Below are 55,204 nucleotides of genomic sequence, written 5' to 3' on the forward strand. Positions count from 1 at the left end.
ACCCACAATGGCCAGATCAGCAGGGTGTCGATCAGGAACGGAATCGCCAGGCTCGACACCAGCAGAATCACCGCACACCCGGTAAACAGCGTGCGCCTGGACAAACGATCCGCCAGTGCACCGATCGGCAACTGCAGCAGTGCATCCCCCACCACCACCGTACTGACCATCGCCAGGGCGATTTCCGTGGTGAAGCCCTGACGCAGGCAATAAACCGGTAGCAAGGTCAAAATCATCGCTTCAAACGCTGCGAACAGCGACACCGCCCAGGCGATCGCCGGCAAACCGCGGCAAAAACCCAACAAGTCCCTGAAAGTCACACTGCACGCTTCGCTGCTCGGTGCCCCGCTACGGCCCAGCAACAGCAACGGCGCAATCATCAGCAGGGCGACACCGACCCAGAATCCGTAATCATGATCGGTGCCAACGGCCCCCAGCAGCAACGGGCCGGCCAGTTGGCTCAACGCATAGGCGCTGCCGTACAGAGCGACCAAGCGTCCGCGCCATTGCTCGATCACCAACTGATTGATCCAGCTTTCACCGAGGATAAACACCAGGGTCAGGATCACCCCGATCATCAGCCGCAACGCCAGCCACACCGGATAACTCGGCAACAATGCCAGCAAGCCAATGGACAGCGCCCCCGCCCACAGGCAAAGGCGCATCAGGTTGGCCGTGCCGAGGCGCGCTGCCAAGTGACTGGAAATCTTCGCCCCCAGCAACACACCGATCGCCGGCATCGCCGCCATCACACCGATAGCAAAGGAGCCATACCCCCAGCTTTCCAGGCGAAACGACACCAGCGGCATGCTGACGCCCAGGGCCAGGCCAACACTCAAGACAGACGCCAACACGGCGAAATACGTCGCCCAACGCATGGTCCACGCTCCTGTGGATATTATTTTTAACAAACAACACAAAACACTGTGGGAGCGGGCTTGCCCGCGATGGCGCCCTAACATTCAACATGGGTTGGCTGTCAGATTGCTATCGCGGGCAAGCCCGCTCCCACAGGGGATCAGAGTCGTTCAGGAGCCCGATATGTAATCAGGCTCCACACAGACTTACAGCTTGATCCAGGTCGCCTTCAGCTCGGTGTACTTGTCGAACGCATGCAGCGATTTGTCGCGACCATTACCCGATTGCTTGAAGCCGCCGAATGGCGCGGTCATGTCGCCGCCGTCATATTGGTTGACCCAGACGCTACCGGCACGCAACGCCTTGGCGGTCAGGTGTGCCTTGGAGATGTCCGCAGTCCATACCGCTGCAGCCAGGCCATACGGCGTGTCGTTGGCGATTTGCACCGCTTCCTCGGCGCTGTCGAAGGTGATGACCGACAGCACTGGGCCGAAGATCTCTTCCTGGGCGATTTTCATCGCATTGCTCACGCCGTCGAAAATCGTCGGTTCAACGTAAGTACCACCGGTTTCCTGAAGGATTCGCTTGCCGCCCGCCACCAGTTTGGCGCCGTCGGCATGACCAGATTCGATGTAGGACAGCACGGTGTTCATTTGCTGGGTATCTACCAGCGCACCGACGTTGGTCGCAGGGTCCAGCGGGTTGCCCGGCTTCCAGGTCTTCAGCGCCTCGATCACCAGCGGCAGGAACTTGTCCTTGATCGAACGCTCGACCAGCAGGCGCGAACCGGCGGTGCAGACTTCGCCCTGGTTGAAAGCGATGGCGCCAGCCGCCGACTCGGCAGCGGCTTGCAGGTCCGGCGCATCGGCGAAAACGATGTTGGGGCTCTTGCCGCCCGCTTCCAGCCACACGCGCTTCATGTTCGACTCGCCCGAGTAGATCAGCAGCTGCTTGGCAATCTTGGTCGAACCGGTGAACACCAGCGTGTCGACATCGTTGTGCAGGGCCAGCGCCTTGCCGACGGTATGACCGTAGCCCGGGAGGACGTTCAGCACGCCTTTGGGAATACCGGCCTCAACGGCCAGCGCCGCGATGCGAATGGCAGTCAGCGGCGATTTTTCGGACGGCTTGAGAATCACCGAGTTACCGGTGGACAACGCCGGGCCGAGCTTCCAGCAGGCCATCATCAGGGGGAAGTTCCACGGCACGATGGCGCCGACAACGCCAACCGGTTCACGGGTGACCAGGCCCAGCTGATCGTGCGGAGTGGCAGCGACTTCGTCGTAGATCTTGTCGATGGCTTCACCGCTCCAGCTCAGGGCTTGGGCCGCGCCAGGAACGTCGATGTGCAGGGAATCGCTGATCGGCTTGCCCATGTCCAGGGTTTCAAGCAGGGCCAACTCTTCGGCGTGCTGTTTAAGCAAGCCGGCAAAACGAATCATGGTGGCTTTGCGTTTGGTCGGCGCCAGGCGCGACCACACACCGGAATTGAAAGTGGCGCGAGCGTTTTCAACAGCGCGCTGGGCGTCGGCGGCGTCGCAGCTGGCGATCTTGCCCAGCAGGCGGCCATCTACCGGGCTGATGCACTCGAAGGTCTCGGCAGAGACCGCATCGGTGTATTCACCATTGATGTAGGCACGGCCTTCGATCTTCAGATCGCGAGCCCGTTGTTCCCAATCGGCACGAGTCAGGGTGGTCATACGAGTGTCCTCCTCTTGTTGAATACGAGCGCCCTGCGTTCTTCGCGGACGTTCTCAGGAATTCCGCCCGGCCATCCCGCATGTTCGGCCCAAGGCAACCGCCACCCTAAACCAGCGGCAGGTGAAGTTTCAATATATTTGACATAAGGCCGGCAAACGGCCTTGCGATGTTCATTTTAATAAACATAGACTTCGGGCTTTCCAACGCAATCACTGGGGATTACAACAATGAACATCCAGGACATCGCCGATTTCAGCCAGGCCGACATCCAGCCCGATCGCTATCGGCCGGACGACGCCAGAATCCTCAAGGGCGATCCCGAACAAGCAGTGTACAACCACTACAACAGCCCTTGCGGCCAGCTCAGTGCAGGTGTGTGGGAGGGTGCAGTTGGCCAGTGGCTGGTGAATTTCACCGAACACGAGTACTGCGAAATCGTTCAAGGCGTTTCAGTGCTGCGCGACAATGACGGCAACAGCAAAACCGTACGCGCGGGAGATCGTTTTGTCATTCCGGCAGGCTTCAAAGGCACCTGGGAGGTGCTGGAGCCGTGCCGCAAGATCTACGTAGCGTTCGAACAGAAGGCCTGAGGATTGTGGTTGGCTCGGCCGGCCTCTTCGCGAGCAAGCCCGCTCCCACACTGGATCGTCGTCGGGCACAAATTCTGTGCTCACTGAAAATCAAATGTAGGCGCGGGCCTGCTCACTAAAGGCCCCTGGCAGGCAACGCATAATCGACAGGCAACAAAAAAGGCCCGTATCTCGCGATCCGGGCCTTTTTCGTAAGTAGGAAAAATCAATTACTTGATTTTACCTTCTTTAAACATAACGTGCTTGCGAACGCGCGGATCGAACATCATCAGCTCGAGCTTGTCCGGAGTAGTACGCTTGTTTTTGTCGGTAGTTTTGAAGTAACCAGTACCGGCGCTGGAAATCATTCGAATTTTTTCACGCATGATTTAGCTCCTTAGATCTTGCCAGCTTTGCGGATTTCGGCCAGCACGACAGTGATGCCACGCTTGTCGATGATACGCATGCCTTTAGCAGATACGCGCAGACGCACGAAACGTTTCTCTTCTTCAACCCAGAAGCGATGATGCTGCAGGTTCGGCAGGAAACGACGACGGGTTTTGTTGTTTGCGTGGGAAATGTTATTCCCAGTCACCGGACCCTTACCGGTAACTTGACATACTCTCGACATGCCTCAGCCCTCTAAAACCACATGCCCAACCCGGCATGGGTTGGCCGCTTAATCTCTCAGTCATTTGGCGCCAGGCGCCGCGTTTCTTTAGAGGTCTTACCGGCTACACCTACAGTGAAGGAACCGGGCCCCTAGAAAAGAGCGCTGCTTTATACCAGAAAGACCGCAGAGCAACAACATTCTGTGTGCGTGGAGTCGATAAAAACCGAGTTTTTCAGGCTTTGAGCGCCTTGGATAAAGGCTGTGAGGGATATTGACCGCTCGTCGCAGAGAATCAACCGACAGCCCGTTTCGCGGTTTCACAGATCGCCGCACACGGAAATCAATCGCACATAGTCCCCCTAAAATGAAAATGGGGATAGTCATTTGCAAAGGAGCCATCTAGGGTAAGCCTTTTCCAGACTGCACTTGCAGATGGGCCTTCGATCTGTAAAGGAAACCGACCATGCGCCTCGCTGCCCTACCGCTGTTGCTCGCCCCTCTCCTGCTGAGCCCGCACGCCATGGCTGCGGCCCTGAGCGTCTGCACCGAGGCCAGCCCTGAAGGGTTCGACGTGGTGCAATACAACTCGCTGACCACCACCAATGCATCAGCCGATGTGCTGATGAATCGCCTGGTGGACTTCGATACGGCCAGCGGCAAAGTGGTTGCGGGCCTTGCCGACAGCTGGGAAGTTTCTGCGGACGGCCTGAGCTACGTGTTCAAATTGCATCCTCAGGTGAAATTCCACCGCACCGACTATTTCACGCCCACCCGCGAGCTGACTGCCGAAGATGTGAAGTTCAGTTTCGATCGCATGCTGGACCCGGCAAACCCTTGGCACAAAGTGGCGCAGAGCGGCTTCCCGCATGCACAGTCGATGCAACTGCCGGCGCTGATCAAGAAGATCGATGCGCTGGACCCGCTTACAGTGCGCTTCACCCTCGACCACCCGGATTCGACCTTCCTGCCGACCCTGAGCATGGGCTTCGCTTCGATCTATTCCGCCGAGTACGCGGACAAGCTGATGAAAGCCGGCACGCCGGAGAAGCTCAACAGTCAGCCTATCGGCAGCGGCCCGTTCGTCTTCACGCGCTTCCAGAAAGACGCCTCGATTCGCTACAAGGCCAACCCGGATTACTTCCGTGGCAAGCCCTCGGTTGATCCGCTGATATTTGCCATCACCCCGGACGCCAACGTTCGCCTGCAGAAGCTGCGCCGCAACGAGTGCCAGATCGCCCTGTCACCCAAACCGCTGGACGTACAGGCCGCGCTGAAAGAGCCGGACGTTAAAGTGGAAAAGACCGACGCCTTCATGACGGCATTCGTCGCCATCAACAGCCAGCATCCGCCGCTGGACAAGGTTGAAGTGCGCCAGGCGATCAACCTCGCCTTCGACAAGGCCAATTACGTCAAGGCGGTGTTCGAAGACACGGCCGAACCCGCCGCCGGGCCCTACCCGCCTAATACCTGGAGTTACGCCAAAGGCTTGCCGGGCTACGCCCACGACATTGCGAAGGCCAAGGCATTGATGGCCAAGGCCGGGCTCAAGGACGGCTTCCAGACCACCATCTGGACCCGCCCTTCCGGCAGCCTGCTGAACCCCAACCCAAGTCTCGGCGCGCAGATGCTGCAGTCGGACCTGGCGGAAATTGGCATCCAGGCCGAGATTCGCGTGATCGAGTGGGGCGAGGTCATCCGCCGCGCCAAGGCGGGCGAGCATGACCTGCTGTTCATGGGTTGGGCGGGTGACAACGGCGATCCGGACAACTTCCTGACGCCGCAGTTTTCCTGCGCGGCGGTCAAGTCCGGCACCAACTTCGCCCGTTACTGCAACCAGGACCTGGACAAACTGATCGGCGCTGGCAAGACCACGTCCGAGCAGGGTGTGCGCACCAAGCTGTATGAGCAGGCCCAGGCGCAAATCCAGCAACAGGCCCTCTGGCTGCCACTGGCGCACCCCACCGCCTTTGCCTTGCTGCGCAAGAACGTCGAGGGGTATTCGGTGAGCCCGTTTGGTCGCCAGGATTATTCGAAGGTAAGCTTTAAGTAACCGCACCACCGCACACCCTCTGGGAGCTGGCTTGCCAGCGATGGCGGTGGATCAGGCATGAATTCGCTGACTGAACTGACGCTATCGCTGGCAAGCCAGCTCCCACTGGCTTTAGCGCCACTACATCCACCCGTACTCGGCCATCGACAACGGATCCCCATCGCCCACGATGAAATGATCGAGTATGCGCACATCAATCAGCTGCAGGGCCTCCTGCAGCCGCTTGGTCAGCTGGCGGTCCGCCTGGCTGGGGGCGGCGTTGCCCGAGGGATGGTTGTGGCACAGGATGAGCGCGGCGGCATTGTTGGCCAGTGCGCGCTTGACCACCTCACGGGGATGGACGGCGGTACTGTCGATGGAGCCGCGAAACAACGCCTCGAAGGCCAGTACCTGATGCCGCGAGTCCAAAAACAGGCAACCGAACACTTCCTGTTGCTCGTGGCGCAGCATCGATTTCAGATAATCGCGAACGGCCTGGGGGTTTTCCAGCGCCGAACGCACACGCAACCGTTCCGCCAGATGCCGCCGGTTCATTTCCTGCACCGCCTGCAGTTGCGCAAATTTTGCCGGCCCCAGCCCCAATTCCGCACTGAACGCCGGCTGATCGGCCTCCAGTAACGCCCGCAGGCTGCCAAACTTGCCCAACAGGTGACGCGCCAGGTCCACGGCGCTTTTGCCCGCTGCACCTGTTCTCAAAAATATGGCCAGCAACTCTGCATCCGAAAGGCTCGCCGAGCCCTGCTCAAGCAGCTTTTCCCGGGGTCGCTCGGCCGCCGGCCAATCACGAATACTCATAGCACCTCCCTGTCTGTGGGCGCCGCTGTTCCATAGCGGTCGCTGTGATATCTTAGCCCATCTTTTTTGCGGGCGAATTCATCCCTGGGGAGGGGGTTTCGCCATGCAGTCACCAACGAATTGAAAGGCTGACCTATGCAGCGGCTGTATCGGAAACGCATTGTTCTGGGCGTCGGCGGCGGCATCGCTGCCTACAAGAGCGCCGAACTGGTTCGCCGACTGATCGACCAGGGCGCCGAAGTGCGCGTGGTCATGACCCGTGGTGGCAGTGAGTTCATCACACCGTTGACCATGCAGGCCCTGTCCGGCCATCCGGTGCACCTGGATCTGCTGGACCCCTCAGCCGAAGCGGCGATGGGCCACATCGAACTGGCCAAATGGGCCGACCTGGTGCTGATCGCCCCCGCCACGGCGGACCTGATCGCGCGCCTGGCCCAGGGCATTGCCGATGATTTGCTGACCACACTGGTGCTGGCCACCGACGCTGTGGTGGCCGTTGCCCCGGCCATGAACCAGGCCATGTGGCGTGACCCTGCGACCCAGAGCAACCTGCGACTTCTGGAAAGCCGCGACCTGAAAGTCTTCGGCCCCGCCTCGGGCAGCCAGGCCTGTGGCGACGTCGGCATGGGGCGGATGCTCGAAGCCAACGACCTCGTACAGTGCGCGGCGGACTGCTTCCAGCGCCAGGCATTGACCGGCAAGCACGTGCTGATTACCGCTGGCCCGACTCAGGAAAACATCGACCCGGTGCGCTACATCACCAACCACAGCTCGGGCAAAATGGGCTTTGCACTGGCTGAAGCGGCCGTCGAAGCGGGGGCTCGGGTGACCCTGATCACCGGCCCGGTGCACCTGCCAACCCCCGATCGCGTGACCCGAATCGATGTGGTCAGCGCCCGCGACATGCTCGCGGCCTGTGAAGCGGCGATCCCCTGCGACCTGTTCATCGCCTCGGCAGCAGTAGCGGACTACCGACCCGAGGTCGTCGCACCACAAAAACTTAAAAAAGATCCTACGAGCGGCGACGGTTTGTTACTACAAATGGTGCGCAACCCAGACATTCTGGCCTCGATTGCCACCCGCCCCGATCGACCTTTCAGTGTCGGTTTCGCCGCCGAGACCGAACACCTGCTCGATTACGCAGCGCGCAAACTCAAGGACAAGAACCTCGATTTGATCGTCGCCAACGACGTTGCGAACCCGAGCATCGGTTTCAACAGCGAAGAAAACGCCTGCAGCGTGATCGATCGCGAGCTCCACGCCACACTTTTCGCCCAGACCAGCAAGAGCAAGATTGCTCGTCAGCTGATCACTTTTATCGCCGAACGTCTGAACCAGGTTTAATTTACATGCACGCTTTGCAAGCCAAGATCCTCGACCCCCGCATCGGTACCGAATTTCCGCTGCCGCAGTACGCCACACCAGGCTCCGCCGGCCTGGACCTGCGCGCCATGCTGGAACAGGACACCGTCATCAAGCCGGGCGAAACCCTCCTGATCCCTACTGGCCTGTCCGTCTATATCGGCGATCCGGGCCTCGCGGCACTGATTCTGCCGCGCTCCGGCCTGGGCCATAAGCACGGCATCGTGCTCGGCAATCTGGTCGGTCTGATCGACTCCGACTACCAGGGCCCCCTAATGGTGTCCTGCTGGAACCGCGGCCAGACCGATTTCAACATGGTGGTCGGCGAACGCCTGGCCCAGTTGGTTCTGGTGCCCGTGGTTCAGGCGCACTTCGAAATGGTTGAAGAATTCGTGGAAACCGAACGCGGCGCTGGCGGATTTGGCCATACCGGTACCCGTTGATCGAATGACGCCACATCCCCGTAGGAGCTGCCCCAGGCTGCGATCTCTTGATCTCAAGGACCACGCAGCCTGCGGTAGCTCCTACGGTACAGCGTTCTGACGCCAGTATCGGCGCAACAGATCGCTCAGAAAACCAAGGCAATGGACGGCCAAAAGCTCACTGAAATCGCTGGCATGGCCTTTTCGCACCACGAACTCTCTGTGGAAAACGCCGTCATACCCTTCAGTTTGAACCGGCCAACGAATATTTCGCAGGCCAGTCCAGCCACTTTCGAGATGGAGCATTCCTACAGATGAGCACCCCAGCCCAAGTCGCACCGAAATTCCCCGACAGCATTTTCCGCGCCTACGACATTCGCGGCACTGTCCCGGAATTTCTCAACGCTGAGACCGCTTATTGGCTCGGTCGCGCCATCGGAGCCCAGAGCCTGGCGCAAAACGAGCCCAATGTTTCGGTCGGCCGTGATGGGCGCCTGTCGGGCCCGGAGTTGGTCGAACAATTGATCAAGGGCCTGGCTGACAGCGGCTGCCACGTCAGCGACGTAGGCCTGGTACCGACGCCTGCGCTGTACTACGCAGCCAACGTACTGGCTGGCAAATCCGGGGTAATGCTGACGGGTAGCCATAACCCGTCGAACTACAACGGCTTCAAGATCGTCATCGCCGGCGATACCCTGGCCAACGAGCAAATCCAGGCCCTGCATGACCGCCTCAAGACCAACAATCTGACCAGCGGCAAAGGCAGCATCACCCAGGTCGAAATTCTCGATCGCTACAACACCGAAATCGTCCGGGACATCAAGCTGGCCCGCCGTCTGAAAGTTGTTGTGGACTGCGGTAATGGCGCCGCTGGCGTGATCGCCCCGCAACTGATCGAAGCGTTGAACTGCGAAGTGATCCCGCTGTTCTGCGAAGTAGACGGCAATTTCCCGAACCACCACCCGGACCCGGGCAAGCCTGAAAACCTCGTAGACCTGATCGCCAAGGTCAAGGAAACCAACGCCGACCTGGGCCTGGCTTTCGATGGCGATGGCGACCGCGTCGGCGTAGTGACCAACACCGGCAGCATCGTCTATCCGGACCGCCTGCTGATGCTGTTTGCCCGCGACGTGCTGGAGCGCAACCCGGACGCCGAGATCATCTTCGACGTCAAATGCACCCGTCGCCTGACGCCGCTGATCAAGGAATATGGCGGTCGTCCGTTAATGTGGAAGACCGGTCATTCGTTGATCAAAAAGAAAATGAAACAAACCGGTGCCCTGTTGGCCGGTGAAATGAGCGGGCACATCTTCTTCAAGGAGCGCTGGTTCGGCTTTGACGACGGCATCTACAGCGCCGCGCGTCTGCTGGAGATCCTCAGCAAGGAAAAATCCACGGCGCAAGAGCTGTTCGAGACCTTCCCGAACGATATTTCCACGCCTGAAATCAATATCCATGTGACCGAAGAGAGCAAATTCAGCATCATTGATGCATTGCACGACGCGAAGTGGGGTGAAGGCGCCGACCTGACCACCATCGACGGCGTGCGAGTCGACTACGCCAAAGGCTGGGGCCTGGTGCGCGCATCCAATACCACACCGGTGCTGGTGCTGCGCTTCGAGGCCGATGACGAGGCTGAACTGCAGCGCATCAAGGACGTATTCAAAGTCCAACTGAAGCGTGTTGCACCTGATCTCCAACTACCGTTTTGATTTATTGAAGCGCCATTTATCGAAGTGCCGGAGCCCTGAATGACCCTCGAACGCGAAGCCGCCGCCAATACCGCCAAGGTCCTGTCCGAAGCGCTGCCTTACATCCGCCGCTATGTCGGCAAGACGCTGGTGATCAAATACGGCGGCAACGCGATGGAGAGCGAGGAGCTGAAAACCGGCTTCGCCCGCGACATCGTGCTGATGAAAGCCGTAGGTATCAACCCGGTGGTCGTGCATGGCGGCGGCCCGCAAATCGGCGATCTGCTCAAGCGTCTGTCGATCGAGAGCCACTTCATCGATGGCATGCGCGTGACCGACGCGCAAACCATGGACGTAGTGGAGATGGTCCTCGGCGGGCAGGTCAACAAGGACATCGTCAATCTGATCAACCGTCATGGCGGCAGCGCTATCGGCCTGACCGGTAAAGACGCCGAGCTGATTCGTGCGAAGAAACTCACCGTCACCCGCCAGACGCCGGAAATGACCCAACCGGAAATCATCGATATCGGCCAGGTAGGCGAAGTCGTCGGGATTAACACCGACTTGCTGAACCTGCTGGTCAAAGGCGATTTCATCCCGGTGATCGCCCCTATCGGCGTCGGTGCCAACGGCGAGTCTTACAACATCAACGCTGACCTGGTGGCCGGCAAGGTGGCCGAAGCGCTGAAGGCCGAGAAGCTGATGCTGCTGACCAACATCGCGGGCCTGATGGATAAATCGGGCACGGTCCTCACCGGCCTGACAACCCAACAGGTCGACGAGCTGATCGCGGACGGCACGATCTACGGTGGCATGCTGCCGAAGATTCGCTGTGCGCTGGAAGCAGTCCAGGGCGGGGTCGGCAGTTCGCTGATCATCGACGGCCGGGTGCCGAATGCCATCCTGCTGGAGATCTTCACCGATACTGGCGTGGGCACTCTGATCAGTAATCGCAAGCGTCCGTAAGCGATAGCACACACAAAAAGACCCCGCTCGGCCTGGCTGAGCGGGGTCTTTTTTTGCCTGCAATCCCTGCTGGAATTTGTCGAACCCTCTGTAGGAACTGCGCTATACGCCGAATTGGGCGCGGTACGCTTCAACGGCTGGCAAATGCTGCTTGAGCTGCGGGTCGTCCGCCAAAAACTCCAGCACCTGGTTCAGCGAAACGATGCTGATCACCGCAATACCGAAGTCACGCTCAACTTCCTGAATCGCTGACAACTCACCATTGCCCCGCTCCTGACGGTTCAGCGCAATCAATACGCCGGCCGCCTTGGCACCGTCCTGGGAAGCGATGATCTGCATCACTTCGCGGATCGCGGTGCCTGCGGTGATCACGTCGTCGATGATCAGCACTTCGCCCGTCAATGGCGCGCCGACCAGGCTACCGCCTTCGCCGTGAGCCTTGGCTTCCTTGCGGTTAAAGCACCATGGCAGGTCACGGTCATGGTGCTCGGCCAGGGCCACGGCAGTCGTGGCCGCCAAAGGGATGCCCTTGTAGGCCGGACCGAACAGCACGTCGAACGAAATGCCGCTCTCGATGATGGCCGCTGCATAGAAACGACCCAGCTGCGCCAGGGCCGAACCCGAATTGAACAGGCCGGCATTGAAGAAGTAAGGACTGGTGCGCCCGGACTTCAGGGTGAACTCGCCGAAGCGCAAAACGCCGCGATCGATGGCAAAACGAATGAAATCGCGCTGATACGCTTGCATGAAAAAAACCCCAAATACCACGGATTTAGCTAATTAGGTTGACGCCGTGTATCATACACGCACGCGATTTTTGGGGCCATTTATGCGGATCATCAGTGTGAACGTCAATGGTATTCAGGCTGCAGTGGAGCGAGGGTTGCTCAGTTGGCTGCAAGCACAGAATGCCGACGTCATCTGCCTGCAGGACACCCGCGCCTCCGCCTTTGAACTGGACGATCCAGCCTTCCAACTGGATGGCTACTTCCTTTATGCCTGCGAAGCCGAAGTTCCCGCCCAGGGTGGCGTGGCTTTGTATTCGCGGTTGCAGCCGAAGGCAGTCATCAGCGGTCTCGGTTTCGAGACAGCCGACCGCTACGGGCGCTACCTGCAAGCCGATTTCGACAAGGTCAGCATCGCGACCTTGCTGCTCCCTTCGGGGCAGAACGGCGATGAAGACTTGAACCAGAAGTTCAAGCTAATGGACGATTTCGCCCGTTATCTGGATAAACAGCGGCGCAAACGTCGCGAGTACATTTATTGTGGCTCGCTGTACGTGGCGCAACAAAAGCTGGATATCAAGAACTGGCGCGACAGCCAGCAATCCCCGGGCTTCCTGGCGCCTGAGCGTGCCTGGATGGACGAGATTGTCGGTAACATGGGTTATGTCGACGCCCTGCGCGAAGTCAGCCGCGAAGGCGACCAGTACAGCTGGTGGCCGGACAACGAACAAGCTGAAATGCTCAACCTCGGCTGGCGTTTCGACTACCAACTGTTGACCCCGGGCCTACGCCGCTTCGTACGCAGCGCACGCCTGCCGCGTCAGCCACGGTTCTCGCAGCACGCACCGCTGATCGTGGACTACGACTGGACGCTGACTATCTAGGCGTCGTTTCGCAGACACAAAAAAGCCGACAGCGATGTCGGCTTTTTTGTGCGCAATGATTTTCAATGCGGGAGCTGTGTTGATCGTTATTTGATCAAGCGCCAGGTAAACGGATACCGATAAGGCAGCCCTTCATTGGCTTTGACGCCAGCAATGATCGTCAGCACCAAGGCACCGATTGCCACCAGCCCCAACAGGAAGAACCCGACAATCACCACCATCAACAGGAAACAGATAGCCGATGCAATGGCGACGGTGATCTGGAAGTTCAGCGCCTCCTTGCCCTGCGCATCGACGAACGGGTCCATTTCACGCTTCACCTGCCAAAGAATCAGCGGGCCGATGAGCGTGCCAAATGGAATCCATATCCCCAGCAGGGCGGACAGGTGACAAAACATCGCCCATTGCCGAACTTCCTTGCTCGGGACGGGAAGCAGCTGTTGTTCGTCACTCATGACGTCCTCCTTGCTGGGAACGGGTCCGATCAGTCGGCCAGTGCAGCTTTCTGCAGTTCGAAAATTTCGGTCATGCCTTTCTTCGCCAGTTCCAGCATAGCGTTCAACTCTTCTGGCTGGAATGGCGCGCCTTCAGCAGTGCCCTGCACCTCGATGAAGCCACCGGTGCTGGTCATTACCACGTTCAGGTCGGTCTCGGCAGCCGAGTCTTCCAGGTAGTCGAGGTCGAGCACAGGCTCGCCCTGGTACATGCCAACCGAAACGGCAGCGATCATCTGCTTGAGCGGGTCGCCACCCTTGAGGCCGCCGCGTTTCTTGATGACTTTCAGGGCATCGACCAGCGCGACCATAGCGCCGGTGATGGAGGCGGTGCGAGTGCCACCGTCGGCCTGGATGACGTCGCAATCGACGTACAGGGTCACGTCGCCCAGCTTGGACATGTCCAGCGAAGCGCGCAGCGAGCGACCGATCAGACGCTGGATCTCCAGGGTGCGACCGCCTTGTTTGCCGCGGCTCGCTTCACGCTGGTTACGTTCGCCAGTGGCCCGTGGCAGCATGCCGTATTCGGCGGTCAGCCAGCCTTGGCCCTGACCCTTGAGGAAGCGCGGCACGCCGTTTTCGACGCTGACCGTGCAGATGACCTTGGTATCACCAAACTCGACCAGCACAGAACCCTCGGCGTGTTTGGTGTAGTTGCGGGTAATGCGGATCGAGCGGAGCTGATCGGCAGCGCGACCACTTGGACGTTTCATAGGGAATACCTGTACTGGGGACGGAAAACTGCCGAGCATTATAGAGCCGTGCGCCGGGCGTGGGCACTTCTAAAAAATCCGCCCGACGATTGAGGCACTGACTCAAGCTTAGAACAGTGCTTTACCGACGGCCTGCAGCTCTTTGTCACGCGGTGTGTTTGGGCGCATACGCCCCACTGCGCTACAATCCTGCGCCTTTGCTGCCTGTCGGCTTAAATTCATAGATAGCGGGTCCTGGGTAACGCTGGGATCTGCATTGCGAGGTACCTCCATGGTGCACAGCATGACCGCTTTCGCCCGCGTCGAAAAAGCCGGCACCCAGGGTACCCTGAGCTGGGAGCTGCGCTCGGTCAACAGCCGCTACCTGGAACCGCATCTGCGCCTGCCGGAGTCGTTCCGCGACCTCGAAGGCGCGGTCCGCGAGTCGCTGCGACAGGGCCTGTCCCGGGGCAAGCTGGAGTGCACCCTGCGCTTCACCGAAGAAAACACCGATAAACCCCTGCAAGTGGATCGCGAGCGCGCCGCCCAACTGGTTGCCGCCGCCGAGACCATCGCCGGCCTGATCAAGAATCCGGCGGCGCTGAACCCGCTGGAAGTGCTGGCCTGGCCCGGCGTGCTGGTGGGCAACGCGAACGACCCGCAAGCGTTGAACGCCGAGGCACTGGCGCTGTTCAACGAAGGCCTCAAGGAACTCAAGGCTGGCCGTGAGCGCGAAGGCGCGGAATTGGCACGCTTGATCAACGAACGCCTGAGCGCAATTGAAGGCGACGTCGTGACCCTGCGCGAACTGGTCCCGCAGATGCTCGCCACCCAGCGCCAGAAAGTCCTCGATCGCTTCGCCGACATGAAAGCCGAGATGGACCCTCAGCGCCTGGAGCAGGAAATGGTCATGCTCGCTCAAAAGAGCGACGTGGCCGAAGAACTGGACCGCTTGAGCACTCACATCATCGAAGTTCGCCGGGTGCTCAAATCCGCTGGCGCGGCCGGTCGGCGCCTGGACTTCCTGATGCAGGAACTCAACCGCGAGGCCAACACATTAGGCTCCAAGGCCTTCGACCCGCGCAGCACGCAGGCTGCGGTCAACCTCAAAGTGTTGATCGAGCAGATGCGCGAACAAGTGCAGAATATTGAGTAAGGCTACCCCTGACATGACCCACAGCACCGGCACCCTGTATATCATTTCCGCCCCTTCGGGCGCGGGCAAGAGCAGCCTGGTCAAGGCCCTCACCGACGCCGACCAGGATATCCGCGTCTCCGTCTCCCACACCACCCGCGCCATGCGCCCGGGTGAAGTGGACGGCGTGAACTATCACTTCGTATCGCGCGAAGCATTCGTGAAGATGGGTGAACATGGTGACTTCCTGGAGCGCGCCGAAGTGTTCGGCAATCTCTATGGCACCTCGCAGAGCCATCTGCAGCAAACCCTGGACGCAGGTCACGACCTGATTCTGGAGATCGACTGGCAAGGCGCCGAACAAGTGCGCAAGTTGATGCCCCAGGCGCGCTCGATCTTCATCCTGCCGCCCTCCCTGGAGGCCTTGCACCAGCGCCTGACCAATCGCGGCCAGGACAGTGACGAGATCATTGATGGGCGGATGCGTGAAGCCGTCAGCGAGATGAGCCACTACGTGGAATATGACTACCTCATCATTAACGACAATTTCGCCCATGCGCTGGACGATTTGAAAGCGATTTTCCGTGCCAACCAGCTGCATCAGAAGCGGCAGCAGCAGCGCAATGGAAAACTTTTGGCCGAATTGCTCGGCTAAACAGCTCTTCCCAAAACCGCTGCGGGGGCTTTACATTGGCACTTGCAGCGCGTTGAAGAGCTTGGTCAAAAAATCAGCGCTTCCCTAAACGCTGGTGATTTTTTAAACTGTTGAGTCCGCTCGCCCAACCGGGCAGCGCGCATATTGCATTCGCTCCGAGGAATACCATGGCCCGCGTAACCGTTGAAGACTGCCTGAACCACGTGGAAAACCGCTTTGAGCTGGTCATGCTGTCCACCAAGCGTGCCCGTCAACTGGCCACCGGCGGCAAAGAGCCTCTGGTCCAGTGGGAAAACGACAAGCCTACCGTTGTAGCCCTGCGTGAAATCGCGGAAGGCCTGATGAGCTACGAGTTCATTGCCAACGCTGAAATCGTCGAAGACGAACCGCTGTTCGCAGCGTTCGAGGACGAGTCCAACGAGGCCGTCTAAGCCTATGCCTGGTCGACGTAGCACGGCGCAGGGTCACAGCGAACGGCAGGAGTCATCATGCCGAGCATAGACGCCCTCGCCGATCGCTTATCGACCTATCTCGGCAAGGACCAGGTCAACCTGGTCCGCCGAGCGTATTTCTACGCCGAACAAGCCCACGACGGCCAACGCCGACGCAGTGGCGAGGCGTACGTCACGCACCCCCTCGCGGTGGCGAATATTCTTGCCGACATGCATATGGACCATCAGAGCCTGATGGCGGCCATGCTGCATGACGTGATCGAAGACACCGGTATTGCCAAGGAAGCGCTGCAAGCGCAGTTCGGCGAAACCGTGGCCGAACTGGTCGATGGGGTCAGCAAACTGACCCAGATGAACTTCGAGACCAAAGCTGAAGCCCAGGCGGAAAACTTCCAGAAGATGGCCATGGCCATGGCTCGGGACATCCGCGTCATCCTGGTCAAGCTGGCCGACCGCCTGCACAACATGCGCACGCTGGAAGTGCTGTCCGGCGAAAAACGCCGGCGCATCGCCAAGGAAACCCTGGAAATCTATGCACCCATTGCCAATCGGCTGGGCATGCACGCCATCCGCATAGAATTCGAAGACCTCGGCTTCAAGGCCATGCACCCGATGCGTTCTGCGCGGATCTACCAGGCGGTCAAGCGCGCCCGGGGCAATCGCAAGGAAATCGTCAACAAGATCGAAGAGTCGCTGAGCCATTGCCTGGCGATCGACGAGATTCAGGGCGAAGTCAGCGGCCGCCAGAAACACCTTTATGGCATCTACAAGAAAATGCGCGGCAAGCGTCGGGCCTTCAACGAGATCATGGACGTGTATGCGTTCCGGATCATCGTCGACAAGGTGGATACCTGCTACCGCGTGCTGGGTGCTGTTCATAATTTGTACAAACCGCTGCCTGGACGCTTCAAGGACTACATCGCGATTCCCAAGGCCAACGGTTATCAGTCGCTGCACACGACGCTGTTCGGCATGCATGGCGTACCAATCGAGATCCAGATCCGCACCCGCGAAATGGAAGAGATGGCCAACAACGGCATCGCTGCCCATTGGCTGTACAAATCCAGCGGCGACGAGCAGCCAAAAGGCACTCACGCCCGCGCGCGGCAGTGGGTCAAGGGCGTGCTGGAGATGCAGCAACGCGCCGGCAACTCGCTGGAATTCATCGAGAGCGTGAAGATCGACCTGTTCCCGGACGAGGTCTACGTGTTCACGCCCAAAGGCCGGATCATGGAGTTGCCCAAAGGCTCCACGGCGGTCGACTTCGCCTACGCGGTGCACACCGACGTGGGTAACAGCTGCATTGCCTGCCGGATCAATCGTCGTCTCGCACCGCTGTCCGAACCGCTGCAAAGCGGCTCCACGGTCGAGATCGTCAGTGCTCCCGGCGCTCGGCCGAATCCGGCGTGGCTCAATTTCGTGGTCACCGGCAAGGCGCGAACGCACATCCGCCATGCGCTGAAACTGCAACGCCGCTCCGAATCCATCAGCCTGGGCGAACGCCTGCTGAACAAGGTACTCAACGGCTTCGACAGCTCGCTGGAAAAAGTCCCGGCCGAACGGGTCAAGGCGATGCTCACCGAGTACCGTCTCGAACTGATCGAAGACCTGCTCGAAGACATCGGCCTGGGCAATCGCATGGCTTACGTAGTCGCCCGACGCCTGCTAGGCGAAGGCGAGCAATTGCCAAGCCCGGAAGGCCCGCTGGCGATTCGCGGCACCGAAGGCCTGGTACTCAGCTATGCCAAGTGCTGCACGCCGATCCCGGGCGACCCGATTGTCGGTCACCTTTCGGCGGGCAAAGGCATGGTCGTGCACCTGGACAACTGCCGCAACATCAGCGAAATCCGCCATAACCCGGAAAAATGCATCCAGCTTTCGTGGGCCAAGGATGTCACCGGGGAATTCAACGTCGAGCTGCGCGTCGAGCTGGAACACCAGCGCGGCCTGATCGCGCTGCTGGCCAGCAGCGTCAACGCGGCCGACGGCAATATCGAGAAAATCAGCATGGACGAACGCGATGGTCGCATCAGCGTGGTCCAACTGGTGGTCAGCGTGCACGACCGCGTGCACCTGGCCCGTGTGATCAAGAAACTGCGCGCACTGACCGGGGTGATTCGCATCACCCGCATGCGCGCCTAAGCCCACCTATTACAAGGAGTCATTCATGACCAAGACTGTTATCACCAGCGACAAGGCCCCGGCTGCCATCGGTACATACTCCCAGGCGATCAAGGCTGGCAACACCGTCTACATGTCGGGTCAAATTCCGCTGGACCCAAAAACCATGGAACTGGTTGAAGGCTTCGAAGCCCAGACCATCCAGGTATTCGAGAACCTGAAGTCTGTCGCTGAAGCAGCGGGCGGTTCGTTCAAGGACATCGTCAAGCTGAACATCTTCCTGACCGACCTGAGCCACTTTGCCAAGGTCAACGAGATCATGGGCAAGTACTTCGAGCAGCCTTACCCTGCCCGCGCCGCCATTGGCGTGGCCGCCCTGCCAAAGGGTTCGCAGGTTGAAATGGATGCCATTCTGGTCATCGAGTAATGCATCTGGCGCAGCCTCCCAAGGCTGCGCCGCTGATGTCGTAAAGATAGCGTTCTGAAAGGATTCCACCATGCGCCATGCGCTAGCCCTCTCGCTGGTCGCCCTGTTCCTGGGCGGATGTGCCAGCAACCCTGCCGATCGTGACATCAGCGGCACCTGGATCAATCAGGTGGCCATCGATGCAGCCGCCAAAGGCAGCCCATTACGTGAAGCGCTCCAGGCTTATGGCCCGAATCTGGAATGGGACGTTAACACCAGGGCCGCACAGGCTCGCTACACCAACGGTTTTGAGAACGTCGACGGCAAGTTGCTCGGCGAAGAGTCCGGCGCCTGGAAAGTCGATTTTTATGGCAGCTCTGCCAGCGAGCTCAAGCGTGACGGCAAGCAACTGAGCCAGGCCGCCAGCGACAATGAACCCGAGCAGGTCTTTGACCGCGCGGTGATCCCCGTGCCGGAAGGCGCACCGCTGGGCGCCAGTTTCGAGCGTGCGCTGTATACCGCCTACATGGGTGGCAGCTGGCAAGTCGTCAGTGGCCCAGGGGAAGGCAATACCGTGCAGTTCCAGGCCGATGGCCAAGTGGCCGGCCTGCCCGGCGCTGATCGCTACGCCCTTTGCCTGGCGGGTGATTGCGCGTCGATGAGCGGCGGCAACGACAACATGTGGCTGCAACAGAATGGCCAGGGCAACACCTGGATTTTTGCGCGCAAGGGCAAGGAAATGGAGATTTTCCAGGCCACCAACACTGCCAGGGAAGACGAGATGCCCCAGTTCACACCGGGCGAGCGCAAGTGGTTGCTCGAAAAGCAGTAACACCGCGAAACCTTGCAGGAGCCGGCTTGCTGGCGATAGCGTCCGTCCAGCCAATGAACCCATTGCCTGATCCAGCGCATTCGCCAGCAAGCCAGCTCCCACAAAGTCAGCAGCGACCCTCAAGAATCGCCGCATACCCCTCACGATAACTCGGGTACTTCGGCTCCCAGCCCAGAGCTTTCGCTCGCGCATTACTGCACCGCTTGCTCCCCGCCCGACGCACGCTCGCATCGTCGGCCCATTCGGTCACACCCAGATACTCGCGCAACCAGCCCACCACCTCGGCAAGCGGCGCCGGTGAGTCATCGACACCGATATAGATATCATCGAGGCCCATACCCTGCTGATCCTGTTCCAGCAGAAACGCCAGCAACCCCGCCGCATCGTCGGCGTGGATCCGGTTGCCATACAACGGCGGGTCGATCGCTACGCGATAGCCGCGACGAACCTGAGTCAGCAGCCACTCACGGCCCGGACCATAAATACCGGTCAGGCGCACGACACTCGCGGGAATGCCGCTCTGGAGCGCTACTTGCTCCGCCTCCAGCATCAGCCGGCCGGAAAAACCGCCAGCCACAGTGGGTGACGTTTCGTCGACCCAGTCCCCGTCCTGCTGGCCATAAACACTGCTGCTGGAAACGAACAGCAGTCGATCAGGCACCTGCCCATAGTCGTCCAGCCAGCTCAGCACATTCTGCAAACCCTGCACGTAAGCAGCGCGATAGCCCGCCTCATCGTGATCGGTGGCCGCGGCGCAATACACCAGGTAATCCACCGCACCGATCGGCCAGGTCGCCGGGCAGTCTTCGTTAAACAAGTCACCGGCCACGCCAATCACGCCCTCAGGCAAACGCGAAACATCCCGGCGCAGACCATGAACTTCCCAGCCGCGAGCCAGCAATTGCGTGGCCAGGCGGCTACCCACATCGCCGCAACCGGCAATCAAAACAGAAGGCGCGGACATCAGAAAACTCCTCTGGCAAAGGCACAGACTAGCGTCGGCAAAGGACGAGCGGCTAGTAATGCAGGAAAAAAAGATACTCTATTACTTTTGTTAACAAGAATTACTTGCAATAATACCCGCCACTTTTGTTCTCGGCCTCGCGAGGCCTGGAAGAACATTTACCGTCTTTCTCTCTCAGGTCCGGCCAGCATGACACGCAATCAATCTCCCGCTTCGCCAACCAAACGACCTCGCGCCTGGAGCGCAATGGCTGCACTGTTGCTCAGCGTAATGCTGGTCCCGACTGCTGCTTACGCCGACGCCCAGGCGCCTGCAACCCCGGCAGCCGCCGAGGCACCTGCCGCCGCGCCGGCCCCCGCTGTCCCGGCCACCACACCGGTTGTCACCGACCCGGCCCAGGCAGTAGACGCCACCGCCGCAGACGCTCCGGAAGTACTTGAAGCCGACAACACCCTGGGCATGGCCCACGACCTGTCGCCATGGGGCATGTACCAGAACGCCGACATCATCGTGAAAATCGTGATGATAGGCCTGGCCATCGCGTCGATCATCACCTGGACCATCTGGATCGCCAAGGGTTTCGAGCTGATGGGCGCCAAGCGTCGTCTGCGCAGTGAAATCGCCCACCTGAAAAAGGCCACCACACTCAAGGAAGCCAGCGCCACGGCGACCAAGCCAGGCACGCTCGCCAATGTACTGGTGCATGACGCCCTGGAAGAGATGCGCCTGTCGGTCAACAGCCGCGAAAAAGAAGGTATCAAGGAGCGCGTCGCGTTTCGCCTTGAGCGCCTGGTCGCGGCCTGCGGTCGCAACATGAGCAGCGGCACCGGCGTGCTTGCCACCATCGGTTCCACCGCGCCATTCGTCGGCCTGTTCGGCACCGTGTGGGGCATCATGAACAGCTTCATCGGCATCGCCAAAACCCAGACCACCAACCTTGCAGTAGTGGCACCCGGCATCGCTGAAGCCCTGCTGGCCACGGCATTGGGCCTGGTGGCAGCGATTCCGGCGGTCGTGATCTACAACGTCTTCGCCCGCTCCATCGCCGGTTACAAGGCACAAGTCTCGGATGCCTCGGCTGAAGTCCTGCTGCTGGTTAGCCGCGACCTCGATCACCTGCCGACCACCGAGCGCTCCGCGCAACCCCACGTGGTCAAAGTAGGGTAATCAGCCATGGGCTTGCATTTGAAAGAAGGCGCAGACGACGATCTGGCCGAGAACCATGAAATCAACGTCACGCCGTTTATCGACGTGATGCTGGTGCTGCTGATCATCTTCATGGTGGCCGCTCCCCTGGCTACCGTGGACATCAAGGTCGACCTGCCAGCCTCCAGCGCAAAACCGGCACCGAGGCCGGAAAAACCGGTGTTCCTCAGCGTGAAGGCTGATCAACGCCTGTTCCTGGGCGAAGACGAAGTGAAGGCCGAAGCACTGGGTGCCACTCTGGACGCCCGGACCAAAGGCAAAAAAGACACGACCATCTTCTTCCAGGCCGACAAGGGCGTGGACTACGGCGACCTGATGAGCGTGATGGACGCCCTGCGCGCCGCCGGTTACCTGAAGGTTGGCCTGGTGGGTCTTGAGACGGCAGCCAAAAAATGATCACGACGCGCCATAAGCTGACGCGTTACAGCGGGAGCCTGGCCGTGGTGCTGGGCGTGCACGCGCTGGCCATCGCGCTGGCACTGAACTGGACCTCGCGCCAGCCGATCCCATTGCCGCCCCAGGCAATGATGGTCGAGCTGGCGCCAGTGCCGGCCCCGCCACCACCGGCCCCGCCGAAGGTGATAACGCCGCCACAACCACCGGCACCGGTGGAAGAACTGCCGATCCCGAAACTGGCTGAAGCGCCTAAGGCCGAGATCACCGTACCCAAGCCGGTAAAACCCAAGCCCAAGCCGCAACCGCCAAAGCCTGTGGAGAAGAAACCGGAACCGCCGAAGGAGAAGCCTTCCGAGGAAAAACCGGCTGACGCTCAACCGACCCAGGCACCCACGGAAAAATCCGCACAACCGGCACCTGGACCATCACCGGCGCAGCAAGCGGCCAAGGCCAGCTGGCAAAACACCCTGCTCGCTCACCTGGCCAAGTACAAAAAGTACCCGGCCAGCGCTCAGGCCAGGGGCAAGACCGGCGTTAACCGCCTGCGGTTCGTGGTAGATGCTGAAGGCAACGTGTTGTCATTCGAACTGGTGGGTGCATCCGGCAATGCCGATCTGGATCGCGCTACTCTGGAAATGATCCGCCGCGCCCAACCGCTGCCCAAGCCACCCGCGGACATGGTGAAAAACGGCCCGATTGAACTCTATGCACCTTTCGTCTACTCGCTGGAAAAGGGTCGCCGCTAAGCAACCCTGAAACCCTGTAGGAGCGAGCTTGCTCGCGATGGAATCGAACGATAACGCTTGAAGACTGACACGCCACAGCGGCCTCAGGTTTTTCGCGAGCAAGCTCGCTCCTACATAACGTGCGTCTATCGATTGCAGCCGGTATGCTTGGCGCGCAACTTCATGGACGCCTGCTATGACCCTCACAGAATTACGCTACATCGTTACTCTCGCCCAAGAGCAGCACTTCGGCCATGCCGCCGAGCGTTGCCACGTCAGTCAACCGACCTTGTCGGTGGGCGTGAAAAAGCTTGAAGACGAACTCGGTGTGCTGATTTTCGAGCGCAGCAAAAGTGCCGTGCGCCTCACGCCAGTCGGCGAAGGCATTGTCGCCCAGGCGCAGAAAGTGCTGGAGCAGGCACAAGGCATCCGTGAACTGGCCCAGGCCGGCAAGAACCAGCTGACGGCCCCACTAAAAGTCGGCGCCATCTACACCGTCGGGCCTTACCTGTTTCCGCACCTGATTCCACAACTGCACCGGGTCGCCCCGCAGATGCCGTTGTACATCGAAGAAAACTTCACCCACATCCTGCGAGACAAACTGCGCAACGGTGAGCTCGACGCGATCATCATCGCCCTGCCGTTCAACGAAGCCGACGTGCTGACCCTGCAGCTCTACGACGAGCCGTTCTACGTCCTGATGCCGGCTCAGCACCCATGGACGCAAAAAGAATCCATCGACGCCGCCCTGCTCAACGACAAGAGCCTGCTGCTGCTTGGCGAAGGTCACTGCTTCCGCGACCAGGTGCTGGAAGCCTGCCCGACCCTGGCCAATGGCAAGGACGGCGCCAAACACACCACCGTCGAATCCAGCTCCCTGGAAACCATCCGCCATATGGTCGCCTCCGGCCTGGGCATTTCGATCCTGCCGCTCTCGGCCGTGGACAGTCACCACTACGCTCCCGGCGTGCTCGAAGTGCGCCCACTGACGCCACCGGTGCCTTTCCGCACGGTAGCCATCGCCTGGCGCGCCAGCTTTCCACGTCCCAAAGCGATTGAGATCCTCGCTGACTCGATTCGCCTGTGCTCGGTCGCCAAGCCGCCAGCGCCGGTCGTTGCCGGCTAAGCCGCGGCCATGACCGAGTTGTCGCAAGTGTCGGTGACGGCACTCAAGGGCGTTGGGGAAGCCATGGCCGAGAAGCTCGCCAAGGTCGGCCTGGAGAACCTCCAGGACGTGCTGTTTCACCTGCCATTGCGTTATCAGGACCGCACTCGCGTAGTCCCGATCGGCCACTTGCGCCCTGGCCAGGACGCCGTGATCGAAGGTACCGTCAGCGGTGCCGATGTGGTCATGGGCCGCCGCCGCAGCCTGGTCGTTCGGCTGCAGGATGGAACGGGTGGACTCAGCCTGCGCTTCTACCATTTCAGCAACGCCCAGAAAGAAGGTCTCAAGCGTGGCACACGGATTCGCTGTTACGGCGAAGCGCGGCCTGGTGCCTCGGGGCTGGAGATCTACCACCCGGAGTATCGCGCCATCACCGGTGACGAGCCGCCGCCGGTCGATGAAACCCTGACCCCGGTCTACCCGCTCACCGAAGGCCTGACCCAGCAGCGTTTGCGCCAACTGTGCATGCAGACCCTGACGCTCCTGGGACCCAGCAGCCTGCCCGACTGGCTGCCGACCGAACTGGCCCGGGACTATCAACTTGCCCCGCTGGCCGACGCGATCCGCTACCTGCATCACCCGCCCGCTGACGCCGATGTCGACGAACTCGCGCTAGGGCATCACTGGGCCCAGCACCGGCTGGCCTTCGAAGAATTGCTGACCCATCAACTGTCCCAGCAGCGCCTGCGCGAAAGCATGCGCTCGCTGCGCGCACCGGCGATGCCCAAGGCGACAAAGCTGCCGGCCAGGTACCTGGCCAATCTCGGCTTCGCGCCGACCGGGGCCCAGCAACGAGTTGGCAATGAAATCGCCTACGACCTCAGCCAGCCCGAGCCCATGCTGCGACTGATCCAGGGTGACGTTGGCGCGGGCAAAACCGTAGTCGCCGCCCTGGCCGCCTTGCAGGCACTGGAAGCTGGCTATCAGGTCGCGCTGATGGCCCCCACCGAGATCCTCGCCGAGCAGCATTTCATCACCTTCAAGCGCTGGCTCGAACCGCTGGGCATCGAAGTCGCGTGGCTGGCCGGCAAGCTCAAGGGCAAAAATCGCGTGGCTGCGCTGGAGCAGATCGCCAGCGGCACCCCAATGGTGGTGGGCACCCACGCACTGTTCCAGGACGAAGTGCAGTTCAAGAACCTGGCGCTGGTGATCATCGACGAACAGCATCGATTTGGTGTGCAGCAACGCCTGGCACTGCGACAGAAAGGCGTAGGGGGACGCATGTGCCCGCACCAGCTGATCATGACCGCCACGCCGATTCCGCGTACCTTGGCCATGAGCGCCTACGCCGACCTCGACACATCGATCCTCGACGAACTGCCTCCCGGGCGCACTCCGGTAAACACTGTGTTGATCACTGACACCCGGCGCGTGGAAGTGATCGAGCGGGTTCGTGGCGCCTGCGCCGAAGGCCGGCAGGCCTACTGGGTCTGCACCCTGATCGAAGAATCGGAAGAGTTGACCTGCCAGGCCGCCGAAACCACTTACGAAGACCTCACCGCCGCCCTCGGCGAGCTCAAGGTCGGGTTGATTCACGGGCGCATGAAGCCTGTGGAAAAAGCCGCAGTCATGGCCGAATTCAAGGCCGGCAACCTGCAGTTGCTGGTGGCGACCACGGTAATTGAAGTGGGCGTAGACGTACCGAACGCCAGCCTGATGATCATTGAAAACCCCGAGCGCCTGGGGCTCGCGCAACTTCATCAGTTGCGCGGTCGAGTCGGCCGGGGCAGCGCCGCCAGCCACTGCGTGCTGCTGTATCACCCGCCGCTGTCGCAGATCGGCCGCCAGCGCCTGGGCATCATGCGCGAAACCAACGATGGCTTTGTCATCGCCGAAAAAGACCTTGAGCTACGCGGCCCCGGCGAAATGCTCGGCACCCGCCAGACCGGCCTGCTGCAGTTCAAGGTCGCCGATTTGATGCGCGATGCCGACCTGCTTCCCGCCGTGCGCGACGCGGCGCAGGCCCTGCTTGAGCGGTGGCCGGATCACGTCAGCCCGTTGCTGGATCGCTGGTTGCGTCATGGGCAGCAATACGGCCAAGTGTGAGCACCGTCGCAGTTTCCGGACCACCGTGTTAAACATGATGGTTATACTCTTGCAACTGTTTGAGAACGGATCCAAACCATGATCGACGCTGCCCTCGCTCCGGAAACCCCGCACGCTACGTCTGCAGTTCGGCTGCTGCTGGGCAAGCTGGACATAGCCTTTGATGAAGTCCTCGACCACCACGGCCTGAATGCTGCGCGCAAAGTGCAGGCAGTGCTGCTGGACGATGCCGTCGGCTCGCTCATGGTGCTGTTCCCGCAAAGCCAGCTGCTGGACCTCAATCGCCTCGCCGAGCTCACCGGCCGCCGCCTCACTGCGGTTTCGCCTGAGCGCCTGGAGCGCCTGCTCGGTAAGCACAACCTGGGCCTGTTGCCCGGCCTGCCTTCGCTCACTGCGGCACCCTGCCTTTACGAAGACAGCTTGCTGCGCGAACCCAAGTTGCTGATCAATTCGGGCGTGCCGGGCTTGCTGCTGGAAATCGCCTGCGACGATTTCAAGACCCTGCTGAGCAAGGCCAGCGCCGCCCGCTTCGGTGAGGCGCTAACGAGCATCCGTCCGAACCTCGACCGCCCCGACGACGACCGCGAGGAAATCACCCAGGCCGTCCAGGCCTTCACGGCGCGACGCATTCAGCAACGACTGGAAGCCACCATCGAGATCCCGCCGCTGGCTTCGACGGCACAAAAAATCATCAAGCTGCGGGTCGACCCCAACGCCACCATCGACGACATCACCAGCGTCGTAGAGACCGACCCGGCCCTGGCCGCGCAAGTCGTCAGCTGGGCAGCGTCGCCGTACTATGCCTCGCCGGGCAAGATTCGTTCAGTGGAAGACGCGATAGTGCGGGTGCTGGGTTTCGACCTGGTGATCAACCTGGCGCTGGGCCTGGCCCTGGGCAAAACCATGAGCCTGCCCAAGGATCACCCGCAACAAGCAACACCTTATTGGCAACAGTCGATCTACACCGCCGCCGTCATCGAAGGCCTGACCCGAGCCATGCCCCGCGCACAGCGCCCGGAAGCCGGCCTCACCTACCTGGCCGGCCTGCTGCACAACTTCGGCTATCTGCTGCTGGCGCACGTATTCCCGCCGCACTTCTCGCTGATCTGCCGCCACCTGGAAGTCAACCCGCATCTGTCCCACAGCTACATCGAGCAACACCTGCTGGGCATCACCCGCGAGCAAATCGGCGCCTGGCTGATGCGCTACTGGGACATGCCCGACGAACTGGCCACCGCCCTGCGCTTCCAGCATGACCCAAGCTACGACGGCGTCCACGCGGAGTACCCGAACCTGGTGTGCCTGGCCGTGCGCCTGCTGCGCAGCCACGGCATCGGCTCGGGTCCGGTCGAGGAAATCCCCGACGCCCTGCTGGAACGTCTGGGCCTCAGCCGCGAGAAGGCCAATGATGTGACCAGTAAAGTGCTGGATGCGGAAGTGTTGTTGCGTGAACTGGCTTCGCAATTCGGCCAGCCCTGAAAGCGATCGCGAGCAAGCTTTGCTCCCACAGAGGGTGATCTCAATCCTGTGGGAGCACCCACAAAAGTGATCCCAATCCTGTGGGAGCAAGGCTTGCCCGCGATGGCCTCAACCCGGTCTGGAGTGTTTTTACTCTGCCGAGCTATCAATACGTCTCAAACCTTCGCTTTGGCTTTACGCGGCTTCAGGTACTTGGTCAAACCCTGGAACCAGATCACCAGCGCCGGGTTGCCCTTGATCTGGATCGACTTGTCCTGAATCCCCGTCATGAACGCCAATTGCTTGTTCTTCGCCTGCATTGTCGCGAAGCCATAGGCAGCGTCTTTAAATGCAATCGCAAACGCCGGCTCGGAGTACACACCGGACTTGCTGGTAATGCGCTGATCCTTCACGCGAAAGTGCCGGGCCACTTTGCCGTCCAGGGTCTGCAGCTGAAAGACCAGATCCTTGTCCCCCAACTGCTGTTGGAACGCAGGATTTTTCCTACTGGCCTTGGCCATCAACAAACCCAGCATCCACAGAAGAAAACGAAATTTCATGCGCACAGCCTCAAGAGAAAAATGAACGGCCGGCGCAGTGTAGCGGCTTCACCCAGGAACGCCACCATCGCGTAACTTTAGCGGAAGATGACCCTCTTTTTGACGCCAATGACTACCAAGTCACCAACGAAAACCCCCTGTAGGAGCTGCCGAAGGCTGCGATCCTTTGATCTTAAGCCCCACAACTATTTGGGCTTTTTCGATCTCTGAAACACAGACCGCCATGCCCACCACCACTCACCCGCGCCCCATAAAAAAAGGGCACCCGATCTAATCGGCATGCCCTTTTTCCAACGCCCCTCCCGGTTCACCCAAGGAGTTCGTCGCAATTACGGATTAACGCTGTCCTTCAACGACTTGCCTGGCTTGAACGCAACAGTATTGCTGGCCTTGATTTTGACTGGCTCACCGGTTTGCGGGTTTTTGCCGGTGCGGGCGCCGCGGTGGCGTTGCAGGAAGGTGCCGAAGCCCACCAGCGTCACGCTGTCCTTGCGGTGCAGAGCGCCGGTGATTTCTTCGAGAACGGCGTTGAGGACGCGGTTGGCCTGCTCTTTGGTGAGATCTGCTTTTTCAGCAATTGCGGCGGCGAGGTCTGGTTTACGCATTAGTGAAGCCCCTTTGACGGTTTTTTGTTGTTATGTCCGTGCTGTTCTCGTTCGAACAGCGCCAAAAGCGCCGCAGGTGCTCTACTCTGCGGCAGACGGGAGTGAGAATGGCACGCAGCGGGGTGCTGCGCCAGTCTCGGCGCGACGTTTGTGGGGGCAAAAGCGGGGTGATTCCGACAGAACGACCAGTATTTACGCCAGCAGTGCCGGAAGCTCTTTGTTCAGTGCCAGTTTTTCCATGACTGCCGCGCCTGTGAGGGCATAACCGAGCAGTTTTCCGCTGGCATCGCGGCACAGTGCCTTGATGTCTGCGCCCTGCCCTTCGACGGTCCAGACGCCTTCCACACCGCGCGGTGGCGGGGATACGACCAGGGGGCAGACGGGGGTTTTGACAGTGATCGGCATCGCGCCATAGTTGACGGTCGTGGGATTGCCAGACAAGGTCTGGGCCAGTGCTCTGGCGCAGCTCATGAGGGGCATTACGTACAGCAGGTTCAGCCCATCGACCTCGGCGCAGTCGCCCAGGGCGTAGATGTTGGCGTGGGAGGTCTGCAGGTGGCGGTCGACGACTACGCCACGATTGACCTGCACGCCAGCCGCTGCGGCCAGGTCGATGCGCGGGCGCAAGCCGATGGCCGAGACCACCAGGTCGCAGGGAATCACCTGGCCATCGGACAGGTGCGCTTCCAGCCCGTCCGTCACGCGTTGCAGGCGGTTAAGCACAGGGCCGAGATGGAAGCGTGCACCGAGGCTTTCCAGGCCGGCTTGAACCGCAGCAGCGGCGGCGGGATGCAGCAAAGTGGGCATGACCTGTTCGCACGGGGCGACCAGTTGCACCTCGTAGCCACCGAGTATCAGGTCGTTGGCAAATTCGCAGCCGATCAGCCCGGCGCCCAGCAGCAATACCCGGCGCTTGCCGACAGCGGCTGCACGAAAGCGCGCGTAGTCTTCCAGGTCATTGATCGGGAACACACAGTCTGCGGCATCCCCTTCGATGGGCACACGCACGGTTTCTGCGCCCCAGGCCAGCACCAGGTCGCGATAAATCACCGACTCTTCGCCGACCCACAGACGCTTGTGGCCCGGGTCGATGCCGCTGATGCGCGTGTGGGTGCGCACCTCGGCCTTTAACTGCTCGGCCATGGCGCCTGGCTCGGACATGCTCAGGCCATCGGCGTCCTTGTTTTTACCGAAGCCGGTGGAGAGCATCGGCTTGGAGTAGGAACGTCCGTCATCTGCGGTAATCAGCAGCAGCGGGGTTTCGCCATCGAGTTTGCGAAACTCCCGGGCCAGGTTGTAGCCAGCCAGCCCGGTGCCTACGATCACGACAGGTGCGTTCATTCTCTACTCCCCTAATGTCTTAGTTGATTTCGATCATTTCGAAATCCATCTTGCCCACGCCGCAGTCGGGGCACAGCCAGTCTTCCGGCACGTCCTGCCACAGGGTGCCCGGCGCAATGCCGTCGTCCGGCCAGCCGTCGGCTTCGTTATAGATCAGGCCGCAGACCACACATTGCCACTTTTTCATTCAGGTATTTCCTCAGGTTTCAGGCTTTTGCCGGCACGAACGGTCGATGGTTGCAGCACTGCCGTCCGGCTCAGGGCGTTTTGTACTGATCGAGCCCGACAGATGCAAGCCTGTTCGACGCAGCGCCATGCCCGATCAATCAAAATCGCCGAACGACATGGTAAGCTCGGCGCCTCATTTGCTGCCAATAATGACTCACCGTGCCGCACTCAATTATCCCCCGAACGGCCCCGCCCTGGCTCCCTCAAGGCCAGCTCGCTCCCCTCCCCGACGCATTTTCCCTCGACTGGCTGTTCGACGAAGGATCGTTGACCCGGCGCCTGACCCGTTTGTCGAATGACGCTTTCAGCGTCACGCCGCTGTTCGAAGGCTGGCAAGCGCTGCGCGCCGATGAATGCGCCGCGCTGGACCTGGCCGAAGGCAGCGACGGCTGGGTGCGCGAGGTGTACCTGCGCGGCCACGGCGAGGCCTGGGTGTTTGCCCGCAGCGTGGCGTCGCGCAATGCGCTGCAGGGCGATGGATTGCACATGGACGAACTGGGCAGCCGCTCCCTGGGTGAGCTGCTGTTTTGCGACCAGGCGTTTCAGCGCCGTGCCATCGAGGTTTGTCACTATCCTGAGCAATGGCTACCTGAAGAGTGCCGGGCACCACAACTGTGGGGGCGCCGCTCGCGCTTCGACCGGGGGGCCCTGAGTGTGCTGGTGGCCGAAGTCTTTCTGCCAACCTTGTGGACCGCCGCCCGCGCTCATCCGGAGAACTGCTGATGTACCAGAGCCTGCTCAAGTCCCTGAACCGCCTGAATCCAAGGGCCTGGGATTTCATTCAGCTGACCCGCATGGATAAGCCCATCGGCATCTACCTGCTGCTGTGGCCGACGCTGTGGGCGTTATGGATTGCCGGCAAAGGTTCGCCGTCGCTGGCCAACATCGTGATTTTTGTCCTCGGAGTAGTGCTGACGCGTGCGGGTGGTTGCGTGATCAACGACTGGGCGGACCGCAAGGTCGATGGCCACGTCAAACGCACCGCACAACGCCCTCTGGCCGCCGGCAGAATCAGCTCAAAAGAGGCGCTGGTATTCTTTGCGCTGCTGATGGGTTTGAGTTTTCTGCTGGTGCTGTGCACCAACGCGCCGACGATCTGGCTATCGTTGGGTGGCCTGGCGCTGGCTTTTACCTACCCGTTCATGAAGCGTTACACCTACTACCCGCAAGTGGTGCTGGGCGCGGCATTTTCCTGGGGGATGCCGATGGCGTTCACCGCCGAGACCGGTGAGTTGCCAGCTGCGGCCTGGCTACTGTGGATCGCCAACCTGCTGTGGACCGTGGGATACGACACGTACTACGCCATGACTGATCGTGATGACGACCTGAAGATCGGCGTGAAATCCACTGCCATCCTGTTCGGCGAGGCGGACCGGGTGATCATCCTGACGCTGCAGGGCCTGGCGCTGGGCTGCCTGCTTCTGGCCGGGTCGAAATTCGAGCTGGGCGGCTGGTTCCACTTGGGATTGCTGGCGGCGGCGGGCTGTTTTGCCTGGGAGTTCTGGTACACCCGCAGCAAGGACCGCATGCGTTGCTTCAAGGCGTTCCTGCACAACCATTGGGCCGGGTTGGCGATTTTTATCGGCATCGTCCTGGATTATGCGTTGCGCTGACGAACACACTTCCCTTGCAGGACCGAGCTTGCTCGCGATGAACCCGAGATCGACGCGTGAACCCGGGAGAACACCGCGTCATCGGTCAAGTTTTTCGCGAGCAAGCTCGCTCCTACTGAAGATGGCTTACATCTTCGGCCCTTGGAGTACGTGCCACTTGTCCATTTTCTTGTCGCCAGTCATGTCTCCTGGCTTCTTGTCTTGAACGAAGTAGTACAGCGGTTTGCCGTCAAAGGCCCACTGCATCGTGCCGTCGTCACGGATGATAACGGTCCATTTTCCTTCGGGCTTATCGGATTCGGTCGCTTTGAGCGGCGGCCAGTTTTCTGCGCACTTACCGGTACAGGCCGATTTGCCACCCGTGTCGTTATCGAAGGTGTACAACGTCATACCCTTATGGTCGACCAACATGCCGTCCTTGACCATGCCCGGGTCTGCCGCGAAGGCCATTGTCGGCAGCGATAGCGCTGCGCTAACCAATAGTGCCTTCCAGGATTGCGCGATGTGCTTCATGGAAACCTTCCTTTTGTGGTTGTCAGGATTCGGACTTAGAGCTTAGTCCAGGATCCCTGCGATCGCCGGGCGACTAAAATACTGTCACACGACTGCAATAATTCCGTTATCTAATGCGGCGCAAGACAGTTAAATGACAAGAGGATATACGCATGGTTGGCAGGAGCATTCTGATCGTCGACGACGAAGCGCCCATTCGCGAAATGATCGCCGTCGCGTTGGAAATGGCCGGCTATGACTGCCTGGAGGCTGAGAACTCCCAGCAGGCCCACGCCATCATCGTCGACCGCAAGCCGGACTTGATCCTGCTCGACTGGATGCTGCCGGGTACATCCGGCATTGAATTGGCCCGCCGCCTCAAGCGCGACGAGCTGACCGGGGACATCCCGATCATCATGCTCACCGCCAAGGGCGAAGAGGACAACAAGATCCAGGGGCTGGAGGTCGGGGCCGACGACTACATCACCAAACCGTTCTCCCCACGCGAGCTGGTAGCGCGCCTCAAAGCCGTGCTGCGCCGCGCCGGCCCGACCGATGGCGAGACGCCGATCGAAGTCGGTGGCCTGCTGCTGGACCCCATCAGCCACCGCGTGACCATCGACGGCAAGCCCGCCGAGATGGGCCCCACCGAGTACCGTCTGCTGCAATTCTTCATGACTCACCAGGAACGCGCCTACACCCGCGGCCAGTTGCTGGATCAGGTCTGGGGCGGCAACGTTTATGTCGAGGAACGCACTGTCGACGTGCACATCCGTCGCCTGCGCAAAGCCCTCGGCGATGCCTACGAAAATCTGGTACAAACCGTGCGTGGCACCGGTTACCGGTTTTCCACGAAGGCATAAAAGCAGCGGCAGGCATTAAGCTACAAGCGGCCAGCAGAAGCACAGCCGATCCCCTACTTGAAGCTTGCAGCTTGAAACTTGAGCTGCGCTAAGGACGCTCCGTGAATCAAAACTGGCATGGCACCCTGATTCGCCACATGCTTTTGCTGGTCACCGCCTGCCTGGTGATCGGCCTGATTACCGGCTACTACGGCTGGAGCCTGGCTGCAGGCCTGGCCCTGTACCTGGCCTGGACCCTCAAGCAGTTGCTGCGCCTGCACGAGTGGCTGCGCCTGCACAAACCCGATGAAGCACCACCCGACGGCTACGGCCTGTGGGGCGAAGTGTTCGACAGCATCTACCACCTGCAACGCCGCGACCAGCGCGTGCGGGGGCGCCTGCAAGCGGTGATTGACCGGGTTCAGGAATCCACGGCTGCCCTCAAGGACGCGGTGATCATGCTCGACACCGACGGCAACCTGGAATGGTGGAACCGCGCCGCCGAAACCCTGCTGGGCCTCAAGACCCCGCAAGACAGCGGCCAGCCCGTCACCAACCTGGTGCGCCATCCGCGCTTCAAGGAGTATTTCGAGCAGGACAGTTACTCCGAGCCGCTGGAAATCCCCTCGCCCACCAATGATCGGGTACGCATCCAGCTGTACATCACCCGCTACGGCAATAACGAGCACCTGATGCTGGTGCGCGACGTCACGCGCATTCATCAGCTGGAGCAGATGCGCAAAGACTTCATCGCCAACGTCTCCCACGAACTGCGCACACCGCTGACAGTGATCTGCGGTTACCTGGAGACGCTGCTGGATAACGTCGAAGACGTAAACCCGCGCTGGTCCCGTGCCTTGCAGCAGATGCAACAGCAAGGGGGGCGCATGCAGACGCTGCTCAATGACCTGCTGTTATTGGCCAAACTGGAGGCCACCGATTACCCGTCGGACAATGCACCGGTGGCTATCGACACTTTGCTGCAATCGATCAAAAGTGACGCACAGCAGCTGTCCGGCCAGAAAAACCAGCACATCACCCTCGAAGCGGACCCGCAGATCCTGCTCAAGGGCAGCGAGGCGGAATTGCGCAGTGCGTTTTCGAACCTGGTGTTCAACGCCGTCAAATACACCCCGGCCGAAGGCAATATCCGCGTTCGCTGGTGGGGCGACGAACAGGGCGCGCACTTGAGCGTCCAGGATTCGGGCATCGGTATCGACAGCAAGCACCTGCCGCGCCTGACAGAGCGCTTTTACCGGGTCGATTCCAGCCGCAACTCCAATACAGGCGGCACAGGCCTTGGGCTCGCCATCGTCAAACACGTGCTGTTGCGCCACCGTGCACGGATGGAAATCAGTAGCGTACCCGGGCACGGCAGCACGTTTACCTGTCATTTCGCCCCGGCTCAGGTCAGCAAATCCCTGACCATCAACGCCGCCGACTGATACCGGCCAGCACGCGCCACTAGGCAATCGCCCAGTCAGCCGCTACATTGGGTGACTTGTGCCTGCCCTTCAGGTGCACAGCTGTCCCCTCTTTCGAATACACGGAACCCGCAAAACTCCATCATGGACCCATCCCCTGGCTTGACCCTCGCGACACTCTTCGCCGATTTCGGCATGATTCTTTTTGCTCTGATCCTGGTTTTGCTCAACGGTTTTTTCGTTGCAGCGGAATTCGCCATGGTCAAATTGCGCTCGACCCGGGTCGAAGCCATTGCAGAAAAGAACGGCTGGCGCGGACATATCCTGCGCACCGTTCACAGTCAGCTCGACGCGTACCTGTCCGCCTGCCAACTGGGTATCACCCTGGCATCCCTCGGCCTCGGCTGGGTCGGAGAGCCGGCGTTCGCGCATATCCTCGAACCGGTCCTGAGTGCCGTAGGCGTCGAGTCCGCCGAAGTGGTCAAGGGCGTGTCGTTCTTCACCGCGTTCTTCATCATCTCCTACCTGCACATCGTGGTCGGCGAGCTGGCTCCAAAATCCTGGGCCATCCGCAAACCCGAGCTGCTGTCGTTGTGGACTGCGGTGCCGCTGTACCTGTTCTACTGGGCCATGTACCCGGCCATCTACCTGCTGAACGCCAGCGCCAACGCCATCCTGCGCATCGCTGGCCAGGGTGAACCCGGCCCTCATCACGACCACCATTACAGCCGCGAAGAACTGAAGCTGATCCTGCACTCCAGCCGCGGTCAGGACCCAAGCGACCAGGGCATGCGCGTGCTGGCTTCAGCGGTGGAAATGGGCGAGCTGGAAGTGGTCGACTGGGCCAATTCCCGGGAAGACCTGGTGACGCTGGAGTTCAATGCGCCGCTCAAGGAAATCCTGGCGATGTTCCGTCGCCACAAGTTCAGCCGTTATCCGGTGTACGACAGTGATACACAGGAGTTCGTCGGACTGCTGCACATCAAGGACCTGCTGCTGGAACTGGCGGCACTGGACCATATTCCCGAGTCGTTCAACCTTGCTGAGCTGACCCGCCCGCTGGAACGCGTATCGCGCCATATGCCGCTGTCGCAGCTGCTGGAGCAGTTCCGCAAGGGTGGCTCGCACTTCGCACTGGTTGAGGAGGCCGACGGCAACATCATTGGCTACCTGACCATGGAAGACGTGCTGGAAGTGCTGGTGGGCGACATTCAGGACGAACACCGCAAGGCCGAACGCGGAATCCTCGCGTATCAACCGGGCAAGCTGCTGGTACGCGGCGATACACCGCTGTTCAAGGTGGAACGACTGCTGGGCATTGACCTGGACCACGTTGAAGCCGAAACCCTTGCCGGGCTGGTGTATGACAGCCTGAAGCGGGTGCCGGAAGAGGAGGAGGTCCTGGAAGTCGAAGGCCTGCGGATCATCATCAAGAAGATGAAAGGGCCGAAGATTGTGTTGGCCAAGGTGTTGATGCTCGATTAATTGCAATGCGGGGAACCGCATTGACCCCAAAAGATCGCAGCCTGCGGCAGCTCCTACAGGGAATCGCAATCCCAGTAGGAGCTGCCGCAGGCTGCGATCTTTTGCTTTCAGAACCTATTGCTTGCCCAACGCAAAGTTGGGTAATGCACCTACCGGCTGATTGAACTGGTACGGTATCGACACCAGTCCCATCCCGGTATTGCGCTGTACCACAAAGTGCAAATGCGGCCCGCTGCTGTTGCCGGTATTGCCCGACAGCGCCAACGCAGTGCCCACCCCAACCCGCTGACCTTCCCGGACGCTGACCGAACCTTGCATCAGGTGCAGGTACACGCCCATGGTCCCGTCGTCGTGCAGCACCCGTACGAAGTTGCCTGATGGGTCGGTCCCCTGGCCGGCCTGGTTATTCTCGGTCTTCACCACCATCCCGCCTCGCGCCGCAATGATCGGCGTGCCTTCAGGCATGGCAATGTCCATGGCGTAGCGATTTTTCGCGCCGAAGTGACTGTATTGGCCGTTGGCACCCTGGCTCAGCCGAAACGGCCCACCCCGCCAGGGCAATGGGTAGCGATAAGCCAGGGCAGCCCCTGCAGGGTCGCCCAGGGAATATTTGAACGCCGGGGTATACACCAGCGGCTTTCCCGCCCGGGTGGCCGTGAGCAGCGCCAGGCGCAGGTTGCTGCGCGCCGGCAGCACCCGACGGATCGGGCGGCTCGGCGCACCGCTGACGTTCTTCAGACCGGCAAAACTCAATTCGATTTCGACCGGCGCGTACAGGTCATTGCGCACAAATACGCTATCAGCGCCCTGCTGTTTCTTGATGTCGAGGTACACCTGGCCTTCAAGGCGCTCGACCATGCGATCGCGGAAAACGAACACCTTGGCGCCTTTCGAGGGGCGGTCGCTGTAGGAGACCACGCCGTTGGCGTCCTTGGACTTGTAGATAGTCATGGCCACAACCGAGGTGGAGGCCAGGAAAAGACCACAGAAAAACAGCAAGCGCGCGAGCATGGGCAGAGGTTCTGTCGAGGAGAGTCCTGGGAGGGAGCCTAGCAGCTGCAATGGACCTGGGTAGGCGGCAGATGTTTCAAAATCGGCAGATCAATGGATGTGTGGTGAATCGGATGACGCCATCGCGAGCAGGCTCGCGATGGCGGCTTTCAGGCAACCAAGGATTTAAGCACCCGGCACAAAATGCTTCTGTACCGTACCACGTGCTATCAATCGCGATATGTAATCGAGCTTCTGAGCATCCTGGTCCACGAACCGGAAGGTCAGCTGCAACCACTCGCTGTCAGGCCTCGGTTCATAGGCGACGATGGCATGCAGGTAGCCGTTGAGACGCGCGATCTCGGCATTGTCGCCCTGCTCCAGGTCGAGCACGGCACTGTCGAGCACCTGCGGCAACGTGTCAGTACGCTTCACCACCAACAAGGCTTCCTTGAGGCTCAAGGCCTTGATCACGCACTGCTGGTTACCACTGGACAGGCGCAACTGCCCATGGCCGCGGCCTGCAGACGCAGACGGTGCAGCAGCGGCCTTGGGTGGCGAGTTGCTGATCAGGCCACGTGACGGCGTCGGAATCGCAGGCGCAGCAACCACGGTCGCCTGGCCACCGGTCAAGGCGTTGAGGGAGTCGTTGCCGAAGGCGGAGCTCATCTTCACCGGCGCGCTGCTCATCAACGCGTCGAGCTTGCCGACCTTGTTCAGGGCCTGCTTGACCTTGGTCAGTAACTGCTCGTTGTTGAAGGGCTTGCTGACGTAGCCGGAAACGCCTGCCTGGATCGCCTGGACAACGTTCTCCTTGTCGCCACGGCTGGTCACCATCACGAACGGCATGGTCTTGAGACGGTCCTGCTCGCGGCACCAGGTCAACAGTTCCAGGCCGGACATTTCCGGCATCTCCCAGTCACACAGGACCAGGTCGAATGTTTCCCTGGCCAGCAAGACCTGGGCCTTCCTGCCGTTGACGGCGTCCTCGATCCGAATGCCCGGAAAGTAATTGCGCAGGCATTTTTTCACCAGGTCACGAATGAATGACGCATCGTCCACGACCAAAACACTGACCTTACTCATCCATCACCCCTTCCAAAACCCCGGCAAGCTTAGCGCTTTGCTGATGGCACACCGCCATAAACCCTCAGTCACGCCGGGACTTTTCGTTCGCGGGGTGCTGCTTCGAATTCGTAAGCCACAAACAAAAACGCCCGACCAAAAGGCCGGGCGTTTCTCTTGGGCAAACTTACTTATCGTCAGCTACACCCGGAACATTAGCGGTTTCGCCACTTGTGCCTTCAACTTCTTCCTTCATGCGCTTCAAGCCCAGGTGACGCACATCGGTGCCGCGCACCAGATAGATCACCAGCTCGGAAATGTTGCGCGCGTGATCGCCGATTCGCTCCAGGGAACGCAGCACCCAGATGATGCTCAAGACCCGCGAGATAGAGCGCGGGTCTTCCATCATGTAGGTCGCCAGTTCACGCAGGGCGGTCTTGTATTCGCGATCGATGATCTTGTCGTACTGGGCTACCGACAATGCCAGGTCGGCATCGAAGCGGGCAAAAGCGTCCAGTGCGTCACGGACCATATTGCGCACCTGGTCGCCGATGTGACGCACTTCGACATAACCGCGCGGCGCTTCACCTTCTTCGCACAACTGAATGGCCCGGCGGGCGATCTTGGTCGCTTCGTCACCGATGCGCTCCAGGTCGATCACCGACTTGGAAATGCTGATGATCAAACGCAGGTCGGACGCCGCAGGTTGACGACGGGCCAGGATGCGCAGGCATTCTTCGTCGATGTTGCGTTCCATCTGGTTGATCTGGTCATCGATTTCGCGAACCTGCTGGGCCAGACCGGAATCGGCTTCGATCAGCGCGGTAACCGCGTCATTGACCTGCTTCTCGACCAGTCCGCCCATGGCCAGGAGGTGGCTGCGCACCTCCTCTAGCTCGGCGTTGAACTGCGCGGAGATGTGATGGGTAAGGCCTTCTTTACTAATCATGTTGGCGTCCTTGGAGCGTCCGGTAAGGTGCGGTGGACCGCAGCGTCAGTTCAGTGAACAACCACTATTGCTAGCCATAACGACCGGTAATGTAATCTTCGGTCTGCTTCTTCGCCGGATTGGTGAACAGGGTATCGGTGTCGCCGAATTCCACCAATTTGCCCATGTACATGAACGCTGTGTAGTCGGAGACCCGCGCGGCCTGTTGCATGTTGTGGGTCACGATGACGATGGTGAACTTCGATTTCAGCTCGTAGATCAGCTCTTCAACCTTCAGCGTGGAGATCGGGTCCAGAGCCGAACAGGGTTCGTCGAGCAGCAGCACTTCCGGCTCCACGGCGATGGTACGGGCAATCACCAGACGCTGCTGCTGACCACCGGAAAGGCCCAGTGCGGATTCGTGCAGGCGATCTTTTACCTCGTCCCACAAAGCCGCGCCCTTGAGCGCCCACTCCACGGCTTCATCAAGCACACGCTTCTTGTTGATGCCCTGGATGCGCAAGCCGTAGACCACGTTTTCGTAGATGGTCTTGGGGAACGGGTTCGGCTTCTGGAACACCATGCCCACGCGTCGACGCAGCTCTGCAACGTCTTCGCCTTTACGGTAGATGTTGTTGCCGTACAGGTTGATGGCGCCTTCCACACGGCAACCGTCGACCAGATCGTTCATGCGATTGAAAGTACGCAACAGCGTGGATTTGCCGCAGCCAGACGGGCCGATAAAGGCTGTGACGCGCTGTTTCGGGATGTTCATGCTGACGTCGAACAACGCCTGCTTGTCACCGTAGAACAGGCTCAGGCCAGGCACTTCGATAGCCACGGTTTCCTGCTCGAGGTTCAGGCTCTGTTTGTCGCGACCCAGGGCCGACATGTTGATGCCGTGGGTATGTGTTTCGTGTTGCATGGGAGGCTCCCTGTGCTAACAAATTCGGTTCGTTGAGCCACTGGCCTTGCCAATGGGTTACTGAAAATCTGTGGCTTGTGCCGATCCCTGGGGGAGCTGGCTTGCCAGCGATGCAGGCGGTGCGGTGTTTCAAGTTACACCGCAGTAATGCCATCGCTGGCAAGCCAGCTCCCACAGGGTTTGTCTTAGCTATCTAAAGCTTTGTATTTTTCGCGCAGGTGGTTACGGATATAGACCGCCGACAGGTTCAAGGTCGCAATCACCAGCACCAGCAGCAACGCCGTGGCGTAGACCAGTGGGCGTGCGGCTTCGACGTTCGGGCTCTGGAAGCCGACGTCGTAGATATGGAAGCCCAGGTGCATGATTTTCTGATCGAGGTGAAGGTACGGGTAGTTACCGTCCAGCGGCAGCGACGGCGCCAGTTTCACCACACCCACCAGCATCAGCGGCGCCACTTCACCCGCGGCACGGGCAACGGCGAGGATCATGCCGGTCATCATCGCCGGGCTGGCCATCGGCAGTACGATCTTCCACAGGGTTTCCGCCTTGGTCGCGCCGAGGGCCAGCGAGCCTTCGCGCACGGTGCGAGGAATCCGCGCCAGGCCTTCTTCAGTGGCCACAATCACCACCGGCACCGCCAGCAGCGCCAGGGTCAGGGATGCCCAGAGCAACCCCGGAGTACCGAAAGTCGGCGCCGGCAGGGCTTCAGGGAAAAACAACCGGTCAACCGAGCCACCCAGGACATAAACGAAGAAGCCCAGGCCGAATACGCCGTACACGATGGCCGGTACACCGGCCAGGTTGTTCACCGCGATGCGGATCAGCCGGGTCATGGTGTTCTGCTTGGCGTATTCACGCAGGTACACCGCAGCCAATACGCCAAACGGCGTCACGATCATCGCCATGATCAACGTCATCATCACGGTGCCGAAAATCGCCGGGAAAATCCCGCCTTCGGTGTTCGCTTCACGCGGATCGTCGCTCAGGAATTCCCAGACCTTGCTGAAGTAGAAGCCGATCTTGGTCATGGTGCCCATGGCGTTCGGCTGGTAGGCGTGAACCACTTTGCCGATGCCGATTTCGATCTCCTTGCCGTTGGCATCGCGGGCCGTCAGGCTGTCGCGATTGAACTGGGCATGCAGGTCGGCCAGGCGCGCTTCGATGTCCTGATAACGGGCATTGAGCTCGGCGCGCTCGGACTCCATGTCCGCTTGCGCGGTAGCGTCCAGCTTGCCGTCCAGTTCCAGTTTGCGGCCATGCAGGCGAATGCGTTCCAGTCCGGCGTTGATCGCGCCAATGTCGGACTTCTCCAGGGTCTTGAGCTCGCTCGCCAGCCTGTTCACGCGCTCGACACGGGCCTGCAACTCAGGCCACGCCGCCTCGCCTTCGGCGATGACTTTGCCATCCTGCTTAACGTTGACCAGGTAGCCGTAGAAGTTGCCCCACTCGCGGCGTTCGATCGCCATCAGCTCCGGCGGCGTCTTCTGGTTAGTCAGCCACTCGCCGACGACCCAGGTGAAGTCATTGCCGTTCAAGTCACGGTTGCCGACCTTGATCAGCTCACGGGTCATGAACTCCGGACCCTGCTCGGGCACCGGCAGGCCAGCGCTTTTGAGGCGCTCACGGGGCACTTCTTCTTTCTGCACCACTTCGCCGATGACCAGGTGATTGGCCTGGCCAGGCACGTCGTAGCTGGCGTGGATCAAGTCCGCCGGCCAGAAGTGGCCCAGGCCGCGCACGGCGATCACGGCCAGCAAGCCGATCGTCATGATGACCGCGATGGACACCGCGCCACCGCTGATCCAGACGCCCGGGGCGCCGCTCTTGAACCATCCGTTCAGGGAGTTCTGTTTCACAGACTTCTACCTTTCTTAAAGCGACGAGTATTTCTTGCGCAGACGCTGACGAATCAGTTCCGCGAGGGTGTTCATGACGAAGGTGAACAGCAGCAGCACCAAGGCCGAGAGGAACAGCACGCGGTAGTGGCTGCCGCCAACTTCCGATTCGGGCATTTCCACCGCAACGTTGGCGGCCAGTGTGCGCAGGCCTTCGAACAGGTTCATTTCCATGACCGGGGTGTTACCGGTGGCCATCAGCACGATCATCGTTTCACCGACCGCACGCCCCATGCCGATCATCAGCGCCGAGAAAATCCCCGGGCTAGCGGTGAGGATCACCACACGAGTCATGGTTTGCCAAGGCGTGGCGCCGAGGGCCAGGGAACCGAGGGTCAGGCCGCGAGGCACGCTGAACACGGCGTCTTCGGCGATGGAATAGATGTTCGGGATGACCGCGAAACCCATGGCCAGGCCAACCACCAGGGCGTTGCGCTGGTCGTAGGTGATGCCCAGGTCGTGGGAGATCCACATGCGCATGTCGCCGCCGAAGAACCAGTTTTCCATGTACGGGCTCATGTACAAAGACAGCCAGCCCACGAACAGGATCACCGGGATCAGAATCGCGCTTTCCCAACCGTCCGGCACTTTCAGGCGCACGGATTCAGGCAGGCGACTAAAGACGAAACCCGCCACCAGAATGCCGATCGGCAGGAGCATCAACAGGCTGAAAATGCCCGGCAAGTGTCCTTCCACGTAGGGCGCGAGGAACAGGCCGGCGAAGAAGCCGAGGATCACCGTCGGCATTGCTTCCATCAGCTCGATCACCGGCTTGACCTTGCGGCGCAGGCTCGGCGCCATGAAGTAGGCGGTGTAGATCGCGGCCGCTACGGCGAGTGGCGCGGCCAGCAGCATGGCGTAGAAGGCGGCTTTGAGGGTACCGAACGTTAGCGGGGACAGGCTCAGCTTGGGTTCAAAATCGGTGTTGGCGGCGGTCGATTGCCAGACGTATTTAGGCTCGTCGTAGTTCTCGTACCAGACCTTGCTCCACAGTGCGCTCCAGGAAACTTCCGGGTGCGGGTTATCGAGCAGCAGCGGTTGAATCTTGCCGCCGGCCTCGACGATCACGCGGTTAGCCCGTGGTGACAGGCCAAAAATGCCCTGGCCGTCGACGACCTGATCCACCAGCAGGGTGCGGTGCGCGGTGCTGTGGAACACGCCGAGCTTGCCGGATGCATCCAGGGCGATGAAGCCTTTGCGACGCTCTTCGGCAGTGATCTCAACGATGGGCGTGGTGCCCATCTGGAAGGTGCGAATCTGTTTCAGGCGCTGTTCGCCATCCGGGTCGCGAGCCATGAACCACTGGGCCAGGCCACCCTTGGAATCGCCGAGGATCAGCGAGATACCGCCCACCAGCTGAGTGCTGGCAGTGATCTGCGCCTCGCCATCTTCAAGCAGCTTGTAACGACCGTTGAGGCTCTTGTCGCGCAGGCTGAACACGTCGGCCTGGGCACGCCCATTGATTACGTACAACCACTGCTGGCGCGGGTCGACGAAAATGTTTTTCACCGTCTCGGTCATCTGCGGCAGATCGATACGCTTCTGCTCGCTGGTGACTTCGCCGGTCATCATGTTTTCTTCGCGGGTCAGCGACAACACGTTGAGCTGCGCGCCCGTGGAGCCCACCAGCAACAGGGTCGAATCTGTGGCGTTGAGGCTGATATGCTCCAGCGCCCCGCCCGCTTCGTTCAACGCGATCGGGGTCTCGCCATACGGGTATTCAATGGCTGGCGAGATGGTCTTATTGCCGTCGGGATAGGTCACTTTGTAAGTGTGGCGGAACACCAAAGCCTGGCCGTTGGAAAAGCCGACCGCAACCAATGGGGAACCCGGCTGGTCTTCACCGATGGAAGTGACCTGGCTACCGGCCGGGACCGGCAGGTCGACACGACGCAGCTCTGCGCCGCTGTCGATGTCGAAAAACAACGCCTGGCCCTTGTCCGAAACCCGCATGGCCACCTTGTTCTGTTCTTCCAGGGAGATCATCAGCGGCTTGCCGGCGTCCTGCATCCAGGCGGGCGTGATCGAGTCCTTGGCCGTCAGGTCGGCGCCCTGGAACAGCGGCGCGACAACGTAGCCCAGGAAGAAGAAAATCAGCGTGATCGCCCCAAGCACGGCAAGGCCGCCAATGAGGACGTACCAACGCGTCAGGCGGTCTTTGAGCGCGCGCATACGGCGCTTGCGTTGCAACTCAGGCGTATTGAAATCAATTCGCTTGGGGGGATTTGTAGTCATTGTGGAATTGGCCAGATCATTCATTCGCACACCCTAGCGATCCTGTATGACAGAAAGATGACAGTGCAGTGACGCGACAAATCCGCCGCCTGTGGAAACTGGCAGCGGAGCGGGAATTGGAGGCGTGTGGGGAACCCTGTAGGAGCTGTCGAGTGCAACGAGGCTGCGATTTTTTGATCTTGCTGATAAAAGCCAGATCCAAAGATCGCAGCCTCGTTGCACTCGACAGCTCCTACACAGCTCCCGCACACGGAGTCCGGGGTTTCCCCGGACTCAGGGTTTTACTTTTTTGCGACTTCAGCGCCGCCTTCCTGCAGACCCAGGTCAGCCAGTGCTTTTGCAGCAACTTTGGCTGGCAGTGGGATGTAGCCGTCTTTCACTACAACTTCCTGGCCTTGCTTGGACAGAACCAGCTTCACGAACTCAGCTTCCAGCGGGGCCAGAGGCTTGTTCGGCGCCTTGTTGACGTACACGTAGAGGAAGCGCGACAGCGGGTATTTGCCGTTCAAGGCGTTTTCTTCGGTGTCTTCGATGAAGTCAGTGCTGCCTTTCTTGGCCAGTGCCACGGTCTTCACGCTGGCAGTCTTGTAACCGATGCCCGAGTAACCGATGCCGTTCAGCGAGGAGCTGATGGACTGCACGACCGAAGCCGAACCAGGTTGTTCGTTGACGTTCGGCTTGTAGTCGCCTTTACACAGGGCTTCTTCCTTGAAGTAGCCGTAGGTGCCCGATACCGAGTTACGACCGAACAACTGAACCGGCTTGTTCGCCAGGTCGCCGGTCACACCCAGGTCGCCCCAGGTTTTAACGTCGGCTTTACCACCGCACAGACGAGTCGACGAGAACACCGCGTCGACTTGTTCCATGGTCATGTGCTGGATTGGGTTGTCCTTGTGCACGAACACAGCCAAGGCGTCCACGGCAACCGGGATGGCGGTTGGCTTGTAGCCGTACTTGGTTTCAAAGGCCTGCAGCTCGTTGTCCTTCATCTTGCGGCTCATCGGGCCCAGGTTGGCGGTGCCTTCAGTCAGCGCAGGTGGCGCGGTGGAGGAACCAGCGGCCTGAATCTGGATGTTTACGTTCGGGTATTCTTTTTTGTAGTTCTCGGCCCACAAGGTCATGAGGTTGGCCAGAGTATCGGAGCCGACGCTGGACAGGTTGCCCGACACACCAGTGGTCTTGGTGTAGCTCGGGATAGCAGGGTCAACAGCGGCAACCGCGTTGGCAGTCGCAACGCCAGCAGCGACAAAAGTCATTGCCGCCATCAAACGCTTCAGTTTCATGCCTTACTCCTAGCAGATAGGGTGTGTTAAGTCGGGGCCAAGTATTAGCAGGCCGTGTGAACACTCTATGGCTGAAATATGACAATTGGATGAAAGGCCACCATTCGATGCCGGAAGGGAGACCCGCGTTGCCCGCATCGCGAGCAGGCTCACTCCCACAGCGGTTCTGAAGTGATTACAGAGTCAGTGTGGGAGCGAGCCTGCTCGCGACGGGGTCGGCAAGATTGAAGAAGATTGCGCGCTAGCGCCCCTTCTTCCAGAGGTACCCACCCACCACTATCCCGACGCCACAAATGATCGCGACATAGTAGGCCGGGCCCATCGGGCTTTCCTTGAGCAGCAGGGTCACCACCATCGGCGTCAGGCCGCCGAAGATGGCGTAGGCCAGGTTGTAGGAAAACGACAGCCCGCTGAAGCGCACCACCGCCGGGAAGGCCTTGACCATCACGTAGGGCACCGCACCGATGGTACCTACCAGCAAGCCGGTCAGGGCATACATCGGGAACAGCCAGTCGGGGTGGTTGAACAGGCTGTGATAGAAGGTCCACGAGCTGATCAGCAACGCGGCGCTGCCGAACACGAATACCCGACCTGCGCCAAAGCGGTCCGCCAGTGCGCCGGACGCAACACACCCCAGGCTCAGGAAGACGATGGCGAGGCTGTTGGCCTGTAAGGCGACGGTTGGCGCGAAATGGTAGACGGTCTGCAGCACGGTCGGGGTCATGAGAATGACGACGATGATGCCGGCAGACAGCAACCAGGTCAGCAGCATGGAAATCAGGATAGCGCCACGATGGTCACGCAACACGGCCTTGAGCGGCACTTCTTCGGCCAGCGCTTTGCGCAGTTGCAGCTCGGCAAATACCGGGGTCTCGTGCAGCCAGCGACGCAGGTAAACCGAGAACAGGCCAAACACACCCCCCAGCAGGAACGGGATACGCCAGGCGTAATCAGCGACTTCGGTGGGGGTGTAAAGGCTGTTGATCGCAGTGGCGACCAATGAGCCCAGGAGGATGCCGGCGGTCAGGCCGCTGGTCAGGGTGCCGCAGGCGTAGCCGATGTGACGCAGGGGCACATGCTCGGAAACGAAAACCCACGCGCCGGGCACTTCCCCGCCAATAGCCGCGCCCTGGATGACCCGCATCAGCAGCAACAAAATCGGTGCCCACATGCCGATCTGCGCGTAGGTTGGCAGCAGACCCATGATCAGGGTCGGCACCGCCATCATGAAAATGCTCAAGGTGAACATTTTCTTGCGGCCCAGCAGGTCGCCGAAGTGCGCCATGACAATGCCGCCCAATGGGCGCGCCAGGTAACCGGCAGCGAAGATGCCGAAGGTCTGCATCAGCCGCAGCCACTCGGGCATGTCGGCCGGGAAGAACAGTTTGCCCACCACCGTGGCGAAAAATACGAAGATGATGAAGTCGTAGAATTCCAGCGCACCACCGAGGGCGGACAGCGACAGGGTCTTGTAGTCATTCCGAGTCAGCGGACGTGCGGGTTGTGTTGGCTGCGCGACGCTCGAGGGCGCTGTGGTCATGGCAAGGCTTCTCTTATAGTCGAATCTGCAACCTCAACAGCTCTGGCCGAGGCTTGGGCAGGTCCGGCACGATAGCAAATTGTTCGAAAAAGCACATGGATGTGCATATTTGACGGTCAAAATGAGAACCCGACGGTCGTCTCGGAGTCTACCGACCGATATACTCGCAATCCTGCAAGGATTTGACTGGGTTGCTGTGCGAAAACGCCTGCCGGGGTACATAGGCGATTTCGCAGAGTTTCCCTTTTAGGCGCCTTTCGAAAAACGTGACGAACGTAGTATGTTCGGGGCTGAATCGTTTTTTCTTAGGACGGCTATTCACCTGAAGTACCAATGAAGACTCACGGGTCAGAGGCACCCCCGGCATGATAGAGCTCGAACAAGAAGATCCAATTCCGCAAGGCGACCTGGCCCTGCAAATCACTGCATTGCCGCGCGAAACCAACGGCTTCGGCGATATTTTCGGCGGTTGGCTGGTGGCGCAGATGGATTTGGCTGGCACTGCGATGGCCAGCAAGGTCGCGGGCGGTCGCGTAGCCACCGTGGCGATCGATCGCATGGCGTTCCTGGTACCTGTAGCGGTAGGCGCCCAGCTCTCCTTCTATACCCAGGCCCTGGAAATCGGCCGTAGCTCGATCCAGATGATGGTTGAGGTGTGGAGCGACGATCCGCTGTCCAGCGAATGGCGCAAGGTCACCGAAGCGGTGTTCGTGTTCGTTGCCATCGACGGCAGTGGGCGTACTCGTTCGGTTCCGTCCAGAGCTCGATAGCCCTAAAGCGTCAAACGCCGGGAGCGTTTTGCGGTCCATTGCAGCCCTGTTCCAGATTGAGAGTCGCCCCATGAGCACGCCCAACGTAGAAGCCATGAAACTGGATGAACTGAACTGCTGGCGCATCCGCCACGGTCAGGCCGAATTGCTGGTCGCCCAGCAAGGCGCGCAAATCCTCAGCTATCAGTTGGCCGGCCAACCGCCGCTGATCTGGCTCAACGATGAGGCAGTGTTCAACACCGGCAAGAGCATTCGTGCCGGTGTGCCCGTCTGCTGGCCATGGTTCGGCAATCTGGCGCGCAACCCGCAAAGCGTTCAGGCCATGCGTTCCAGCCAGGAGCCGGCGACGGCCCACGGGTTTGTCCGGGCGATGGACTGGGAGCTGGCCGGCATCGAGACCGAGGGTGAAACCCTGAAGGTCGAGTTCGCCCTGCCCTACCCCGATGGCGGCTTTCCAGGCTGGCGGCATGAAGTGGATCTGAAGCTGAGCATTCGCCTGGATGAGCAGCTGCACATCGGCCTGACCAGTCATAACCGCGGCAACTCAAGCGTCACGATCAGCCAGGCATTGCACAGCTATTTCGCGGTCAGCGATGTGCGCACTGTGCATATCGAGGGCCTGGATAGCTTGAACTACATCGAGACGCTGGATGACTGGAAAACCGTGAAGCAGATCGGTGACCTGCAGTTCACCGGCGAGACTGATCGCATCTATCTCGATACGCCCCAAACGCTGAGCATTGTTGACCCGGCGTGGGAACGGCGGATCGAGCTGCGCAGCAGCGGTTCGCGCTCGGTGGTGATCTGGAATCCGTGGGTTGAGCGCGCGGCAGCGTTCAGCGACATGGCTGACGATGGCTGGCAGCGCATGCTGTGCATCGAGACGGCGAATGTGATGGACGATGTGGTGGTGCTGGCGCCGGGGTCGAGTCACACGCTTGGTGTGAGCATCGCCAGCAAGCCGCTTTAAAAGCATCGCTTTTACCGGACACCTACAAATCCGACTCCTGCACCACCCGCACCGTGGCCGCATCCAGGGCATACGCCGCATCAGCCAGGTCGTTAGTGACCTGCTCGACTTTCAGCGTGCCGGTGACCCACAGCGGCGTGTAGATATCATCCAGTTTCAAGCCTTTTGGGTAACGCACCAGCACCAGCTGATTGGGCGGCGGTGGTGGCACGTGGATGCAGGCGCCTGGATAGGGCACCAGGAAGAACAGCGTGCTGCGACCCTTGGCGTCGCTCTCCAGCGGCACCGGATAACCACCGATACGAATCTTTTTGTCGTTCATCGACGCTACGGTTTTGGTCGAATACATCACTGCGGGCAAGCCCTTGCTCTGCTTCATGCCACCTTTTTCGGTAAAGGTGCCATCGCCTTCGGGAGAGTCGTGATCGATTTCCGGCATGGCCTCGAGGGCCTTCTGGTCGGACTTGGGCATCAATTGCAGCCAGTCGGTTTCCGGCAGCTCACTGCCATGGACGAGGCCGGCGCCCAATAAAAGTACGGTCAACAGAATGCGGCGCATGGAGGTGCTCGGGTTTGAGGGAGTGTTGGAACGCCGAGCATTCTAGCCCTCTCTGCACGCCGCGCAGAGAGGGCTTTGTCGCCTGAATCAGTTCTTTTTGATCAAGCCGTAGATCACCAGCAAAATCACGGCACCGACCAGCGCGCCCAGGAAACCTGCGCCTTCGCCGGCCTGGTAGAAGCCCAACGCCTGGCCGCCATAAGTGGCCGCCAGCGAACCGCCGATACCGAGCAAGATGGTCATGATCCAGCCCATGCTGTCATCGCCCGGTTTCAGGAAACGCGCCAGCAGGCCGACGATCAAGCCGATAAAGATGGTTCCAATAATTCCCATGACATTTCCCTCTGATTGAATGGCTATGCAGAAGACTAGTCAGACTTTCGCATACTGCCATCAGAGAACGGCGGGCCTTGAATGGTTCCGCCGCTGTCAGGTGAAACTATTCGGCGATGAGCGCTTCGACCTTGATGATCTGCTGCTCCAGCGTAGCCTTGTCGGCGCAGCGCAGGTTGGCATGACCGACCTTGCGACCAGCCTTGAACGCCTTGCCATAGTGATGCAGGTGGCAATCGGCGATGGCGATCACTCTCTCTACCGGCGGCACGACGCCGATGAAGTTGAGCATGGCGCTCTCACCGACCTTGGCCGTCGAGCCCAGCGGCAAGCCGGCAACGGCGCGCAGATGGTTCTCGAACTGGCTGCACTCGGCGCCTTCCGTCGTCCAGTGTCCGGAGTTGTGAACGCGAGGGGCGATTTCGTTGGCCTTGAGACCACCGTCAACCTCGAAGAACTCGAACGCCATCACGCCCACATAATCCAGGTGTTTGAGCACGCGGCTTGAGTAATCTTCGGCCAGGCCCTGCAGGGGGTGATCGGTACTGGCCACGGACAGCTTCAAGATGCCGCTGTCATGAGTGTTGTGCACCAGCGGGTAGAACCTGGTTTCGCCATCGCGAGCGCGCACGGCAATCAGCGAAACTTCCCCGGTAAAAGGTACAAAGCCTTCCAGCAGGCAGGCCACGCTGCCCAGTTCGGCAAACGTACCTGCTACATCTTCGGGTTTGCGCAGGACTTTCTGACCCTTGCCGTCGTAACCCAGGGTACGGGTTTTCAACACGGCAGGCAGGCCGATAGACGCCACTGCGGCGTCCAGGTCGGCTTGCGACTGGATGTCGGCGAACGCTGGCGTCGGTATCTCCAGGTCCTTGAACATGCTCTTCTCGAACCAGCGATCACGCGCGATTCGCAGGGCTTCGGCGCTCGGGTACACCGGAACGAACTGTGAGAGAAATGCGACGGTTTCCGCCGGTACGCTCTCGAATTCGAAAGTCACCAGATCGACTTCATCTGCCAGCTGGCGCAGGTGATCCTGATCGCCATAATCGGCCTGCAGATGCTCGCCCAACGCGGCTGCGCAAGCATCCGGCGCAGGGTCCAGGAAAGCGAAGTTCATACCCAGCGGGGTGCCCGCCAACGCCAACATGCGACCCAACTGGCCGCCACCGATTACACCGATCTTCATCGTCAACAACCTCAGGCGATGCGTGGGTCTGGATTTTCCAGGACGCTGTCTGTCTGCTCAGCGCGGAATGTTTTCAGCACCGCGTGGAACTGCGGGTGCTTGGCGCCCAGGATGCTTGCCGAGAGCAAGGCTGCGTTGATTGCACCGGCCTTGCCGATGGCCAGCGTGGCGACCGGAATGCCCGCAGGCATCTGTACGATGGACAGCAGCGAGTCGACGCCCGAAAGCATGGACGACTGCACCGGCACGCCCAGCACTGGCAGGTGGGTCTTGGCCGCACACATGCCTGGCAGGTGCGCCGCGCCGCCGGCACCGGCGATAATCACCTCGATGCCACGCGCCTCGGCCTCTTCGGCATACTGGAACAGCAGGTCCGGGGTACGGTGGGCAGAGACCACTTTCACCTCGTAAGGAATGCCGAGCTTTTCCAGCATATCGGCGGTGTGGCTAAGGGTGGACCAATCGGACTTGGAGCCCATGATCACGCCAACCAGTGCACTCATCGTCGTGCCTCTTCTCTCTGGGCGCCCGCAGGCGCGTCAAAAAACAACAAGCCACGCGGGAAATCCGGCGTGGCTTGTTGTACGAATTCAGGCCGGTCGAACCGGCCAAAGGCCGCGCAGTATACCGTAATGAAGCAGATAAACAGCCCCCGAAACGACCATCTGTCCTACGGCGCAAAGTGCCGGTTTTATTGACCTGAAGGTCAGCCAACAAGATCAAAAGATCGCAGCCTTCGGCAGCTCCTGCGCCGATCTCTTCAGGAGCTGCTGAAGGCTGCGATCTTGGCGTCCGTAAACACAGCGCAGTTTATGAACCCTGCGCCGCACCGCCTTCCAGCTTGCGCCACAACAACCGCACGTTCGCCTTGCGAACCAGCGCACAGCGATACAGACGAATTTCCAGCGGCACATGCCATTGCGGGCCGCCGCATACCACCAGCTCCCCGCGCGCCAGCTCGGCGCGCACACTCAGTTGCGGCACCCACGCTATCCCCAGGCCTTCGAGCGCCATGCTCTTGAGGCTGTCGGCCATCGCCGTCTCATAGATGGTGGTGAAGCGCAGTGCCCGCTGGCGCAGCAGCATATTGACCGAACGCCCCAGGAATGCACCGGCGCTGTAGGCCAGCAGCGGCACACTGCCTTCGCCTTCGAGATCGAACAGTGGCTTGCCATCGGCATCGGCGGCGCACACCGGGAGCATTTCGGTCTGGCCCAAGTGTAGAGACGGGAAAATCTCGGGGTCCATCTGCATCGCAGCGTCAGGGTCATAGAACGCGAGCATCAGATCGCAGCCGCCTTCGCGCAACGCATGCACCGCGTCACCTACGTTAGTGGCGACCAGTCGAGTGGCGATGTTCAGGCCTTCGTTGCGCAACTGCGCAATCCAGCGCGGAAAAAAGCCCAGGGCCAACGAGTGCGCCGCAGCGACTTGCATGACCTCACCCTGCCCGCCTTCCAAGTGATGCAGGTGGCGCAGCACTTCACCGAGTTGCTCGACCACCGTTCGCGCGGTGACCAGAAACAACTGCCCCGCCGCCGTCAGTTCAATCGGCGTGCGCGAGCGGTTGACCAGCTGCAGACCCAGCGCCGTTTCCAGGCTGCGGATGCGCCGGCTGAAGGCAGGCTGCGTCACAAAACGGCGTTCGGCGGCCTGGGAGAAACTTCGGGTAGCGGCCAGGGCACTGAAGTCCTCGAGCCATTTACTTTCCAGATTCATCAAGTCCTCCCGGACACGCACCAAATTAGGTCACACGCTCTTTACCAACACGGCGTCACATTCCCATTATGCCGAATTTGCATAGGTCAGTGTTTAACAGCATTGGCCGAAAACTCTCTACAAGCCTAGCATTTGCAGTGTTCCGGCACAGCCCGGGTCCATATTGAGATGATTTCTATCATGTCCTCCGCTGCATCTTTCCGCACAGAAAAAGACCTGCTTGGCGTACTTGAAGTACCTGCTCAAGCGTATTACGGCATCCAGACCCTGCGAGCGGTGAATAATTTCCGTCTCTCCGGCGTTCCGATTTCGCATTACCCGAAGCTGGTTGTCGGCTTGGCAATGGTCAAACAGGCCGCCGCTGACGCCAACCGCGAGCTGGGTCACCTGAGCGAAGCCAAGCACGCTGCCATCAGCGAAGCCTGTGCACGATTGATCCGCGGTGATTTCCACGAAGAGTTCGTGGTGGACATGATCCAAGGCGGCGCTGGCACTTCGACCAACATGAATGCCAACGAAGTCATCGCCAACATCGCGCTGGAGGCCATGGGTCACCAGAAAGGCGAATACCAATACCTGCACCCGAACAACGACGTGAACATGGCGCAGTCGACCAACGACGCCTACCCGACTGCGATCCGCCTGGGTCTGCTGCTGGGTCACGACGCACTGCTGGCCAGCCTCGACAGCCTGATCCAGGCGTTCGCCGCCAAGGGTGAAGAATTCAGCCACGTGTTGAAGATGGGGCGTACCCAGCTGCAAGACGCCGTGCCGATGACCCTCGGCCAGGAATTCCGCGCCTTCGCCACCACCCTGAGTGAAGACCTGGCACGCCTGAAGACACTGGCTCCCGAGTTGCTGACTGAAGTGAACCTGGGCGGCACAGCCATCGGTACCGGCATCAACGCCGACCCGCGCTACCAGCACCTGGCCGTTCAGCGCCTGGCGTTGATCAGCGGACAACCGCTGGTACCGGCTGCCGACCTGATCGAAGCCACCTCGGACATGGGCGCCTTCGTGCTGTTCTCCGGCATGCTCAAGCGTACAGCAGTCAAACTGTCGAAGATCTGCAACGACCTGCGACTGCTGTCCAGCGGCCCGCGCACCGGCATCAACGAAATCAACCTGCCGGCACGTCAGCCAGGCAGCTCGATCATGCCCGGCAAGGTCAACCCGGTAATCCCGGAAGCAGTGAACCAGGTGGCGTTCCAGATCATCGGCAACGACCTGGCCCTGACCATTGCGGCCGAAGGCGGCCAGCTGCAGCTGAACGTGATGGAGCCGCTGATCGCGTTCAAGATCTTCGACTCGATCCGCCTGCTGCAACGCGCCATGGACATGCTGCGCGAGCACTGCATCGTCGGCATCACCGCCAACGAAGAACGCTGCCGTGAACTGGTCGAGCACTCGATCGGCCTAGTCACCGCACTGAACCCGTACATCGGCTATGAAAACGCCACCCGCATCGCCCGTATTGCCCTGGAAAGCGGCCGTGGCGTGCTGGAGCTGGTGCGTGAAGAAGGCTTGCTCGACGACGAAATGCTCGCCGACATCCTGCGCCCGGAAAACATGATTGCTCCGCGTCTGGTCCCGCTTAAAGCCTGAGCCGACACGTTGTTTGCAGTACCGCTCACCAGGTCGAGGGACTAGACACCTCTCACCTTTTGAGGGCTTGGGGACTTGCTCCCCAGGCCCTTTTTTTTACCGAAAAACCCGTGGGAGCGAGCCAGCTCGCGATGGCGGTGGCAAACCTGGATTAGATGGGACTGATAAACCGCTTTCGCGAGCAGGCTCGCTCCCACACAAAAGCATGGGTATAGTGCCGCCCCTCTTCGCGTGAGCGGTCGTCGGTAACGAGACCCAAACCCATGCGAAACCCGAACTAATAACAAACCCGCGATTTGGAACCGGGACGAAAACTTCGCCTCGCCTGTTTTGCCGTGCGCAAATCGGTGTAACGCGATGTTTCTGCCCCGCCCAGCATTTGCCTACACAAAAAAACAGCGAGGAATAATCCATGCTCGAAGTCATTAACGACTTCCTCTCAGGAAAAGTACTGATCGTGCTCATTGTCGGGCTCGGTAGCTACTTCACGATCCGCTCGCGTTTCGTACAACTGCGCCACTTCTTCCACATGTTCGCGGTGTTCCGTGACAGCCTCAAAAGCAGCGCCGGGCAATTGAGTTCGTTCCAGGCCCTGATGCTCAGCCTCGCCGGCCGCGTCGGTGCAGGCAACATCGCCGGGGTCGGCATCGCCGTGACCCTGGGTGGCCCGGGCGCTGTGTTCTGGATGTGGGTAACTGCACTGGTCGGCATGTCCAGCAGCTTCTTCGAATGTTCCCTCGGCCAGCTCTACAAGCGCTGCGATTCCGAAGGCCAGTACCGTGGCGGCCCGTCCTACTACATCCAGCACGGCCTGCAGAAACGCTGGCTGGGCATGATCATGGCATTCCTGCTGCTGATCACCTTCGGCTTCGCCTTCAACGGCTTGCAGTCCCACGCCGTGACCCACTCGCTGAACAACGCCTTCGGGCTAGACACCACTTACACCGGTATCGGTCTGGCAGTGCTGCTGGGCCTGGTGTTCATTGGTGGTATCAAGCGTATCGCCAAGGTCGCCGACCTGCTGGTTCCCGTAAAAACCCTGGTGTACATCGGCGTGACCATCTACGTGATCGTGCTGCAGTTCGATCAAGTGCCAGGCATGTTGATGACCATCGTCAAAAGCGCTTTCGGTCTCGACCAGGCGTTCGGCGGCCTGATCGGCAGCGCGATCATCATGGGCGTGAAGCGCGGCGTGTTCGCCAACGAAGCAGGCCTGGGCAGTGCG

General features: G+C 60.2%; 54 protein-coding genes and 1 pseudogene (2 of these 55 only partly in view). 28 read left to right on the forward strand and 27 right to left on the reverse strand.

Annotated features, from left to right (window positions below):
- Window positions 1-878 carry the 5' portion of an MFS transporter gene (locus AAEZ09_RS11915; RefSeq protein ID WP_045059182.1) on the reverse strand. 265 nt of this gene lie to the left of the window's left edge, so only the first 878 of its 1,143 coding nucleotides appear in the window; it begins with the start codon at window positions 876-878; its stop codon lies off the left edge, out of view.
- A 186-nt stretch (window positions 879-1,064) separates the two neighbouring features.
- Window positions 1,065-2,558, reverse strand: a complete 1,494-nt coding sequence (locus AAEZ09_RS11920) for an aldehyde dehydrogenase (protein WP_045059183.1) — start codon at window positions 2,556-2,558, stop codon at window positions 1,065-1,067.
- A gap of 228 nt (window positions 2,559-2,786) precedes the next feature.
- Here AAEZ09_RS11920 and AAEZ09_RS11925 point away from each other — a divergent pair, with 228 nt between their 5' ends.
- On the forward strand, window positions 2,787-3,149 hold the full coding sequence (locus AAEZ09_RS11925; RefSeq protein WP_045059184.1) for a cupin domain-containing protein: 363 nt from the start codon (window positions 2,787-2,789) through the stop codon (window positions 3,147-3,149).
- Window positions 3,150-3,358: 209 nt separating this feature from the next.
- On the opposite strand, the gene rpmG is transcribed toward AAEZ09_RS11925, so the two are convergent.
- Window positions 3,359-3,514 carry a 50S ribosomal protein L33 gene (rpmG, locus tag AAEZ09_RS11930; RefSeq protein WP_045059185.1) on the reverse strand — a complete coding sequence of 52 codons (156 nt, stop codon included), beginning with the start codon at window positions 3,512-3,514 and terminating at the stop codon, window positions 3,359-3,361.
- A gap of 11 nt (window positions 3,515-3,525) precedes the next feature.
- Entirely contained in the window at window positions 3,526-3,759 is a 234-nt protein-coding gene (rpmB, locus tag AAEZ09_RS11935; RefSeq protein WP_007894701.1) for a 50S ribosomal protein L28, read from the reverse strand.
- A 445-nt stretch (window positions 3,760-4,204) separates the two neighbouring features.
- Between rpmB and AAEZ09_RS11940 the strand changes: the two genes are divergently transcribed.
- Entirely contained in the window at window positions 4,205-5,791 is a 1,587-nt protein-coding gene (locus tag AAEZ09_RS11940) for an ABC transporter substrate-binding protein (protein ID WP_350599570.1), read from the forward strand.
- 120 nt (window positions 5,792-5,911) lie between these two features.
- Here AAEZ09_RS11940 and radC read toward each other — a convergent pair whose 3' ends face one another.
- Window positions 5,912-6,586, reverse strand: coding sequence for a RadC family protein (gene radC, locus AAEZ09_RS11945; RefSeq protein WP_045059187.1), 675 nt, complete (start codon window positions 6,584-6,586; stop codon window positions 5,912-5,914).
- 135 nt (window positions 6,587-6,721) lie between these two features.
- Here radC and coaBC point away from each other — a divergent pair, with 135 nt between their 5' ends.
- From coaBC to argB, 4 genes and pseudogenes are all read left to right on the forward strand, one after another.
- A complete protein-coding gene (gene coaBC, locus AAEZ09_RS11950; protein WP_350599572.1) occupies window positions 6,722-7,930 on the forward strand; it encodes a bifunctional phosphopantothenoylcysteine decarboxylase/phosphopantothenate--cysteine ligase CoaBC in 1,209 nt (402 codons plus the stop codon).
- Between the two features lie 5 nt (window positions 7,931-7,935).
- The gene (gene dut / locus AAEZ09_RS11955; protein WP_045059189.1) at window positions 7,936-8,391 is read left to right on the forward strand and encodes a dUTP diphosphatase; all 456 of its coding nucleotides are present in this window, start codon (window positions 7,936-7,938) and stop codon (window positions 8,389-8,391) included.
- Between the two features lie 314 nt (window positions 8,392-8,705).
- Window positions 8,706-10,082, forward strand: a pseudogene (locus AAEZ09_RS11960) (phosphomannomutase/phosphoglucomutase); the annotation flags it as partial.
- 39 nt (window positions 10,083-10,121) lie between these two features.
- Window positions 10,122-11,027: an acetylglutamate kinase gene (gene argB / locus AAEZ09_RS11965; RefSeq protein WP_045059191.1), complete on the forward strand. Its 906-nt coding sequence runs from the start codon at window positions 10,122-10,124 to the stop codon at window positions 11,025-11,027.
- Window positions 11,028-11,129: 102 nt separating this feature from the next.
- Here argB and pyrE read toward each other — a convergent pair whose 3' ends face one another.
- Window positions 11,130-11,774, reverse strand: a complete 645-nt coding sequence (gene pyrE, locus AAEZ09_RS11970; RefSeq protein WP_045059192.1) for an orotate phosphoribosyltransferase — start codon at window positions 11,772-11,774, stop codon at window positions 11,130-11,132.
- Window positions 11,775-11,856: 82 nt separating this feature from the next.
- On the opposite strand from pyrE, the gene crc reads away from it, so the two are divergent.
- The gene (gene crc, locus AAEZ09_RS11975) at window positions 11,857-12,636 is read left to right on the forward strand and encodes a catabolite repression control protein Crc (protein WP_007934608.1); all 780 of its coding nucleotides are present in this window, start codon (window positions 11,857-11,859) and stop codon (window positions 12,634-12,636) included.
- Window positions 12,637-12,722: 86 nt separating this feature from the next.
- Here crc and AAEZ09_RS11980 read toward each other — a convergent pair whose 3' ends face one another.
- Together AAEZ09_RS11980 and rph are read right to left on the reverse strand one after the other, a co-directional pair.
- Complete coding sequence (locus AAEZ09_RS11980) at window positions 12,723-13,091, reverse strand: DUF4870 domain-containing protein (RefSeq protein WP_350599574.1); 369 nt, start codon at window positions 13,089-13,091, stop codon at window positions 12,723-12,725.
- 29 nt (window positions 13,092-13,120) lie between these two features.
- Window positions 13,121-13,843: a ribonuclease PH gene (gene rph / locus AAEZ09_RS11985; protein WP_010465211.1), complete on the reverse strand. Its 723-nt coding sequence runs from the start codon at window positions 13,841-13,843 to the stop codon at window positions 13,121-13,123.
- Window positions 13,844-14,114: 271 nt separating this feature from the next.
- Here rph and AAEZ09_RS11990 point away from each other — a divergent pair, with 271 nt between their 5' ends.
- From AAEZ09_RS11990 to AAEZ09_RS12015, 6 genes are all read left to right on the forward strand, one after another.
- A complete protein-coding gene (locus AAEZ09_RS11990) occupies window positions 14,115-14,978 on the forward strand; it encodes a YicC/YloC family endoribonuclease (protein ID WP_350599576.1) in 864 nt (287 codons plus the stop codon).
- Window positions 14,979-14,991: 13 nt separating this feature from the next.
- Window positions 14,992-15,612 carry a guanylate kinase gene (gene gmk / locus AAEZ09_RS11995; RefSeq protein ID WP_350599577.1) on the forward strand — a complete coding sequence of 207 codons (621 nt, stop codon included), beginning with the start codon at window positions 14,992-14,994 and terminating at the stop codon, window positions 15,610-15,612.
- 167 nt (window positions 15,613-15,779) lie between these two features.
- Window positions 15,780-16,043, forward strand: coding sequence for a DNA-directed RNA polymerase subunit omega (gene rpoZ / locus AAEZ09_RS12000; RefSeq protein WP_007894670.1), 264 nt, complete (start codon window positions 15,780-15,782; stop codon window positions 16,041-16,043).
- A gap of 57 nt (window positions 16,044-16,100) precedes the next feature.
- Window positions 16,101-18,206 (forward strand): bifunctional GTP diphosphokinase/guanosine-3',5'-bis pyrophosphate 3'-pyrophosphohydrolase, encoded by a 2,106-nt coding sequence (gene spoT / locus AAEZ09_RS12005; RefSeq protein ID WP_045059196.1) that lies wholly within the window; start codon window positions 16,101-16,103, stop codon window positions 18,204-18,206.
- A gap of 25 nt (window positions 18,207-18,231) precedes the next feature.
- Window positions 18,232-18,612, forward strand: coding sequence for a deaminase RidA (ridA, locus tag AAEZ09_RS12010; RefSeq protein ID WP_003437778.1), 381 nt, complete (start codon window positions 18,232-18,234; stop codon window positions 18,610-18,612).
- A gap of 70 nt (window positions 18,613-18,682) precedes the next feature.
- Window positions 18,683-19,423 (forward strand): putative periplasmic lipoprotein, encoded by a 741-nt coding sequence (locus tag AAEZ09_RS12015; RefSeq protein WP_045059197.1) that lies wholly within the window; start codon window positions 18,683-18,685, stop codon window positions 19,421-19,423.
- Between the two features lie 106 nt (window positions 19,424-19,529).
- Here AAEZ09_RS12015 and AAEZ09_RS12020 read toward each other — a convergent pair whose 3' ends face one another.
- A complete protein-coding gene (locus AAEZ09_RS12020) occupies window positions 19,530-20,387 on the reverse strand; it encodes an SDR family oxidoreductase (RefSeq protein ID WP_350599579.1) in 858 nt (285 codons plus the stop codon).
- Window positions 20,388-20,576: 189 nt separating this feature from the next.
- On the opposite strand from AAEZ09_RS12020, the gene exbB reads away from it, so the two are divergent.
- From exbB to AAEZ09_RS12050, 6 genes are all read left to right on the forward strand, one after another.
- A complete protein-coding gene (gene exbB / locus AAEZ09_RS12025) occupies window positions 20,577-21,554 on the forward strand; it encodes a tonB-system energizer ExbB (RefSeq protein WP_205891740.1) in 978 nt (325 codons plus the stop codon).
- A 6-nt stretch (window positions 21,555-21,560) separates the two neighbouring features.
- Window positions 21,561-21,989: a TonB system transport protein ExbD gene (gene exbD, locus AAEZ09_RS12030; protein ID WP_045057822.1), complete on the forward strand. Its 429-nt coding sequence runs from the start codon at window positions 21,561-21,563 to the stop codon at window positions 21,987-21,989.
- Window positions 21,986-22,735: an energy transducer TonB family protein gene (locus AAEZ09_RS12035; RefSeq protein ID WP_045057821.1), complete on the forward strand. Its 750-nt coding sequence runs from the start codon at window positions 21,986-21,988 to the stop codon at window positions 22,733-22,735. The genes exbD and AAEZ09_RS12035 overlap by 4 nt, the downstream gene beginning before the upstream one ends.
- Before the next feature lie 175 nt (window positions 22,736-22,910).
- On the forward strand, window positions 22,911-23,840 hold the full coding sequence (locus tag AAEZ09_RS12040) for a hydrogen peroxide-inducible genes activator (RefSeq protein ID WP_045057820.1): 930 nt from the start codon (window positions 22,911-22,913) through the stop codon (window positions 23,838-23,840).
- 9 nt (window positions 23,841-23,849) lie between these two features.
- Window positions 23,850-25,925 (forward strand): ATP-dependent DNA helicase RecG, encoded by a 2,076-nt coding sequence (gene recG / locus AAEZ09_RS12045; protein WP_045057819.1) that lies wholly within the window; start codon window positions 23,850-23,852, stop codon window positions 25,923-25,925.
- A gap of 78 nt (window positions 25,926-26,003) precedes the next feature.
- Window positions 26,004-27,404 carry an aminoacyl-tRNA deacylase and HDOD domain-containing protein gene (locus AAEZ09_RS12050; RefSeq protein ID WP_350599581.1) on the forward strand — a complete coding sequence of 467 codons (1,401 nt, stop codon included), beginning with the start codon at window positions 26,004-26,006 and terminating at the stop codon, window positions 27,402-27,404.
- 155 nt (window positions 27,405-27,559) lie between these two features.
- Here the strand turns inward: AAEZ09_RS12050 and AAEZ09_RS12055 are convergent, their stop codons facing one another.
- From AAEZ09_RS12055 to AAEZ09_RS12070, 4 genes are all read right to left on the reverse strand, one after another.
- Window positions 27,560-27,943 (reverse strand): hypothetical protein, encoded by a 384-nt coding sequence (locus tag AAEZ09_RS12055; protein ID WP_045057817.1) that lies wholly within the window; start codon window positions 27,941-27,943, stop codon window positions 27,560-27,562.
- A 329-nt stretch (window positions 27,944-28,272) separates the two neighbouring features.
- Complete coding sequence (locus AAEZ09_RS12060) at window positions 28,273-28,548, reverse strand: HU family DNA-binding protein (protein WP_003195589.1); 276 nt, start codon at window positions 28,546-28,548, stop codon at window positions 28,273-28,275.
- A gap of 192 nt (window positions 28,549-28,740) precedes the next feature.
- The gene (locus AAEZ09_RS12065; protein WP_045057815.1) at window positions 28,741-29,889 is read right to left on the reverse strand and encodes an NAD(P)/FAD-dependent oxidoreductase; all 1,149 of its coding nucleotides are present in this window, start codon (window positions 29,887-29,889) and stop codon (window positions 28,741-28,743) included.
- A 19-nt stretch (window positions 29,890-29,908) separates the two neighbouring features.
- A complete protein-coding gene (locus tag AAEZ09_RS12070) occupies window positions 29,909-30,076 on the reverse strand; it encodes a rubredoxin (protein WP_007954349.1) in 168 nt (55 codons plus the stop codon).
- Between the two features lie 200 nt (window positions 30,077-30,276).
- Here AAEZ09_RS12070 and AAEZ09_RS12075 point away from each other — a divergent pair, with 200 nt between their 5' ends.
- Entirely contained in the window at window positions 30,277-30,840 is a 564-nt protein-coding gene (locus tag AAEZ09_RS12075; protein WP_350599583.1) for a chorismate--pyruvate lyase family protein, read from the forward strand.
- Window positions 30,840-31,730: a 4-hydroxybenzoate octaprenyltransferase gene (ubiA, locus tag AAEZ09_RS12080; RefSeq protein WP_205891744.1), complete on the forward strand. Its 891-nt coding sequence runs from the start codon at window positions 30,840-30,842 to the stop codon at window positions 31,728-31,730. The genes AAEZ09_RS12075 and ubiA overlap by 1 nt, the downstream gene beginning before the upstream one ends.
- A gap of 126 nt (window positions 31,731-31,856) precedes the next feature.
- Here the strand turns inward: ubiA and AAEZ09_RS12085 are convergent, their stop codons facing one another.
- The gene (locus AAEZ09_RS12085; RefSeq protein ID WP_350599584.1) at window positions 31,857-32,243 is read right to left on the reverse strand and encodes a COG4315 family predicted lipoprotein; all 387 of its coding nucleotides are present in this window, start codon (window positions 32,241-32,243) and stop codon (window positions 31,857-31,859) included.
- Window positions 32,244-32,395: 152 nt separating this feature from the next.
- On the opposite strand from AAEZ09_RS12085, the gene phoB reads away from it, so the two are divergent.
- The 3 genes from phoB to AAEZ09_RS12100 all read left to right on the forward strand — a co-directional run bounded on the left by phoB (window position 32,396) and on the right by AAEZ09_RS12100 (window position 35,973).
- Window positions 32,396-33,085 carry a phosphate regulon transcriptional regulator PhoB gene (gene phoB / locus AAEZ09_RS12090; protein WP_008150066.1) on the forward strand — a complete coding sequence of 230 codons (690 nt, stop codon included), beginning with the start codon at window positions 32,396-32,398 and terminating at the stop codon, window positions 33,083-33,085.
- A gap of 101 nt (window positions 33,086-33,186) precedes the next feature.
- Window positions 33,187-34,509 carry a phosphate regulon sensor histidine kinase PhoR gene (gene phoR, locus AAEZ09_RS12095; RefSeq protein ID WP_045057811.1) on the forward strand — a complete coding sequence of 441 codons (1,323 nt, stop codon included), beginning with the start codon at window positions 33,187-33,189 and terminating at the stop codon, window positions 34,507-34,509.
- Between the two features lie 123 nt (window positions 34,510-34,632).
- Window positions 34,633-35,973 carry a hemolysin family protein gene (locus AAEZ09_RS12100; RefSeq protein WP_045057810.1) on the forward strand — a complete coding sequence of 447 codons (1,341 nt, stop codon included), beginning with the start codon at window positions 34,633-34,635 and terminating at the stop codon, window positions 35,971-35,973.
- Window positions 35,974-36,087: 114 nt separating this feature from the next.
- Here AAEZ09_RS12100 and AAEZ09_RS12105 read toward each other — a convergent pair whose 3' ends face one another.
- From AAEZ09_RS12105 to AAEZ09_RS12140, 8 genes are all read right to left on the reverse strand, one after another.
- On the reverse strand, window positions 36,088-36,984 hold the full coding sequence (locus tag AAEZ09_RS12105; protein WP_045057809.1) for a peptidoglycan DD-metalloendopeptidase family protein: 897 nt from the start codon (window positions 36,982-36,984) through the stop codon (window positions 36,088-36,090).
- 165 nt (window positions 36,985-37,149) lie between these two features.
- Window positions 37,150-38,049: a response regulator gene (locus AAEZ09_RS12110; RefSeq protein WP_045057808.1), complete on the reverse strand. Its 900-nt coding sequence runs from the start codon at window positions 38,047-38,049 to the stop codon at window positions 37,150-37,152.
- A 166-nt stretch (window positions 38,050-38,215) separates the two neighbouring features.
- Window positions 38,216-38,977: a phosphate signaling complex protein PhoU gene (gene phoU / locus AAEZ09_RS12115; RefSeq protein ID WP_045057807.1), complete on the reverse strand. Its 762-nt coding sequence runs from the start codon at window positions 38,975-38,977 to the stop codon at window positions 38,216-38,218.
- A gap of 70 nt (window positions 38,978-39,047) precedes the next feature.
- Window positions 39,048-39,881, reverse strand: coding sequence for a phosphate ABC transporter ATP-binding protein PstB (gene pstB, locus AAEZ09_RS12120; protein WP_045057806.1), 834 nt, complete (start codon window positions 39,879-39,881; stop codon window positions 39,048-39,050).
- Window positions 39,882-40,066: 185 nt separating this feature from the next.
- Window positions 40,067-41,737: a phosphate ABC transporter permease PstA gene (gene pstA / locus AAEZ09_RS12125; RefSeq protein ID WP_045057805.1), complete on the reverse strand. Its 1,671-nt coding sequence runs from the start codon at window positions 41,735-41,737 to the stop codon at window positions 40,067-40,069.
- A gap of 15 nt (window positions 41,738-41,752) precedes the next feature.
- Window positions 41,753-44,035, reverse strand: coding sequence for an ABC transporter permease subunit (locus AAEZ09_RS12130; protein ID WP_205891745.1), 2,283 nt, complete (start codon window positions 44,033-44,035; stop codon window positions 41,753-41,755).
- A gap of 257 nt (window positions 44,036-44,292) precedes the next feature.
- A complete protein-coding gene (locus tag AAEZ09_RS12135; protein ID WP_045057803.1) occupies window positions 44,293-45,294 on the reverse strand; it encodes a phosphate ABC transporter substrate-binding protein PstS in 1,002 nt (333 codons plus the stop codon).
- A gap of 241 nt (window positions 45,295-45,535) precedes the next feature.
- The gene (locus tag AAEZ09_RS12140) at window positions 45,536-46,834 is read right to left on the reverse strand and encodes an MFS transporter (protein ID WP_350599586.1); all 1,299 of its coding nucleotides are present in this window, start codon (window positions 46,832-46,834) and stop codon (window positions 45,536-45,538) included.
- Window positions 46,835-47,199: 365 nt separating this feature from the next.
- Between AAEZ09_RS12140 and AAEZ09_RS12145 the strand changes: the two genes are divergently transcribed.
- Together AAEZ09_RS12145 and AAEZ09_RS12150 are read left to right on the forward strand one after the other, a co-directional pair.
- Entirely contained in the window at window positions 47,200-47,604 is a 405-nt protein-coding gene (locus AAEZ09_RS12145) for an acyl-CoA thioesterase (protein ID WP_003176975.1), read from the forward strand.
- 70 nt (window positions 47,605-47,674) lie between these two features.
- Complete coding sequence (locus AAEZ09_RS12150) at window positions 47,675-48,574, forward strand: D-hexose-6-phosphate mutarotase (RefSeq protein ID WP_350599588.1); 900 nt, start codon at window positions 47,675-47,677, stop codon at window positions 48,572-48,574.
- Window positions 48,575-48,596: 22 nt separating this feature from the next.
- Here the strand turns inward: AAEZ09_RS12150 and AAEZ09_RS12155 are convergent, their stop codons facing one another.
- The 5 genes from AAEZ09_RS12155 to AAEZ09_RS12175 form a co-directional block, all read right to left on the reverse strand.
- The gene (locus AAEZ09_RS12155) at window positions 48,597-49,133 is read right to left on the reverse strand and encodes a DUF3299 domain-containing protein (protein ID WP_045057800.1); all 537 of its coding nucleotides are present in this window, start codon (window positions 49,131-49,133) and stop codon (window positions 48,597-48,599) included.
- 87 nt (window positions 49,134-49,220) lie between these two features.
- Entirely contained in the window at window positions 49,221-49,466 is a 246-nt protein-coding gene (locus tag AAEZ09_RS12160) for a GlsB/YeaQ/YmgE family stress response membrane protein (protein WP_045057799.1), read from the reverse strand.
- 106 nt (window positions 49,467-49,572) lie between these two features.
- A complete protein-coding gene (locus AAEZ09_RS12165; protein WP_205891750.1) occupies window positions 49,573-50,655 on the reverse strand; it encodes a 5-(carboxyamino)imidazole ribonucleotide synthase in 1,083 nt (360 codons plus the stop codon).
- Window positions 50,656-50,666: 11 nt separating this feature from the next.
- Window positions 50,667-51,158, reverse strand: a complete 492-nt coding sequence (gene purE, locus AAEZ09_RS12170) for a 5-(carboxyamino)imidazole ribonucleotide mutase (protein WP_017341565.1) — start codon at window positions 51,156-51,158, stop codon at window positions 50,667-50,669.
- A gap of 307 nt (window positions 51,159-51,465) precedes the next feature.
- Window positions 51,466-52,374, reverse strand: a complete 909-nt coding sequence (locus AAEZ09_RS12175; protein ID WP_045057796.1) for a LysR substrate-binding domain-containing protein — start codon at window positions 52,372-52,374, stop codon at window positions 51,466-51,468.
- Between the two features lie 180 nt (window positions 52,375-52,554).
- On the opposite strand from AAEZ09_RS12175, the gene aspA reads away from it, so the two are divergent.
- Together aspA and AAEZ09_RS12185 are read left to right on the forward strand one after the other, a co-directional pair.
- Window positions 52,555-53,979 (forward strand): aspartate ammonia-lyase, encoded by a 1,425-nt coding sequence (gene aspA / locus AAEZ09_RS12180; protein ID WP_045057795.1) that lies wholly within the window; start codon window positions 52,555-52,557, stop codon window positions 53,977-53,979.
- A 412-nt stretch (window positions 53,980-54,391) separates the two neighbouring features.
- On the forward strand, window positions 54,392-55,204 hold the 5' portion of the coding sequence (locus AAEZ09_RS12185; RefSeq protein ID WP_045057794.1) for an alanine/glycine:cation symporter family protein. It continues 639 nt past the right edge of the window; the window shows 813 of its 1,452 coding nt (coding positions 1-813); it begins with the start codon at window positions 54,392-54,394; its stop codon lies beyond the right edge, outside the window.

Origin of the sequence: Pseudomonas sp. 65/3-MNA-CIBAN-0223 (assembly GCF_040310425.1) — a bacterium.
GTDB classification, from domain to species: Bacteria; Pseudomonadota; Gammaproteobacteria; order Pseudomonadales; family Pseudomonadaceae; genus Aquipseudomonas; species Aquipseudomonas gregormendelii.

What these genes read in the sequence shown, in the direction of transcription:
- AAEZ09_RS12140 (WP_350599586.1), bottom strand. Translation starts at nt 46,834, where the DNA reads ATGACCACAGCGCCCTCGAGCGTCGCGCAGCCAACACAACCCGCACGT.
- AAEZ09_RS12055 (WP_045057817.1), bottom strand. Translation starts at nt 27,943, where the DNA reads ATGAAATTTCGTTTTCTTCTGTGGATGCTGGGTTTGTTGATGGCCAAG.
- pstB (WP_045057806.1), bottom strand. Translation starts at nt 39,881, where the DNA reads ATGCAACACGAAACACATACCCACGGCATCAACATGTCGGCCCTGGGT.
- coaBC (WP_350599572.1), top strand. Translation starts at nt 6,722, where the DNA reads ATGCAGCGGCTGTATCGGAAACGCATTGTTCTGGGCGTCGGCGGCGGC.
- ridA (WP_003437778.1), top strand. Translation starts at nt 18,232, where the DNA reads ATGACCAAGACTGTTATCACCAGCGACAAGGCCCCGGCTGCCATCGGT.
- AAEZ09_RS12135 (WP_045057803.1), bottom strand. Translation starts at nt 45,294, where the DNA reads ATGAAACTGAAGCGTTTGATGGCGGCAATGACTTTTGTCGCTGCTGGC.
- rpmG (WP_045059185.1), bottom strand. Translation starts at nt 3,514, where the DNA reads ATGCGTGAAAAAATTCGAATGATTTCCAGCGCCGGTACTGGTTACTTC.
- AAEZ09_RS12015 (WP_045059197.1), top strand. Translation starts at nt 18,683, where the DNA reads ATGCGCCATGCGCTAGCCCTCTCGCTGGTCGCCCTGTTCCTGGGCGGA.
- AAEZ09_RS12085 (WP_350599584.1), bottom strand. Translation starts at nt 32,243, where the DNA reads ATGAAGCACATCGCGCAATCCTGGAAGGCACTATTGGTTAGCGCAGCG.
- phoU (WP_045057807.1), bottom strand. Translation starts at nt 38,977, where the DNA reads ATGATTAGTAAAGAAGGCCTTACCCATCACATCTCCGCGCAGTTCAAC.
- AAEZ09_RS12020 (WP_350599579.1), bottom strand. Translation starts at nt 20,387, where the DNA reads ATGTCCGCGCCTTCTGTTTTGATTGCCGGTTGCGGCGATGTGGGTAGC.
- crc (WP_007934608.1), top strand. Translation starts at nt 11,857, where the DNA reads ATGCGGATCATCAGTGTGAACGTCAATGGTATTCAGGCTGCAGTGGAG.
- AAEZ09_RS12175 (WP_045057796.1), bottom strand. Translation starts at nt 52,374, where the DNA reads ATGAATCTGGAAAGTAAATGGCTCGAGGACTTCAGTGCCCTGGCCGCT.
- AAEZ09_RS12105 (WP_045057809.1), bottom strand. Translation starts at nt 36,984, where the DNA reads ATGCTCGCGCGCTTGCTGTTTTTCTGTGGTCTTTTCCTGGCCTCCACC.
- AAEZ09_RS12050 (WP_350599581.1), top strand. Translation starts at nt 26,004, where the DNA reads ATGATCGACGCTGCCCTCGCTCCGGAAACCCCGCACGCTACGTCTGCA.
- rpoZ (WP_007894670.1), top strand. Translation starts at nt 15,780, where the DNA reads ATGGCCCGCGTAACCGTTGAAGACTGCCTGAACCACGTGGAAAACCGC.
- phoB (WP_008150066.1), top strand. Translation starts at nt 32,396, where the DNA reads ATGGTTGGCAGGAGCATTCTGATCGTCGACGACGAAGCGCCCATTCGC.
- exbB (WP_205891740.1), top strand. Translation starts at nt 20,577, where the DNA reads ATGACACGCAATCAATCTCCCGCTTCGCCAACCAAACGACCTCGCGCC.
- AAEZ09_RS12070 (WP_007954349.1), bottom strand. Translation starts at nt 30,076, where the DNA reads ATGAAAAAGTGGCAATGTGTGGTCTGCGGCCTGATCTATAACGAAGCC.
- radC (WP_045059187.1), bottom strand. Translation starts at nt 6,586, where the DNA reads ATGAGTATTCGTGATTGGCCGGCGGCCGAGCGACCCCGGGAAAAGCTG.
- exbD (WP_045057822.1), top strand. Translation starts at nt 21,561, where the DNA reads ATGGGCTTGCATTTGAAAGAAGGCGCAGACGACGATCTGGCCGAGAAC.
- rpmB (WP_007894701.1), bottom strand. Translation starts at nt 3,759, where the DNA reads ATGTCGAGAGTATGTCAAGTTACCGGTAAGGGTCCGGTGACTGGGAAT.
- AAEZ09_RS12165 (WP_205891750.1), bottom strand. Translation starts at nt 50,655, where the DNA reads ATGAAGATCGGTGTAATCGGTGGCGGCCAGTTGGGTCGCATGTTGGCG.
- AAEZ09_RS12160 (WP_045057799.1), bottom strand. Translation starts at nt 49,466, where the DNA reads ATGGGAATTATTGGAACCATCTTTATCGGCTTGATCGTCGGCCTGCTG.
- AAEZ09_RS12145 (WP_003176975.1), top strand. Translation starts at nt 47,200, where the DNA reads ATGATAGAGCTCGAACAAGAAGATCCAATTCCGCAAGGCGACCTGGCC.
- AAEZ09_RS12150 (WP_350599588.1), top strand. Translation starts at nt 47,675, where the DNA reads ATGAGCACGCCCAACGTAGAAGCCATGAAACTGGATGAACTGAACTGC.
- ubiA (WP_205891744.1), top strand. Translation starts at nt 30,840, where the DNA reads ATGTACCAGAGCCTGCTCAAGTCCCTGAACCGCCTGAATCCAAGGGCC.
- rph (WP_010465211.1), bottom strand. Translation starts at nt 13,843, where the DNA reads ATGAAACGTCCAAGTGGTCGCGCTGCCGATCAGCTCCGCTCGATCCGC.
- AAEZ09_RS11980 (WP_350599574.1), bottom strand. Translation starts at nt 13,091, where the DNA reads ATGAGTGACGAACAACAGCTGCTTCCCGTCCCGAGCAAGGAAGTTCGG.
- gmk (WP_350599577.1), top strand. Translation starts at nt 14,992, where the DNA reads ATGACCCACAGCACCGGCACCCTGTATATCATTTCCGCCCCTTCGGGC.
- AAEZ09_RS12155 (WP_045057800.1), bottom strand. Translation starts at nt 49,133, where the DNA reads ATGCGCCGCATTCTGTTGACCGTACTTTTATTGGGCGCCGGCCTCGTC.
- pyrE (WP_045059192.1), bottom strand. Translation starts at nt 11,774, where the DNA reads ATGCAAGCGTATCAGCGCGATTTCATTCGTTTTGCCATCGATCGCGGC.
- aspA (WP_045057795.1), top strand. Translation starts at nt 52,555, where the DNA reads ATGTCCTCCGCTGCATCTTTCCGCACAGAAAAAGACCTGCTTGGCGTA.
- argB (WP_045059191.1), top strand. Translation starts at nt 10,122, where the DNA reads ATGACCCTCGAACGCGAAGCCGCCGCCAATACCGCCAAGGTCCTGTCC.
- AAEZ09_RS12110 (WP_045057808.1), bottom strand. Translation starts at nt 38,049, where the DNA reads ATGAGTAAGGTCAGTGTTTTGGTCGTGGACGATGCGTCATTCATTCGT.
- AAEZ09_RS12130 (WP_205891745.1), bottom strand. Translation starts at nt 44,035, where the DNA reads ATGAATGATCTGGCCAATTCCACAATGACTACAAATCCCCCCAAGCGA.
- AAEZ09_RS12060 (WP_003195589.1), bottom strand. Translation starts at nt 28,548, where the DNA reads ATGCGTAAACCAGACCTCGCCGCCGCAATTGCTGAAAAAGCAGATCTC.
- dut (WP_045059189.1), top strand. Translation starts at nt 7,936, where the DNA reads ATGCACGCTTTGCAAGCCAAGATCCTCGACCCCCGCATCGGTACCGAA.
- AAEZ09_RS11990 (WP_350599576.1), top strand. Translation starts at nt 14,115, where the DNA reads ATGGTGCACAGCATGACCGCTTTCGCCCGCGTCGAAAAAGCCGGCACC.
- purE (WP_017341565.1), bottom strand. Translation starts at nt 51,158, where the DNA reads ATGAGTGCACTGGTTGGCGTGATCATGGGCTCCAAGTCCGATTGGTCC.
- AAEZ09_RS12065 (WP_045057815.1), bottom strand. Translation starts at nt 29,889, where the DNA reads ATGAACGCACCTGTCGTGATCGTAGGCACCGGGCTGGCTGGCTACAAC.
- recG (WP_045057819.1), top strand. Translation starts at nt 23,850, where the DNA reads ATGACCGAGTTGTCGCAAGTGTCGGTGACGGCACTCAAGGGCGTTGGG.
- AAEZ09_RS12040 (WP_045057820.1), top strand. Translation starts at nt 22,911, where the DNA reads ATGACCCTCACAGAATTACGCTACATCGTTACTCTCGCCCAAGAGCAG.
- AAEZ09_RS12100 (WP_045057810.1), top strand. Translation starts at nt 34,633, where the DNA reads ATGGACCCATCCCCTGGCTTGACCCTCGCGACACTCTTCGCCGATTTC.
- AAEZ09_RS11940 (WP_350599570.1), top strand. Translation starts at nt 4,205, where the DNA reads ATGCGCCTCGCTGCCCTACCGCTGTTGCTCGCCCCTCTCCTGCTGAGC.
- AAEZ09_RS11925 (WP_045059184.1), top strand. Translation starts at nt 2,787, where the DNA reads ATGAACATCCAGGACATCGCCGATTTCAGCCAGGCCGACATCCAGCCC.
- spoT (WP_045059196.1), top strand. Translation starts at nt 16,101, where the DNA reads ATGCCGAGCATAGACGCCCTCGCCGATCGCTTATCGACCTATCTCGGC.
- AAEZ09_RS12035 (WP_045057821.1), top strand. Translation starts at nt 21,986, where the DNA reads ATGATCACGACGCGCCATAAGCTGACGCGTTACAGCGGGAGCCTGGCC.
- AAEZ09_RS11920 (WP_045059183.1), bottom strand. Translation starts at nt 2,558, where the DNA reads ATGACCACCCTGACTCGTGCCGATTGGGAACAACGGGCTCGCGATCTG.